Here is a 55,638-nt window from a genome sequence, read left to right as displayed (position 1 = left end):
GATGCCGGACCCGCGCGCCGGCCTCACCGCCCTGGTGGACGCGCTGGCGCTGGCGACGCACCGCGCCCTGACCGGCAACCGCGCGCTGACGCTGGCCCGGTACGAGCTGGCGCTGGAGGCCACCCGCCGACCGGAGCTGCGGGCGCACTTCGACGCGGCGGGCGGCCGCTTCCGCGAACAACTCGGGGCCCTCGTCACCGCGATGGGCTCGACCGACCCGGACCGGCACGTGCTCTCGCTGGTCGCCTGGGCGGACGGCCTGATGTTCAGCTGTGTGGCCGGGACCTTCCACGCCGAGGTGCCGAGCCCGAAGGAGGTGCGGTCGGGGCTGCGGGAGTTGCTGGACGGCATGCTGGGCGGCCGGCCGTCGAGCTGAAAACTCCTGGTGGGGACCGGCCGGTCTGGGCGAGGATGCCGGGATGACGACCGAACGCCGCGAACCCCCGACCGACGCCGACGAACGCGCCATGCTGGAGGGCTGGCTCGAGTACCACCGGCAGACCCTCGACTGGAAGTGCGAGGGGCTCACCGACGAGCAGTTGAGGACGGCCGCCGTGGCACCGTCGACGCTGTCCCTGATGGGACTGGTCCGGCACATGGCGGAGGTGGAGCGCAGCTGGTACCGCCGGGTGCTGGCGGCCGAGGACGCGGGCCCGATCTACTACTCGGACGAGGACCCGGACGGCGAGTTCCGGCTCACCGCGTCGGACACCTTCGCCGAGGCCCGCGCCACCTGGCAGGCCGAGATCGAGGCGGCCCGGCGCAACGCGGCCGGCGTCCCCCTGGGCGAACCGACCCGGGGCAGGCACCTGCGCACCGGTGAGCGCTACACCCTGCGCTGGATCCACACCCACATGATCGAGGAGTACGCCCGCCACAACGGGCACGCGGACCTGATCCGCGAGCGCCTGGACGGAGCCACCGGGGACTGACGTCACCTCCGGCCGCCCCAGGGCCTCCGTACGGGGCCGGAGATCACCCGTGCGGGGCAACCTCCGCTCGTCGGGCACCGGCCGGAGGTCCCGACGCAGCAGAGTGGCGCGGGTGCATCGAACGACGACCACCGCAACGCTTCTGGTGACCGTGGCTGTCTCGGCCCTGACCGGTTGTACGACGGTCCGGGGCCCGGCCGCGGCCGACCCGTCGGCGGCGGGCGCCCGCTCGTCCGCGCCGCGCCCGGACGGCCCGGCCGCGCCCCGGGTCGTTCAGGCCCCGGCCCGGGAGGCGCTGGAGATGATCGGCCCCTCCCCCTCCCCGTCCCCGGAGCGTGCCGACGACGCGCAGCGCCGTACGCGGCCCCCGGTGGCCCCGTCCGCGCCGCACCGTCCCCCGGCCGCCCGCGCCCCCGAGCAGCGGCCCGCCCGTCCGGCGGCACCGGAGCACACCCGTGCGCCCGCGGCGCCGCGGCCCCGGGTGCCGGATCTGCCCGGCCCGTCCGGCGACCGCACCGGCGGCAAGGCGGACGTGTGCTCCCTCGGCAAGCAGTACGGGGGCTGGCGGCCGGGCAGCCCCGAGGCCCGCATCTGCGAGGACGCGTACGGCCGCTGACTCGGCCTAGGGCCGCTGCCGCGGCGGGCGGCCCCACCCCTCGGGGCCGTCGGGCCCGCGCGTGCCCCGGTCGGCGCCGTCGAGGCGCAGCTCCAGGCGGTCGATCGAGGCGCGTACGCCCTCCCCGTAGCGGCCGGGGGCGAGGGACCGGGCCGCGGCGCGGGCGCGCCGCAGGTGCAGCCGGGCGGCCTCGCGGTGACCGAGCCGGTCGTAGTCCGCCGCCACGTTCAGGTGGAGGGAGGGGTAGAGGGCGCGGGCGGCGGGCGTGCCCTCGTGCCGGTCGGCGAGCAGGTCCTCCGTCAGCTCCTCGGCGGCGGACAGGGCCCGCAGGTCCCAGGCCAGCTCCTCCTCGGGGTCGTCCTGGGTGTCGGCCAGGTAGTGGGCCAGCGTGCAGCGGTGCAGGGCGTCGCCGTGCTCGCCGATCTCCGCCCACAGGGAGAGGAAGCGGTTCCGGGCCTCCTCGCGGTCGCCCGCGTGATGCAGCATGGCGACCTGGCCGATCCGCGTCAGCACGGCATCCGGCGCCGCCTGCTCCTGTCCCTTCGCCACCGCGTCCTCCGTGCCCTCGTCGGCTGTCCCGACGACGCTAACCGCACGCGTCCGCTTTGCCCGTCAGGCGGCACCGGGGCGGGCGCGGGCCGGCCGGCGGCGGACCGGCCCGGGACCGGACCCGCTCAGCCCAGGTTCGGGATGGTCCAGTCGATCGGCTCGTGGCCCTGCCCGGCGACCGCCTCGTTGATCTGCGTGAAGGGCCGGGAGCCGAAGAACTTCTTCGCGGACAGCGGGGACGGGTGCGCCCCCTTGACCACGGCGTGCCGCGACTCGTCGATCAGCGGCAGCTTCTTCTGCGCGTAGTTGCCCCACAGCACGAACACCGCCGGGTCGGTCCGGGCGGCCACCGCGCGGATCACGGCGTCGGTGAACAGCTCCCAGCCGCGGGCCTTGTGCGAGTTCGCCTCGCCGGCCCGGACCGTGAGGACCGCGTTGAGCAGCAGGACGCCCTGCTTCGCCCACGGCATCAGATAGCCGTTGTCCGGGATCGGGGTGTCCAGCTCCGCGTGCATCTCCTTGTAGATGTTGCGCAGGGACGGCGGGACCTTCACGCCCGGCCGGACCGAGAAGCACAGCCCGTGTCCCTGGCCCTCGCCGTGGTACGGGTCCTGGCCGAGGACCAGCACCTTCACCCGGTCGAACGGGGTGGCCTCCAGCGCGGCGAAGACCTCCTCGCGCGGCGGGTAGACGGGGCCGTTCGCCCGCTCCTCCTCGACGAACTCCATCAGCTCCTTGAAGTAGGGCTGTTGCAGCTCGCCGCCCAGCACCTCGCGCCAGGACTCGGGCAGCATGGCGATGTCGGTCACGTCAACTTCCTTACGCAGTGCGGTGTCTTCCAGTGCCCAAGAACCTACCGCCGACCACTGACAACGGGGGCGCCTACCAGCTCGTCTTCCGCTGGAGCTGCCACATCATCATGATCGTGGACGGGTCCAGGGCCTGCTCCGCGCCCGAGATGTCCGTGCTGGCGGCCACGTACTGCTTGCCCTGCCACAGCGGCAGCAGCCGCGCGTCGTCCACCATGATCTGCTGCGCCTGCTCGAACTCCCGCTCCACGTTGGCGCGGTCGCTCTCCCGGCGGGAGCGCGGCAGCAGCTTGCCGGTGATCTCCGGGGTGAGGTAGGGCGTGCCGAGCGCGTTCTGCTCGCCGACGAAGGGGGCGATGAAGTTCTCCGCGTCCGGGAAGTCCGGGGACCAGCCGCGTCCGAAGACCGGGTACTCGCCCTTCTGGTATCCGGCGACGTACGTCTTCCAGGGGCGGCTCTTGAGAGTGACCTTGAACAGGCCGGAGGCGTCGAGCTGCCGCTTGATCTCCTCGAACTCCTCGGCCGTCTCGGAGCCGTATCGGTCGGTGGTGTACCAGAGGGTGAGCGGGACCGGCTCGGTGATGTCGACGTCCCGGAGGATCTCGCGGGCCTTGGGGACGCTGGGGTCGCCGTAGTCGTCGAAGAAGCCCGTGGTGTGGCCGGTGAGGCCCTTGGGGACCATCGAGTACAGCGGGTCGACGGTGTCCTGGTAGATCCTGTGGGCGATCACCGTCCGGTCGATCACCTGCGCTACGGCCTGGCGCACTTCCTTGCGCCCCGCCCACGGGTCCTCGGGGTTGAAGACGAGGTAGCTGATCTCCGTACCGGTGCCCTCGACCAGCTGGAGGCCCTCCTCCTTGCCCTCCTTGCCCTGGAGTGTGATCACGTCGTCGGCGGCGAGGCCGCGGTAGGTCACCTGGATGTCACCGTCGCGCAGCGCCTTCACCATGCCGGCGGAGTCCTTGAAGTACCGGACGGTCACGGCCTTGTTCTGCCGTTCGGCGAAGCCCTTGTAGCGGTCGTTGCGCACGAGTTCGGCCCGTTCGCCGTCCTCGTACGACTGGAGGGCGTACGGGCCCGACCCCACGACGCCGCCGCCTTCGCGCAGCGCGTCCGCGGGGTAGTCGTCGGGGGCGACGATCGACATGGCGGGTGTGGCGAGCACGAACGGGAAGGTGGCGTCGGGCTTGTTGAGGTGGAAGACCACCTCGCGCTCGCTCGGCGCCTGGACCCGTTCGAGGCTGCCGAGCAGGCCGGCCGGACCGCCGTTGACGTTGATGTCCTTGATGCGGTCGATCGAGTACTTGACGGCCCCGGCGTCGAGTCGGTCGCCGTTGGAGAAGGTCAGGCCCTCGCGCAGCTCGCAGCGGTACACCCGGTTCGTGCTGTCGGAGAACGAGCACTGCTCGGCGGCGTCGGGCTGGGGCGCGGTGGCGCCGCTGGGGTAGCTGAGCAGCGTCTGGTAGATGTTGCGGAACAGCTCCCAGGAGCCGTCCCAGGAGGCGGCCGGATCGAGTGTGCTGGGGGCACTGGTCGTCCCCACGACGATCGGCTCCTCGTCCTGCGAACTGTCGGACGACAGGATGCCGCATCCGGTGACCAGTGAGGATATGGACACGATGGCCGCGACCCGCCGCAGGCCTCGCTTCCGGTTGAACACGCGCACGCTCCTCGATCCGCCGTACCAAGGGTCGGCAGACCATACCGCAGCGCCACGCCCCCTGAACCCCCTTCTGAACAGGGGTTTTGATCATTTGAGGATGACTACGTTGTCATCGTGCACCGGGCTCCGATACGCGGACACGGGCGCCGTTGCGGTCGACGGCGCCCGTGTCCGGGATCGATCTTGAGGAGTCCTCGTGGGCGAGATCAGGCCACGCCGGCGTTCAGGAAGATGCCGCCGTCGACGACGAGCGTCTGGCCGGTGACCCAGGCGGACTGCTCCGAGGTGAGGAACGCGGCGGCGCCCCCGATGTCGGAGGGCACACCGAGCCGGCCCAGCGGGTAGCCCGAGGCGGCCTCCTCCTCGCGGCCCTCGTACAGCGCCGCGGCGAACTTGGTCTTCACCACCGCCGGGGCGATCGCGTTGACCCGCACCCCGGGTGCGAACTCGTGCGCCAGTTGCGCGGTGAGGTTGATCAGCGCGGCCTTGCTGACGCCGTACGCGGCGATGAAGGGCGAGGGCGAGAGGCCCGCGACGGAGGCGATGTTGACGATCGCGCCGCCGTTGTCCTTCTGCCAGGCGTGCCAGGTGCGCTGGGCGAAGCCGAGCGCCGAGATCACGTTGGTCTCGAAGACCTTGCGCGCCACGTTCAGGTCCATGTCGGCGATCGGTCCGAACACCGGGTTGGTGCCGGCGTTGTTGACGAGGAAGTCGACGCGCCCGAAGGCCTCCATCACGCGCTCGACGGCGACGGCCTGGTGGGCCTCGTCGTGCGCCTTGCCGGCGACGCCGATGACCCGGTCGGCGCCGAGCTTGTCGACGGCCTCCTTCAGGGCGTCCTCGTTGCGCCCGGTGATGCAGACCCGGTCGCCGCGCGCCACCAGCGCCTCGGCGACGCCGTAGCCGATGCCGCGGCTGGCGCCCGTGACAAGCGCTACCTTGCCGGAGAGGGCGGGGAGTTCAGTCATGTCAGTGGTCCCTAATCCCGGTGTTCCTGGTCTCCGCGCGCCCTAGTCGAGCGGTCCGCCGGCCACGTACAGCACCTGGCCGGAGACGAAGCCGGCCGCCTCGCCGGTGAAGAAGGCGATGGCGTTGGCGATGTCGTCGGGCTCGCCGACGCGGGCGACCGGGATCTGGGTGGCGGCGGCGGCCTTGAAGTCGTCGAAGCCCATGCCGACGCGGTCGGCGGTGGCCTTGGTCATCTCGGTGGCGATGAAGCCGGGGGCGACGGCGTTGGCAGTGACGCCGAACTTGCCGAGTTCCTTGGCGAGGGTCTTGGTGAAGCCCTGGAGACCGGCCTTGGCGGCGGAGTAGTTGACCTGGCCGCGGTTGCCGAGGGCGGAGGAGGAGGACAGGTTGACGACACGGCCGAACTTGGCGTCCACCATGTGCTTCTGGCAGGCCTTCGTCATCAGGAAGGCGCCGCGCAGGTGCACGTTCATGACGGTGTCCCAGTCGGAGACGCTCATCTTGAACAGCAGGTTGTCGCGCAGCACGCCCGCGTTGTTGACGAGGATCGTCGGCGCGCCCAGCTCCTCGGCGATCCGCGCGACGGCCGCCTCGACCTGCGCCTCGTCGGAGACGTCGCAGCCGACCGCGATCGCCCTGCCGCCGGCCGCGGTGATCTTCTCCACGGTGTCCTTGCAGGCGGCCTCGTCGAGGTCGATGACGGCGACGGCGCGGCCCTCGGCGGCCAGTCGTACGGCGGTGGCGGCGCCGATGCCGCGCGCGGCTCCGGTGACTACGGCGACCCGCTGCTCAGTGGTGGACATTCGCTGCTTCTCCTCGTCCTGGGAATGCGGCCCGTGCGGAGCGTGCGCCCTCGGGTGAGCGACCGCTTAGTACCTTCCGCAGACGTGACGCTAGAAGCCCTGGCACCCGGTGTCAACGGGACACCGGTGCGGTGTGATCCATTACCCGGCCCTGCTGGTGCGCCGCCCCGCCCCGGTCGCCCGATCGGCCCAGCGCTGCGGGCCGCCCGGCCGCATGGCCCCTAGCGTCGAAGCGCGAGCCACTCGTGGCCGGAAAGGAGGCGTCCATGCGCCGTCGTACCGGTGCAGCAGGCATAGCCGTCGCGATCGCCGCGATCGTGCCGCTGGCCAACCCCGCACCCGCCCAGGATCTCGACTCGAATTCGGGGTCGGACTGCCGGAGCTTCACCTACCAGGAAGCGGTACCGGTCGGGCTGGACGAGGATCCGGGCGAACCGGACCCCTCGTGCCCCGACGGAATATACGAAGACCCGTCCGACGAGGCCCCGCTGGAGGAGGGACGGCTGGACGACGGCCGGCTCGACGGGGGCGGAGCCGACGACGGGCGACTCGACGGCGGCCTGCCCGACGAGAGCGGAGCGGGCCAGGGCCGGCCGGACGAGAACGGCGCCGACGGCGGCGGACTCGGCCAGCACCGGCCCGACGAGACCGGCCAGGGCCGGATCGACCAGGACCGGCCCGGACAGTCCCACGCCAGTGGCCAGGGCTCCTTCGACCAGGGCGGGATCCATGGGGTCCGGGAGGCGGACGACGGCGCGGGCGGCGCGGCACGGCCGGGCCGGGACCAGGCCCCGACGATCTCCGCGACCTCCGCGCCGCGACCGGCCACCACGGCACCGGCCCCGGCCGTGACCGCACCGGCGCCCGTGGCCTCCCCCGCCGTGACGCCGACGCTCGGCACCCAGGGCGGCCTCGGCGGCGCCTCGGGCACCGGGCCAGGCGACTGGGACATCGGCATCGGCCTGAGCTTCGTCACCGGCGCCGCGCTCGCGGCGGGTTACGTGATCAGGCGCCGCCGACGCGCCTGAGGCACGCCCCGGGCAGCACCTGCCCCGTCGTCCGGGCGGGCCCCGCCCCTACCGCACCAGCAGGTCGAGGAGCCGTTGCGTCTCGGCCGCCGGATCGGCCGTGAGGCCGGTGTGGACGGGGCCCGGCTGGACGATGGTCGACCGGGGCGCGATCAGCCAGCGGAACCGGCGGCCGGGTTCGTCCTCGGCCGCCTGGCCCGCCGCGTCCCCTCCGGCGCACACGCCCTCCACGGCGCGCAGCGCCGCGCGCACCCCGGGCAGGTCCACCCGCGGGTCCAGGGCCAGCAGCCGGTCCTCGTCGAGGTGGGTGCGGGCACCGACGTAGGACTTGGCGCGGCAGTAGACGAGGACACCGGCGTTGACGCACTCCCCGCGCTCGACCCGCGGCACCACGCGCAGCAGCGCGTACTCGAAGACGTGGCGGTCGCTCACCGCACCCCCTTGAGGCGTTCGTGGATCGTGGCGGCCCGCGCGAGCAGGGGCCCGGCGTAGGCCCTGCGGAGGTCGTCGGGTGTGGCGAAGCCGGGTTCGTCCCGCAGCCAGACGTCCGGGATCTCGGCGGTGACCTCGGCCAGCAGTTCCTCGGTGACCAGCGGCGCGAGCGCGTCGGCGGCCGCGCGGACGTCCGGCGCGAAGCGCGCGAGAGCGTGGTCGGCGGCGTCGTAGGGGCGGGCGGCGGAGGTCTCGGCACCGGGCCAGTTGTGGTGCCAGATCATGGTGGCGCCGTGGTCGATGAGCCAGGTCTCGCCGCGCAGGCGCAGCAGGTTGGGGTTGCGCCAGGAGCGGTCGACGTTGTTGACCAGCGCGTCGAACCAGACGATGCGTCCGGCCTCCGCCGCGCTCACCTCGAAGGCGAGCGGGTCGAAGCCGAGGGCGCCGGAGAGGAAGTCCATGCCGAGGTTGGTGCCGCCGCTGGACTTGAGCAGTTCCTGCACCTGCTGGTCGGGTTCGCCGAGTCCGAGCACCGGGTCGAGGTCGACGGTCACCAGCCGCGGCACCCGGAAACCCAGCCGGCGGGCGAGTTCGCCGCAGACCACCTCGGCGACGAGCGTCTTGCGGCCCTGGCCCGCGCCGGTGAACTTCAGGACGTAGGTCCCGAGGTCGTCGGCCTCGACGAGTCCCGGCAGCGAACCGCCCTCACGCAGCGGCGTGATGTAGCGGGTCGCGAGGACCTCTCTCAACACTTGTGCGGGCCACCCGTCTCTTCAGCCTTGCCGTCCCCGCGGGGAGACGTCCCCTGGGCCTGGAGTGAGCATAGTGACCGCGGGTGACCGTCGGCGAGACGGGCCCGGAACGACGCGCTCCGGGATGCTTTTCTTACGTATCCGTAGCGCCCGTGCCCGTATGTACGCGCGGTGGCCGCGGTCCCTAGGTTGCCGGCATCGGCCGGCCACGCCTCGGCGCGTGCCCCGCTTCCGCCGTTCCTCGCACCAGGAGCCTGCCTTGGCCAACTCGGTCTTCGATCCGTGTCCCGCGGCGTCGCGTACGGCGTCCTTCCGCCTTCCCGCGCTGCCCTCCGCCGTTCGCGAGGGCCGTCGGCGTGTCGGTACGACGCTGCTCTCCTGGGGCATCGGTCTGGACGAGGACTCCTCCTGGTCACTCACCGTGGTCTGCGGCGAGTTGCTCGCCCGCGCGGTACGGCGGGCGGCCGGGGAAGCGCCCGGACCGGCCGGGCGGCTCGCGGTGGGCGTCGACGTGGACGGCGACCAGCTCATCGTCGACGTGCGCGACGTGCCCGGCACGGCCCCGCCGCCCGCCGGTGTCTGTACCGCACACCCCGACACCCACGACGAGGACGGCTGGGGTCTCGCCCTGGTCGATGCCCACTGCACCGCGCACGGCACCGAACACACGCCTGCCGGACCGCGGTTCTGGGCCGTCGTCACGCTTCCCGCCGGAGTACTCCCCGCCGCGTCGTCGGATCTGGAACGGCTGGGGAACACGCGGTGGGTGCTGGAGCCCGCGGGAACGGCCCTTGCCGCGGCGGGGAGCCGCGTGGTCAGGATGGGGAAGGAGAACGTCCCGTTCGCCTAGGACGCCCACCCGGGGTGGCGTGTCCTCGGCCGCGCGGGCCGACGGAAAGCGATGGTCGACGACATGGCCGCTGTGCGACGGTCCCCCTGGCTGGCTCCTCTGCGTCAGGCGCTCGGCGGGAACGGCTCGGTCCTCGTTCTCGTGGAGGGCTCCGCGGGCCTGGGGAAGACTCGTGCGCTGCACGGCCTGAGCGGCTTGCCGGAGGCCGCCGAGGCCCGTCGGACCCTGTGGCGGTGCGGTGCGGCGCAGGAGCGGCCGGAGACGGTTCCCGGTCCCGCCCTGCTGCTGGTCGACGACGCGCACCGGGCCACGCCGCAGGAGAGGGCGTGGCTGCGCGAGGTCCTGGAGCGGCCGTGGGAGGGGCTGGCGGCCGTGGTGGCCTACCGTCCCGAGGAGGTGGGCACGGCCGGTCTGCCGCTGGGCGCGCCGGCCGTCTCCTATCCCCCGGGTCTCGCGGTCTTCCGGCACCGGCTGCGCGCGTGGGGTGTGGACCGGGTGCGCCGGGCCGCCTCGGAGGTGCTGGGCGAGCAGGCGACGCACGAGGCCGTCGCCCGGCTGCACGCGTGTTCCGGCGGGGTGCCGCAGGTGGTGGCGGACCTGCTCGGCGCGCTGGGTGCGGGGCGGGGCTCCCGGTGCACGGCCGCCGACGTCGACGCGGCCGACGTTCCGGTCCGGCTGGCCGAACTGGTGCTGAGCCGTACCGACGCGCTGGCCGCCGCGGACCGGCCCGTCGTGTGGGCGGCCGCGGTGCTGGGCGAGCCGGCCGGCCGGGACGAACTGCTGTCCGTCGCGGGCATGGACGGCACGCGCGGCCGGGCGGCGCTGCTCGCGGCCCTGGCCGGGGCGGCGCTCTCGGAGGTGGCGCAGGGCCGCTACGGGTTCCCCGTGCCGCTCGCCGCGACGGCCGTGCGCGAGCGGGTGCCCGGGCCGGTCCGCGAGGAGTTGCACGGGCGGGCGGCGCGGGTGCTCGCCCGCCGCCGGCCGGTGCCGTGGGCGGAGGTGGCCCGGCACCGCGGGGCCGCAGGCCGGCGCAAGAGCTGGCTCAAGGCGGTGGAGAAGGCCGCCCTGGCAGCGGTGGAGTCGGGACATCACCAGGAGGCGATCGGCCTCCTGGAGCGGACGCTCGCGGTGCCCGAGGTCCCGGCGCGGTACCGGGCCCGGCTGGCGCCGCTGCTGGCCCGCAGTGCCGTCGTCGGGCTCCGCTCGGACCAGACGGTGGAGGTGCTCACCCAGGCCGTCCGCGACCCCGGCCTGCCGGTGGACGTCCGGGGCCAGCTGCGCCTGGACCTGGGCCTGATGCTGGCCAACCAGGTCGGGGACCTGGCCGCCGGGATGCGCGAGCTGGAGGCGGCGGTCGAGGAGCTGGGCGAGGTGCGTCCGGCGCTCACCTCCCGGGCGATGGTGGCGCTGGCCATGCCGGAGTGGCCGACGGGGACGCTGGCGGGGCACCGGGAGTGGCTGCGGCGGGCCGCCGGGCTCGTGCGCGCCGGCGACAGCGAGGAGGCGCGGGCCGCCGTCGCCGCCAACCACGCCTCCCTGGCCGTCGCCTGCGGCGACCCGCAGGCCCGGGAACTGGTGGCGGCCCTGCCCGTCGACGGTCCCCCGGCCGGCTGCCGGGAGCACGCGGCGCGGGGTCTGTGCAACGCCGCGGACGCCGCGCTGTGGCGGGGCTCGTACCAGTGGGGCGGTGAACTGCTGTCCGCGGGACTGGATCTCTCGGCCCGGATCGGCGCGTCGTACACCGAGCAGACCGCGCAGGGCACCCGGCTGCTGCTGGACTGGTGGGCCGGGCGGTGGACCGGGCTGGGTGAGCGGTGCGAGCGGTTCGTCGCGGACACGGCCGACATGCCCGTGGTGGCGGCGGACGCCCACCTGGTGCGGGGCATGCTGGCCTTCGTGCAGGGCGACTGGACGCAGGCGGTGCACTGGCTCACCGCGCTCGGCGCGCCCGCGCCGGAGTGCACCCGCATGCCGCTGGCCGCGACCACGGCGGGCGCGTTGATCCGGCTCGCCCTAGTCCGCGACGACCCGCCGGCCGCGGCGGAGCAGGCGCGGGCGGCCTGGACGGCCGTGGCGGAGAAGGGCATCTGGGCGTGGGCGGCGGAGCTGGCCCCCTGGGCGGTCGAGGCGGTGGCCCGGGCGGGGGACGCCGCGGCCGCCCGTCGGATGACCGCGGACTTCGTGCGGGGGCTGGCGGGGCAGGACGCGCCGTCCGCCCGGGCCGCCGTCGCCTGGAGCCGGGCCGCGCTGGAGGAGTGCGAGGGCCGCCGCCCGGAGGCGGCCGGGTCGTACCGGCAGGCGGCGGACGCCTACCGGGAGCTGTCCCGCCCCTACGCCTGGGCCCTGACGACGGAGGGCGCGGCACGCTGCTCGCTCCTCGACGGCGCGGACCACTCCGGTGCGCGCGACGAGACGGCCCGAAACGGCGTGGACGGCACCGCCGGTGAGGACGGCGCGGACGGCGGGCGGGCCCACGCCGTCGCGTCGTTGCGGCGCTGCGTCGAGCAGTACACGGAACTCGGCGCGGTCTACGACGCCGCCCGGGCCCGCACCCTGCTGCGCTCGCACCAGCCCCCGGAGGTCCGCCGGCCGGGCCGCCCCGCGTTCGACGACCGGCTCTCCCCCAGGGAGCGCGAGGTGGCGGAACTCGCGGCGCGCGGCCTGATGAACCGTGAGATCGCGGTGGTGCTGCACCTCTCGCCCCGGACGGTGGAACAGCACGTCGCCCGTGCCCTGAGGAAGACGGGTGCCCTGTCCCGCCGCGACCTCCTGCGCGCGTCCCCCTGAGGTCTGCCGCTTGGTCCGCGGTGCGGGCTCAGCCCGCGAAGCGGGCCATCCAGGCCTCGACCTCGTCCGCGCTGCGGGGCAGGCCCGCCGACAGGTTCTCGTGGCCGTCCTCGGTGACGACCAGGTCGTCCTCGATCCGGACGCCGATGCCACGCCACTCCTCGGGCACCGTCAGGTCGTCGGCCTGGAAGTACAGGCCCGGCTCGACGGTCAGGCACATGCCCGGCTCCAGCAGGCCGTCCACGTACTCCTCGGTGCGGGCCCGCGCGCAGTCGTGGACGTCCAGGCCCAGCATGTGACCGGTGCCGGCCATGGTGAAGCGCCGTTGCAGCCCCAGCTCGTACGCCCGCTCGGCGGGGCCCTCGATGAAGCCCCACTCCACCAGCCGCGCCGCCAGGTGGCGTTGGGCGGCCTCGTGGAAGTCGCGGTACGCGGCACCCGGCTTGACCGTCGCGATCCCGGCCTCCTGGGCCTCGTACACCGCGTCGTAGACCTTCCGCTGGAGGGGCGTGAAGGTGCCGCTGACCGGCAGGGTGCGGGTGACGTCGGCGGTGTAGAGGGAGCGCGTCTCCACACCGGCGTCCAGGAGCAGCAGGTCCCCGGGGCGGACCGGGCCGTCGTTGTCCGTCCAGTGCATGATCGTGGCGTGCTCGCCCGCGGCGCAGATCGTGCCGTATCCGACCGCGTTGCCCTCCAGGCGCGCCCGGCGGAAGAAGGTGCCCTCCAGCCACCGCTCCGACGAGGCGACCGCCCGGGACAACTCGCCCACGACGTCGGTGAAGCCGCGCACCGTGGAGTCCACCGCCTTGCGCATCTCCCCGAGTTCCCAGACGTCCTTGACCAGGCGCAGGTCGCTCAGCGCGTCCTCCAGCCCGGCGTCGCGCTCGGCGTCGGTGGTGACGGCCGCCTCCAGAGCGGGGTCGACCCCGCGCACGATCCGGGTCGGCACGCCACGGGTGGCGGCCAGGTCGGCGGCCGCGGTGCGCACGTCACGGCACGGCAGGCCCAGCACGCGCTCCGACTCGGCCAGCGAGCGGCGCCGGCCGGTCCACAGCTCGGCGTGGGCGCCGGTCCAGAACTCGTCGTCGTCCCGGCTGTCCCGGGGCAGCTGGTAGCAGTAGGCGTCGTGTCCGCCGTCCGCGCGGGGTTCGAGCACCAGGGCCCCGTCGCGGGCCTGGTCGCCGGTCATGTGCACGTAGCCCGAGTAGGGGCGGAACGGGTAGGTGTCGTCGTTCGAGCGGACCTTGAGGTTGCCCGAGGGGACGACCAGCCGTTCGCCGGGGAACCGCGCGGAGAGCGCGGCACGGCGGCGGGCCGCGTACGGGGCCTGTTCGGCGGGCTGGAGGCCGTGCCGCTCCGTGTCCGCCCAGCCGGTGCGCATCAGGGCGGACAGCTCCGCCGAGAGCTTGGGGTACAGGCTGTTCTTCCGACGGTTCGCCACGTCGTGGACCTTCTTCCGCTGGGCTGCCGAGGGGCCGGTACGCGGGCCCGGCCGCCGCGGGCCCGTGCCCCGCGGCGGCACGGACGGTACCGCCCCGGGGCGGGCTCCGGGGCCCAGGAGTGCCAGTGGCACCGATCGGCCAGCACGGGACCGGCCGGGCCGATAATCGCCTCATGGCGAACGAGAAACTCGGCGAGTCCCTCCGCGTACTGGGGCTCGACCCCACGGCCTGCCGGGTCTATCTGGCCCTGCTGGAGCTGTCCCCCGCGCCGCTGGACGCCATCGGCGCGGCGACCGGCCTGAGCGGGGCCCGGCTCGGCGCCGCGTACGCGACCCTTGCGGACACCGGTCTGGCCAGTGCCGCGGCCGGGGAGACGGACGTGGTGGCACCGGTACCTCCCGCGGCGGGCCTGGAGGTGCTCGCCCGGCACCGGGCGGCCGAGCTGGAGGAGTCGCGCATCGCGGTCGGGGGCGCGTTCGAGTCGTTCCGGCGCCGCCGGCTGGCCGCCTACAACGACGGCCTCGTCGAGGTCGTCACCGGGGAGGCCATCGGTCCGCGGATGCGTCAGGCGTGGGCCGGCGCCCGCGAGCAGATCCGGCAGTTCGAGTCCCCGCCCTACGTCCACCTGCCGGGCGCGACCGACGACGCCCTGGCGACGCTGGCCCGCGGGGTGACGCAGCGCGTGGTCTACGCGCGCGAGGCGCTGGAGCGGCCCGGACAGCTCGAGCACGTCGTCGAACCCTGCGTCGAGGCGGGCGAGCAGGCCAGGGTGCTGCCGTCGGTACCGGTCAAGCTGCTGATCATCGACGAGGCGTACGCGCTGGTGTCCTTGTCGATCAAGGACGTCGACGTGCACAACACCATGCTGGTGGTGCAGCCCTGCGGTCTGCTCTCCGCGCTGGCGGCCCTGTTCGAGCAGACCTGGCGCGCCGCCGTCCCGCTGCACGGTGCCGCGGCCCGCCCAGCCGGGCTCCCGCCGGCCGACCGGCGCCTGCTGCGGCTGCTCGCCGGTGGCGCGACGGACGAGGTCGCCGCCCGCGCGCTGGGCATCAGCCGGCGCACGCTGTTCCGGCGGCTCCAGGTCCTCATGGCCCGCCTCGGCGCGGCGAACCGCTTCCAGTTGGCCTTGCAGGCCCAGCGCGCGGGCTGGCTGTGAGCCCGGCACGGCCGTGCCCGGCTGTGAGCCCGGCACGGCCGTGACCCCCGCCCGGTCCCGGACGGGGGTCGTCGACGCGGTCGTCAGCACATCTGCGTCTTCATGACGTCGTACGGGCTGTTCCAGCTCGCACAGCCGACGGCGCTGTGGTCGTACCAGTTGTGCCCGAACTCGTGCGCGGAGAGCAGGGCGAAGTCGCGCACCATGGTGGACAGGGCGATACGGCCGCCCCAGTTCCAGTTGCAGCCGACGGCGTTGGATATGCCGCAGCCCGCCACGTAGCCGTTGGTGCAGGAGACCGGGGTGCCGCTGGAGGCGGTGCGCACCCCGCCGCCCCAGTAGTCGGCGCCGGCGACGATGGCGTTCTCGTAGCCCCGGCAGGAGGCGGTGATGTGGTAGTACCAGCTCGCCCGGGCGGCGCCCGCGGACCGCTGGGTCGAGGGCTGCTCCGCCGGTCGCGCCGCCGCCGGGGTCCCGGCCCGGTCGCCGGTGAGCGCGACGCCCTCGGTCGCGGCGGTGGCCCCGGCCAACGCGGCGGGCCGGACGGGGGCGGTGGCCGTCGCCTCGGCCGCCTCGGCGGTGAAGGGCAGGGCCGCCAGCAGGAGGGAGGCCAGGAGCGCTCCGGCTCCCCGCTTGAGCACGGACATGTCGTGTCCTTTCAGGGGTGGGGGGTGAGGACGGCGGGCGGCTCAGAACTGGAGCGACCAGGCGTTGACGTAGCCGGTGTCGTTGACCCAGTTGTCGGTCACCCGGAGCTTCCAGGTGCCGTTCGCGGGGGCGCCGGAGGCGTCGACGGCGACCGTGCCCCGGACGTCGTCCGCGCTGTCGTAGGCGCCGTAGTCCTTCAGCAGGAGGACATCGCCGTCGGGGGCGACCAACTCGACCCGGACGTCGCCGCGGTAGGTGTGGCGGATGTCGACGGTGACGGCGAGGTCGGCGGGCGCGTTGCCGCTGATGCCGGTGACCGCGAGGGGCGCTTCGACGGTGGCCCCGTCCCGGATCGGGTAGTCGTCGGTGTTCTCGAACCGCTCGCCGTCGGAGGGCGGCGGGGTGTCGCCACCGGTGCCGGTGAACAGCAGGCGGTTGGGTGACCCGTTGCGGGGGTCGGTCACCTTGCCGGACGTGGCGTCGGCGACCAGTCGTTCGCGGACCTGGGCGGGGGACCAGTCCGGGTGGGCCGACAGCAGCAGGGCGGCGGCACCGGCGACGTGCGGGGAGGCCATCGAGGTGCCGCTGTCGGCGCGGGAGGCGGAGTCGCCCGCGTTGGAGGCGGAGACGATGTTGTCGCCGGGGGCGAAGATGTCCAGGCAGGAGCCGTAGTTGGAGCCCTGTCCGTTGGACCAGCCGCTGGCGCGGGCGTCACGGCTGTCGGTGGCGCCGACGGTGACGGCCGCCGGGGTGGACGAGGGCGAGTAGGAGCAGGCGTCGGCGTTGTTGTTGCCGGCCGCGACCACCCAGGTGACGCCCGAGGCGATGGAGGCGGCGACGGCGTCGTTGACGGACTGGGTCCGGCCGCCGCCGATGCTCATGTTGGCCACCGAGGGGCCGTCGGCGTTCTTGGTGACCCAGTCGATGCCCGCGAGGACCGGCGCCCAGGTGTTGCCCGAGGTGCCCTGGCAGTTGAGCACCCGCACACTGACCAGCCGGACGTCCTTCGCGACGCCGTGAGCGGCACCGCCGACGGTGCCGGCCACGTGGGTGCCGTGCCCCTGGCAGTCGGAGGCGTTGGAGTCGTCGTCGATGAAGTCGTAGCCGCTGACCGCGCGGCCGCCGAAGTCGTGGTGGCTGAGGCGGACGCCGGTGTCGACGACGTAGGCGGTGACGCCGGAGGCTCCGTCGGGGTAGGTGTAGGAGCGGTCGACCGGCAGATCGCGCTGGTCGATGCGGTCCAGACCCCACGAGGGCGGGTTGGGCTGGGTGCCGACCGCGTAGGCCGCGGCGTCGGCCTCGACGCGGGCGACCGACGGGTCGGCGGCGAGTTCCTCGGCCCGCCGCTCCGTCATGTGCACCGCGAAGCCGCGCAGGGCAGTGGTGTAGGTGTAGCGCAGGCTGCCCCCGTGACGCTTGGTCAGCGCCTTGGCCGAGGCGGGTATGTCGGCTCTGGCGACGCTGTCCTTCAGCGTGACGATGTAGGAGCCCTCGACGGCTCCGGCGCGGTCGGCACCGACGATGCGGGCGCCGTCGTCGGGCGGTACGGGGGCCGCTGCTCCGCTGGTGGCCGCGGCGCCCACGAGCAGGGCGGAGGCGGCGCCGGCGGCGAGCAGCCCCCGTAGGCGGACGTCGAACTTCACGAGCTTCATGGGCGTCTCCGTGGGGATGCGGTGCATGGGGATGCGGTGCGTGAGGATGTAGCGCGCATGACAATTCGTGGTCATGGCTCGCGTCACCTTTCGCGCCGTCCACGCCCCCGGGGCGCGGATCGGTGCGACGGTGTCTCGTGGAAGGGAACTTAGGCACCGGCCCGGCGCGCGCCTATCCGGGTGTCACCGGCACGGACACGCAAGTAATTGCGGCGCCCGGTACGACGCGTCCAGGTGCGCGCGGAACCGCTCGGCGGCCCGTCGGCCGTGGACGGCCGCCGGCGCTGAACAACGCGTGCCGCGGGGCCGTACCTCTCGGCAGATCATCACGCATCCACCCCGGAAGGGAACCCAGCATGACCAGCGCATCGTTTCATCCCGCAACGGGACCGGCCCGTCGTACCGTCGTGGCGGCGGCCGGAGCGGCGTCTCTCGGCGCCGTGCTGGCCGCCTGCGGAGGTTCGGACGACGACGCGTCCGGCGACACCGGCACCGCTCCCTCCGGCAGCCCCTCCCAGGAGGCGGGCGGCGGCGGTTCGGGCGGCGGGGAGAACGCGGGGGCCGCGGGGGCCGCCCTCGCGGCGACGGCCGACATACCCGAGGGCGGCGGGAAGGTCTTCCCCGACCAGAAGGTGGTGGTGACCCAGCCCGCGGCGGGCGACTTCAAGGCGTTCTCCGCCACCTGCACCCATCAGGGCTGCGCCGTGCGGAGCGTGGCCGACGGTCTCATCAACTGCCCGTGCCACAACAGCAGTTTCTCGATCACCGACGGCAGTGTGCAGGGCGGTCCCGCGCCCAAGCCGCTGCCCGCCGTGCAGATCACGGTCAGCGGGGACTCGATCCGGCTGGCCGGATGACCGTGGCGCAGCGCCGGGGGCGCAGGATCATGATGACCCCCGGCGAACTGGAGGCCTTCCTCACCACCCAGCGCACCTGCCGGGTCGCCACCGTCTCGGCCGACGGCGCCCCGCACGTGAGCACGCTCTGGTTCGTCTGGGACGGTGCCTCGATGTGGCTGTACTCGGTCGTGCGCAGCCGTCGCTGGACGGACCTGCGGCGCGATCCGCGGGTGGCGATCGTCGTGGACACCGGTGAGGAGTACGACGAGTTGCGGGGCGCGGAGCTGTCCGGCCGGGTGGAGTTCGTGGGCGAGGCGCCGCGCACCGGTCGGCTGTGCGCGGAACTCGACTTCCCGGAGACGCTGTTCGCCCGCAAGAACTTCGGCCTCCAGGAGATGCCGCACGACGGCCGGCACGCCTGGCTGCGGCTGACGCCGGAGAAGGTCGTCTCCTGGGACTTCCGCAAGCTGGCGTCCGGATAGCCCCGGCGGGCCCGGCGGCGGCCCGGCGGCCCGCCGCCGGGCACCTCCCCCGCCCCCGGTCGCTCACCCCGCCTCGCCCACCTCCCGCGCCGTGGCCCGCAGCGCGTCCACCGCCGCCCGGATCGACGGGCGGCGGTCGGCGTCCGCGCGCCAGACCACGTACACGTGCCGGCGCACCCGCTGCCTCAGCGGCACGGTGACCACGGCGGCGGGCATCGGGTGGCGCCCGAGCAGGGGCGCGATGCACACGCCGAGCCCCGCGGCGACCAGCCCGAGCTGGGTGTGGGTCTCGGCGGCGCGGTGGCCGACGATCGGCTCGATGCCTTTCGAACGCAGCGTGAACATCAGCCACTCGTGGCAGAACTCGCCCTCGCCCCACGTGATCCACTCGTCCTCGGCGAACTCGGCGAGGTCCACCTCGTCCCGGCCGGCGAGCCGGTGGCCGACGGGCATGGCGACGTCGGCGGGATCGTCCAGGAGCGGGGCCTTGACCAGGCCGTCGGGCAGCGGCATCGGCTTGTTGTACCAGTCGAGCACGACGGCCAGGTCCAGGTCGCCGCGGACCACGCCGTTGATGCCGCGCTCCGGCTCCAGCTCCGAGGAGCGGATGCGCAGCGCGGGGTGCTCGGTGCGCAAGGTGGCCAGCGCGGCGGGGAAGAGTCCGCGGGCGGCCGTCGGGAACGCCGACAACCGCAGCTCGCCCGCCACCTGGCCGCGCTGCGCCTCCAGGTCCGCCTGGGCCAGCTCGACCTGGGAGAGGATACGGGCCGCGTGCTCGGCGAGCAGCCGGCCGGCGTCCGTGAGGCGCACGCCCCGCCCGTTCTTGGCGAGCAGCCGCTGACCGGCTTCGCGCTCCAGCTTGGCCATCTGCTGCGAGACGGCCGAGGTGGTGATGTGCAGTCCGGCCGCGGCGCCGCTGACCGATCCGTGCCGGGCGAAGGCGTCGAGGGTCCGCAGGCGCTCCAGGTTCAACATGTAAGCGATGCTACGAGATATTCCGTGCGAAATCTCGATTGTGCTACGAGGTGTGCTGCTTCATCGTTGCCTGCATGAGCAGCAGCGCCGCGTCCCCATCCGTCCCCTCCCCGGCCCGCCGTGTCCTCGACTGGCGGCTGCGGTTCGGGGCCCTCTCCCTCGTCTGGGGTTTCAGCTTCCTCTTCATGAAGGTGGGCACCGAGAGCTTCGCCCCGTTCCAGGTCACGCTCGGACGGCTGGCGTTCGGCACGGCGGTGGTCGCCGCGGCGATGGCGGTGAAGCGGGAGCGGCTTCCGCGCGGCGCGTGGACGTGGGTGCATCTCATGGTCGCCGGATTCCTCCTCAACGCGCTGCCGTTCTCCCTGTTCGCCTTCTCGGAGCTGACCATCCCGTCGTCGCTGGCGGGCATCTGCAACGCGACCTCGCCGCTGTGGGGCATGGCCCTGTCGCTGGTCGCCCTGTCCGAGGACCGTCCGACGCGCCGCCGGGTGGCCGGTCTCGGCATCGGTTTCCTCGGCGTCCTGACGGTGCTGGGCGTCTGGCAGGGCTTCCACGGCCTCGACGTCACGGGCACGGCGCTGGCCCTGCTGGCCTCGTTCAGCTACCCGGTCGGCTGGATCTACGTCCGCCGCACCCTGGCCGGCTCCAGCCACTCCCACCTGTCGCTGACCGGCGCCCAGCTGGGCCTGGCCACCCTGCAACTGGCGGTCGTGACACCGCTGTTCACCTCGGTGCCGACCAGCTTCCCGTTGCTCCCGCTGCTGGCGGTCGCGGCCCTGGGCGTCCTCGGCACCGGGCTGGCCTTCCTGATCCAGTACGACCTGGTCGCCGAGATCGGCCCGACGACCGCCCAGATGGTCACCTACTTCACGCCGGTCATCGCCACGGCAGCGGGCGTCGCGCTGCTCGGCGAGTCGCTGTCCTGGTCGACACCCCTCGGCGCGGCCGTCGTCCTGGCCGGGGCGGCACTGACCCAGTCCCGCCCCAGGGCCGACCGCGACGGGCACACGCCCGCACCGGCGCGCCGGGCGTCGCCGTCGGGGGCACGCCAAGGGTCCCGGGTCTGAGGAGCAGCCCGACGCCAAGGGTCCCGGGCCTGAGGAGCAGCCCGACGCCAAGGGTCCCGGGCCTGAGGAGCAGCCCGGCTCAGACGTAGCTCCGGGGCGGCCCCGCGCCCGGCCCCACCGCCGCCGCGACCGCCGCCGCCAGCGGTCCGGCCTCCTCCCCCAGCGTCGAGACGGTGATCCGGATGCCGGGCGGCGCGGCCAGCCGGAAGCGGGCGCCGGGGGCCACGGCCCACCCGGCGTGCAGGAGCCGGGCCACGGCACCGGTCTCGTCCGGCACCGGGATCCACACGTTCATGCCGCTGCGCCCCTGCCCGGTGACCCCGTGCTCGGCCAGGGCACCGAGGAGCGCGTCCCGGCGCCGCCCGTACACCCCCGCCACGGCGCGGGCGTCCACCGCGCCGTCGGCCCACAGCCGGGCCACCGCCCGCTGGGTGATGCGGCTGACCCAGCCGGGGCCGAGCCGCTGCCGCCCGCGCACCCGGTCGAGCGTGACGACGTCGCCGGTGAGCACGGCGAGCCGCAGGTCGGGACCGCAGGCCTTGGCGGCGGAGCGGACGAAGGCCCAGCTGCGGGTCGTACCGGCGAGCGGGTGCAGCGGGAGGTCGACGATGCCGTGGCCGTGGTCGTCCTCGATGAGCAGCGTCCCGGGGTGGTCGCGCAGGACGGACCGCAGGGCACGCGCGCGTGCCGGGCCCACGGCGGCGCCCGTCGGGTTCTGCGCGCGGTCCGTGACCACCAGGGCGCGGGCGCCGGCCGCGAGGACCCGGCGCACGTCCTCGGGCAGCGGCCCCTGGTCGTCGACGCCGACGGGGACCGTGCGCAGGCCGAGCGCCGGCACCAGGTCGAGGAGGCTGCCCCAGCCGGGATCCTCGACGGCGACGGCGTCGCCGGGCTTGAGGTGGGCCCCGAGGACCCGCTCCATCGCGTCCAGCGAGCCGGACGTCACCACCACCGGCCCGTCCGGCACACCGTCCGCGTCCAGTTCGGCCCGCGCGACGCGGGCCAGCTTTGGGTCCACGGGCGCGTGCCCGTACAGCACCGGTTCGCGGTCGCCCTGCCCGGCCGCCGCGGCGAAGACCGGGCCCAGCGCGGGCAGCAGCGCCGGGTCCGGATTGCCGTCGGACACGTCGCGCACCCCCGCGGGCACCTCGACGCGGATGAACTCCCGCCCGGTGGTGGCCGGCATCGCGCGCACCCGGCTGCCCCGCCGCCCGGCCGTCTCGATGACCCCGCGTTCCCGCAGGGTGCGGTAGGCGGCGGCGACGGTGTTCGGGTTCACCCCGAGGCGCTCGGCCAGCTCCCGCATCGGCGGCAGGGGTTGCCCCGGCCGCAGTTCTCCCGAGCCCACCGCACGCTCGACGCTCGCGGAAATCTCCGCTGCGCCCCGCCCTGTGATCCGATACTCTCCTAGCACAAAGACAATTATGCACTAGTGCAATGGAGAGTGTCATGCAGGGGACCACGGGGACACCGTCGCAGCCGACCGGCACCTACCCGCCCACCGACCGCACCGTCCCCACCCGCTCCCCGGACCGGGCGTCCTACGACAGGGAGCTGGTGCACTCGATACTCGACGAGGGCTACGTCTGCCATCTCGGCTTCGTCCGCGACGGCGCCCCGGTGGTCCTGCCGACGCTGTACGGCCGGGTGGGCGAGCGGCTCTACGTGCACGGCTCGACGGGCTCGCGTCCGCTGCGGATGACGGGCGCGACCGACCCGGGGCTGCCGGTCTGCCTGACGGTGACGCACGTGGACGCGCTGGTGCTGGCCCGCTCGGCCTTCCACCACTCCATCAACTACCGGTCGGTGGTGGTGCACGGCACGGCGTACGAGGTGACGGACCCCGAGGAGCGGCGCACGGCCCTGGACGCCCTGGTCGACCACGTCGTCCCGGGCCGCTCCCGCGACTCGCGGCCGGCCGACAAGAAGGAGCTGGCCGCCACCGCAGTGATCCGCCTCGACCTGGACGAGGTCTCCGCCAAGCTCCGCACCGGCGGGGTGAACGACGAGCCGGAGGACCTCGCCCTCCCGCACTGGGCCGGTCTCGTCCCGCTGCGCAAGGGGTACGGGGCTCCGGTCGCCGACCCGGACCTGGCGCCCGGGACGGCGCTGCCCGACTACCTGTCGGCCGGGTGACACCGGCCCGCGCCGGGGGCGCGGGGCCCAACCGCATCACCATCTACGGCATCGACCTGCCTCGGGAGGGGCTCCCGCCGTCACGCGGGCGCGGGCCGCGTCCGCGCGTCCCGTGCCGCCCGTGTCTCCGCCACCGCGAGCCCCGCGACCGAGCCGAGCATCAGCAGCGTGCCCGCCAGGGTCGCCGCCGTGAGGTGTTCGCCGAGCAGCAGGACGGCGAGCGCCGCGGCGCTGACCGGCTCCAGGAGCATGATCACGGAGACGGTCGCGGACCGGACGACGGCCGCACCGGCGAAGTACAGCCCGTAGGCGAGCGCGGTCGGGACGGCGGCGACGTACGCGAGGAGCCACAGGAGCTGGACCGGTTCGGCGGTGTGCGGCACCAGGCCCTCGACCAGCGCGAGCGGCAGCAGGCACAGGCTCGTGACGGCGAACGCCCCCACCGACGTGCCGGCCGCGTCCGCCCCGCCGTCCCGCCCCCACCAGCGGGTGAGCAGCGTCATCACCGAGTACCCGACGGCGGACAGCAGCGCGAGGAGCACACCCGGCAGGCGGACGGTCGTACCCCCGCCGCCGAGGACGAGCACCACGAGCCCGGCGAGCGCGCCGACGACCGCCGCGGCGCCGCCCGACCCCAGGTGCTCACCGAGGGCGAGGCGCGCGCCGAGGGCGATCAGCACGGGCCCCGCGCCGAGGGTGACGACGGTGGCCACGGCGAGACCGGTGGACTGCACGGCGGCGAAGTAGGCGGTCTGGAACACCGCGAGCCCCAGACCGGTGATGACGGCCCGCAGCGCCTTGCGGGCGAACGGTTCACGGACGGCCGGGCGCACCCGCCGGCTCAGCGGGCGGGCGGCGAGCAGCAGCACGAGCCCCGCCGCGCACCGCCAGAACGACAGCGCGACGGGGCCCATGTCGCTGGCGCGGTAGACCAGCGAGGCGGCGGCACCGGCGGTGCCCCAGGCGACACCGGCGACGATCAGATAGAGGAGGCCACGCCCGACGGGCAGGCCGGAGACGGCATTCGACACGAGTTCTCTCCGCAGACGCGCACGAGGCGCGGAAAGTTCGGAGCGTCCTGGAACGACCGGGACGCGGGGACCTTCGTCTGCGGGCAGCACCGTCCGGCCCGGCGACAGCGCGCCGGGCTGGTCACAGGGGCCCGCCTCAGGCGGCCGGAGGCGGGAGGACGAGTGCGTCGGAATGCATGATCCGCACCCTAGGTCGCCGTCCCCCGGCTCGACAACTCCCTTTCGGGCCCGCCACTGGCCACCGGGTCCGCGGAGCCCTTCGCCGGGGTCGAGGACTGGGCGATGAAGGCGCCGGCCAGCACCACGACGCCGCCGACGATCTGCGGGGCGGAGAGGTGCTCGCCGAGCAGCACCCAGGCCAGCACGGTCGCGATGACCGCTTCGAGGCAGGCCACGACTCCGGCGACCTGCGGCGACAGCCGGCGCACGGCGACGATGCCGGTGACGTAGGCGAGCACGGTGGCGATGAGTACGACCCAGGCCAGCAGCAGGGCGGCGGCGACGGGGGTGCCGTCCATGGGGGCGGTGCCGCCGAGCACGGACCAGTCCATGGACCAGGGCCGGGCGACGAGGGTGAGCACGGCGGCGCCGACGAGCAGGCCGTAGGCGATGACGCCGAGCGGATCGGGCGCCTCGTCGCCGGCGTCGCTGCCCTGGTCGGACAGGACGAAGTAGCCGACCTGGCAGCAGGCGGCGCCGAGGGCGAGCAGCAGTCCGAGCGCGTCGAAGCCCAGCCCCGACCAGACCTCGACCACGCAGGCGAGGCCGCCGACCGCCAGGACCACGCCGACCGCGGCGGCCCGCGTGACCGGCCGCCGCTGCACGAACCGCACCCAGCCGAGGACCAGGGCGGGCGCCAGGTACTCGACGAGCAGCGCGACGCCCACCGGGATGCGGGAGATGGCCGCGAAGTAGCAGGCCTGCACACCGGCCACGGCGAGCAGGCCGTACCCGGCGACGAGGGCGGGGCGGCGGCGCGGCAGCGCGCGGTGGCGCACGGCGAGCGGCAGCATCACCAGGGCCGCGCCGGCCACCCGCAGCCAGACCACGTGGAGCGGATCGAGTCCGGCCTCGATCAGCGGCTTGGCCGCGACTCCGGATCCTCCGAAGGCGACCGCGGAGGCCAGTGCCAGGCCGAGCCCGGTGCCCTTGCCGCGGCTGCCGTGAGCGCTGTCAGACGTATGCACCGGCACATGATGACAGGGGTCGACATGACCGTCACCCCCAATGACACCTGTCTCACCGACTGGACGGCCGAGTGGCACCTTGGGGCGGGAGGAACGGGCGGGACTTCAGGGGGTCGCCTCGAAATGGCTCTCCACCCGGGCGAGCACGGCGTGCGGTTCGACGGCGGCACGGGCCAGCACCTCGACGGCGCGGGTCCGCGGGTCCGCGACCAGGGCGGCGAGCAGGTCCACGCCACCGGCCCGGATGGCTCCGCGACGGGCGGCGCGGGCACAGGCGTCCTCCATGGCCGCCGCGGCCGGCGGGGAGAACCCGGCGGCGCCGGTCACCACGGGGACGGCGCCGGAGTCCTCCACGGAACTCTGCCAGCGCAGGCCGTAGCCGATGCTGCGCTGCACCAGGTAGCCGAGGACGCGGGCGATCCGTGGTCCGTCGCCGAGCAGCTCACGGGCCTCCGCGTCGCACTCCAGCAGCGAGTGCAGCAGATGGGCCGTGTCGATCTGCCGGTCCCCGTCCCGCACCGCCCGGCGGCGGGCGCCGGAGACCGCCGAGGCCAGTTCCGCGCTGAACCGGTCATCGTGGTCGGTGCCGTCCGGCCACCGGCCGCCTTGCTCGCCGGCCGACTGCCGGGGGATACGGGGTTGCACATCTCCCAGCTCATCAGTCCCGCGGGGCCCGGTCATCCCCGAGGGGAAGCATTTCGTCGTCCCACACAGAGTGGACCCGCCGGGCCGGAATCTCCTCCTTGCGGATGAGATCAGGCCGTTTCGGCCGGCCGGGCGCGCGCCGCCTTGCCGCGCGCCCCCCGGGGCAACCGAAACGCTTGCTCGCGGGTCGAACCGGGACATGAGGAGCAGGTGCTGGCTCGTGGCACTGCCCGCCGTGGACGGCAGGCAGTACGTGTACCGGGTGGACGCCCCCGCGGAGGCGCTGCTCGCCGACCTGTTCTGGGACGCCTGGCACTGCCACGACGAGAGCACCTTTCCGCGCGCGTGGGACGTCTTCGACGCGGCGGTGATACGGCGGGTCGACTGAGCGCTCCGCACACGGAGGTGCCCCGCGGATCCACTCCGCGGGGCACCTCCTTGAGCCACCTCTTTCGGAAGCGTCGCTTTCGGCGGCGCCGGCCCTCGTCGGACCCGTCCGCCGTCAGTCCTCGTCGGCGAGGATCAGGTACAGCTTCTTGCGGGCGTCGCCGATGACGGCGAGCGCCTTCTCCCGCTGCTCCTTGCTGCCGGTCTTCCAGACCTGGCCGAAGGCCTCCATCAGCCCGAAACCGGCCTGACGGATGTCGTTGAGAGCCTCCCAGTCGACGCCCCGCGAGGCCTCCTCCCAGGGCGCCTCCGGACCCTCCTCGGCCGCGGTGCGGCCCGCCTCGGTGAGCGCGAAGAGCTTCTTGCCGCCTTCGCTCTCACTGGCGATCAGCCCCTCGTCCTCCAGCAGCTGGAGGGTGGGGTACACCGAACCGGGGCTGGGCTTCCACGCCCCGCCGCTGCGCTCGGCGATCTCCTGGATCATCTCGTAGCCGTGCATCGGCCGGTCCTTCAGGAGGGCCAGGATCGACGCCCGCACGTCGCCCCGCCGTGCCCTCCCCCTGGGCCCGCCGCGCCCTCGGCCGCCCCAGGGGCCCCCTTGGCCGAATCCCGGCCCGAAGGGACCGCCGGGACCGCCGCCGGGACCGCCCGGCCCGAAGGGGCCGAACGCCGCACGCCGGCCCTCGAAGCCGCCGCGGCCGAAGGGCCCGAACGCGCCGCCCTCTCCGGGGCCGGGGCCGTGTCCACCGTGTCCACGCTCGTATCCGTGGTTACGCATCGCCATCACTCCATTCAGTCGTTGATCAGTCGCGATGCCTCAACGATATATCGGAACGTATCGCGGCGCAAGCGTCTGCCGACGGACGGAGGCGGCCGTCGTGGACCTCGGCGATCCGGTCGACGGCGGTGAGGTGGGTCCGGTCGTGGGTGACCAGGACGGTGGCGCTCGCCCAGTGGTGGGTGAGGCGGGCGATCAGGTCGATGACGGCGGCGCCGCGTTCGTGGTCGAGGGCGCTGGTGGGTTCGTCGACCAGGAGGACGGTGGGGTCGTTCATCAGGGCCCGCGCGAGGGCGACGCGCTGACGCTGGCCGCCGGAGAGCTGATGGGGACGGCGGCCCGCCTGGCCGGCCAGCCCGACCGCGTCCAGGAGCTCCATCGCCCGGCTCCGGGCCGAGCGCGGCCTGCGGCCGTCGATCACGGCCATGACCTGCAACTGCTCGACCGCGGTGAGCGACGGCAGCAGGTTGGCCTGCTGGAAGACGATGCCGATCCGGCGGCGCCGCAGCGTGGTCAGCTCACCGCGGCTCAGACCGGTGGTGGGGGTGCCGTCCACGGTGACGGTCCCGGCGTCGGGTGCGATGAGGGTGGCGGCGACGGCCAGCAGGCTGGACTTGCCCGAGCCGGAGGGGCCGACCACGGCGGTCAGGCTGCCCCCGGGGACCTGGAGGCTGACCCGGTCGAGCGCGGTCAGGCGCTCCCCGCCGTCGGGGTAGGTGAGGGTCACGTCGGTCAGGTTCAGGCTCATCGGGCGCTCCCCAGGGCGGTCAGCGGGTCGACGGAGGTGATCCGGCGGATGGACAGGGCGGCTCCGAGGGCGCCGAGGAGGACCGTCACGGCGGCCGGGACGAGGACGGTCGCGGGCGTGAGGAGGAAGGGCACGGCCGAGCCCGCGACGAGCGCCCCAAGGGCGGCGGCGAGGCCGGTGCCGACGAGGGTGCCGCCGACCAGCAGGACGACGGCCTGGCCGAGGGCGTCCTTGAGGAGATGGGCGGTGGAGGCGCCGAGCGCCTTGAGGACGGCGATGTCACCGCCGCGCTGGATGGTCCACACGGTGAAGAAGGCGCCGACGACGAGGGCGGAGATGGCGAACAGGAAGCCGCGCATCAGCTGGAGAGAGCCGTTCTCGGAGGTGTAGGAGCCGATCGCGGACAGCGAGTCGGCGGTGGTGACCGTCCTGGTGCCGGCCTGTTCGTCGACGGCCGCCACGTCGGCCCCGTGGGTGGTGCTCAGCGCGATGACGGTGGCCGTGGGACCGTCTCCGCCGCCGTCGTCGTCGGGAGGAGCGGCCTTCCGCCACACGTCCAGGCTGGTCCAGACGACCGGGGTGTGGCTGAAGGAGGCGTCGCCGCGCACCGCGGCCACGCTCAGCCGCTGCCCGGCGAGGGCGAAGGAGTCGCCGGGCCGCACGCCGAGGTCCTCGGCGGCCGTGGTGGACAGCACCGCCGCGCCGTCGTCGATCCGGCCGCCGTCGGGGGCGAGGCGGGAGCCGGGCCGCACGCCGAAGGCGGAGACGCCGGTACTCCGGTCCCCCGCGGTGGCCTTGGTGGTGGTGATGCCGAGCGGTTCGGCTCGCTCGACGCCGGGGGCCCGGGACCACAGCCGCCACTGCCGCTCGGTGACCGTGGAGTCGGCGTACGACAGGTCGCCGCCGCGGGGCACCTGGAAGGCGATCCGGTCGGCGGGCAGTCCCGTGATCGCGGAGGTGTTCTGCCGGCCGAGCCCCGCCGTCAGTCCGGACAGCAGTCCCACCAGCAGGGTGATCAGCACGATGACGGTCCCCATCAGGGCGAAGCGCCCCTTGGCGAAGGTGAGGTCTCTCCAGGCGACGAACACGGCCCCGGCCTGTCCTTTCCAGAGGTGGATGCGGTACGCCCCCACCGTCGCCGTCGGCACCCCGCCCGCGCGTCCCGCGCAGGACCGCACTTCACGGGCCGGAAGGCGGCACGCGGGTTGTACCTTTCGGCGGAGGCCGCCGGGCGCCGCCTTTCGTAGCCTGGGACGCACTGTGAACCCTTCCGCCCCCGCGAGCCCTTCCGCCCCCGCCCTGACTCCGACCACCCGCGCCCTGGCCTGGTGCCTGCACCTGCTGGTCGTCGGTCTGCTCGTCCTGGTCGCCGTCCGGGCCGTGACCGACGGCCGGCCGCACGCCGGGGCGATCGCCGCCGTGGCGGCGGCGTGCGGCCTGGCGTACGCGGCCGGGCCGGTGCTGCCCCGTGTCCGGCTCGTCCGGCGGGCCGCCGCCTGGTGGCTGGCTGCCGTGGGCGCCGTATGGCTGGTGCTGCTGGCGCTCTCCCCCGAGGCGGTGTGGGTGGCCTTCCCGCTGTACTTCCTCCAGCTCCACCTGCTGTCGCGCCGGGCCGGCCTGGCCGCCGTGAGCCTCACCGCCGTGGCCGCCGTCGCCGGATACGCCGCCCACACCGGCTCCTTCGGTCCCGCCATGGTGATCGGACCCACGCTCGGTGCCGCCGTCGCCGTCGCGGTGGTGTGGGGATACCAGGCCCTGTACCGCGAGAGCGAGCGGCGCAGGCGCCTGATCGAGGAGCTCACCGCCACCCGTGCCGACCTCGCCCGCGCCCAGCACACCGCCGGGGTGCTCGCCGAGCGCGAGCGGCTGGCCCGGGAGATCCACGACACCCTCGCCCAGGGCCTGTCCAGCATCCAGTTGCTGCTGCGCGCCGCCGAGCGCGCCCTGCCGGGGCGGCCGGACGCCGCCGCCGGACACGTCGTGGCGGCCCGGCAGGCCGCCGTGGACAACCTGGCCGAGGCCCGCCGCTTCGTCGCCGCCCTGACCCCGCCCACCCTGGAGGGCACGACCCTGGCCGGCGCCCTGGAACGCCTGTGCGCCACGACGTCGGCCCGGCACCGGATCACCGCCCGCTTCCGGGCCACCGGCACCCCCGCGCCGCTGCCCACCGCCCACGAGGTCGCCCTCCTGCGGGTCGCGCAGTCCGCCCTCGCCAACACCGTCCGCCACGCCGGCGCCACCACGGCCGAGCTCACCCTCAGCCACCTCGGCGACCGGGTCGCCCTCGACGTCGTCGACGACGGCAGCGGCTTCGATCCCGCCGAGCCGCCCCCTGCCGACCCCGAGGCGGGCGGCTTCGGCCTGGCCGCCATGCGGGCCCGGCTGGACGCCCTCGGCGGCACCCTGACCATCGAGTCCGCGCCCGGCCACGGCACCGCCCTGGCCGCCCGGCTGCCCCTCACTCCGCCCACCGAACTCGAGGCCTGCCCGTGACCGACACCCCCATCCGCCTGCTCCTGGCCGACGACCACCCCGTGGTGCGGGCCGGGCTGCGCGCCGTACTGGAGACCGAGCCCGGCATGCTGGTGGTGGCCGAGGCGGCCACCGCCGAGGAGGCCGTCGCCCGCGCCGAGCGGGGGGACGTCGACGTCGTGCTCATGGACCTGCAATTCGGCAGGGGCATGAACGGCGCCGAGGCCACCGCCGCCATCGCCGCCCGCCCCGGGGCCCCGCGGGTCCTGATCGTCACCACGTACGACTCCGACGCCGACACCCTGCCCGCCATCGAGGCCGGGGCGACGGGCTACCTCCTCAAGGACGCGCCGCCCGAGGACCTCGCGGACGCCGTACGCACCGCCGCCGCCGGACGCACCGCCCTCGCCCCCGCCGTCGCCGACCGGCTCATGAACCGGCTGCGCACCCCCGGCACCACGCTGACCCGACGCGAGACCGAGGTGCTTGCGCTGGTGGCCGGCGGCCTGTCCAACCAGGCCGTCGGGGACCGCCTCCACCTCACCGAGGGCACCGTCAAGTCACATCTGGCCCGCGTCTACGCCAAGCTCGGCGTCGACTCGCGCACCGCCGCCGTCGCCACCGCGACGTCCCTCGGGCTGATCCGCCGCTGACCGGGCACGAGACGGACCCGCCGATCCCGCGAAAAGCGGTCCAGCACTCCGGAATTGGCCTTGGTCCGCGGCCCTCGCCGGGGCTCTAGCGTCGGGGCATGCGCATCCGAATCGTCGACGCCTTCACCGACCGCCCCTTCGCCGGCAACCCCGCCGGGGTCCTGCTCCTCGACGCCTTCCCGGACGACGACCGGCTCCAGCGGGTCGCCCTGGAGGTCAATCACTCCGAGACGGCGTTCGCCCACCGCCTGCCGACGGGCGGCGAGGCGGACTGGGCGCTGCGCTGGTTCACGCCGGCCACCGAGGTCGCGATGTGCGGCCACGCCACGCTCGCCACGGCCCACGTCCTGCACACCACCGGCGCCCACGAAGGGCCGGTGCGGTTCGCCACCCGCAGCGGCGTCCTGACCGCGACACCGCGCGAGGACGGTTCGATCACCCTGGACTTCCCGACCGCGCCCCTCACACCGGTCGAGACCCCGGCGGGTGTCGCCGAGGCCCTGGGCGCCGAGCCCCGTACGGTTTTGGACACCGGGCCGAACATCGGGGACCTGCTGGTGGAGGTCGCCGACGAGAAGACGGTCCGCGCCCTGACCCCGGACCTCGAGGCACTGGCCGCCCACTCCGAGCGCGGCGTCATCGCCACCGCCCGCGCCGAGGACCCGGCCCGCGGCTACGACTACGTCTCCCGCTGCTTCTTCCCCAACGTCGGCGTCGACGAGGACCCGGTCACCGGCAGCGCCCACACGGCGCTGGCCCCCTTCTGGTCCGAGCGCCTCGGCCGCCCCGGCCTCACCGGGCTCCAGGCGTCGTCCCGCTCCGGCCGGGTGCGTACGGAACTGCGCGGTGCGCGCACGCTGCTGAGCGGGCACGCGGTGACGGTGATCGACGGCGAGCTGCTGGTCTGATCCGATCGGCGCCCTGCTCCCCGCCAAGGGGGGCGGGCCCCGGCGGTCACGCCGTCGGCAGCCAGTCCACCTTCCCGGCGAGCAGTCCGTAGCCGACGAAGGCCCCGATGTCGAGCAGCGAGTGCGCCACCACCAGCGGCCCCACGCGGCCCCAACGGCGGTAGAGGAGGACGAACACCACGCCCATCACCATGTTGCCGACGAACCCGCCGATCCCCTGGTAGAGGTGGTACGACCCGCGCAGCACCGAACTGGCCGCCAGTGACGCGCCCGCTCCCCAGCCGAGCTGGTCCAGCCGGCGCAGCAGGTAGCCGACGACGATGACCTCCTCCAGGACGGAGTTCTGCACCGCCGAGAGGATCAGGACGGGGTACTTCCACCACACGTCGGGCAGGGCCTCGGGCACCACGGTGAGGTTGAAGCCGAGGCCGCGCGCGGCGAGGTAGAAGGCGATGCCGGTGCTGCCGATGACGGCGGCGACGGCGGCCCCGCGGCCCAGGTCCGGCCAGGGACGGGTGCGGTCGAAGCCGAGGGTGCGCAGACTGCGCCCCTCGCGCAGCAGGAAGTGCGCGACGAGGGCCACCGGGACGAGCGCCGTGGTGATCCCGAAGAGCTGCCAGGCCAGGTCGAGCCAGGGGCGGCCGGGCGCCGCGGAGGCGTTGAGGGTGGCCGCCTGGTCCTTGAGGCCGCCCGGCCGGGTGACCGAGCCGATGAAGCTGATCAGCGCGGACACACCGCTCGCACCGAGCGACAGCGCGAGGACGAGCAGCGTCTCGTCACGCAGGATCCGCCGTGAGAGCCGCTCCTCGGTCAAGGGCTGTTCGCCGAGTCGTTTCTGAGGGAACGCATCGTCCACCGGGCCCGCCTCCGCCATGCACACCTGCCTCCAGCTCGGACGTCACAGCTTGCCCGATGAGTACGGGGCGGCGCGCGGCGGGGGCGGACGGCGCGGCGGTCAGCTCAGCGGCACCGGTTCCGGCAGGCCCACCGGCCACCGGTGCACCGGGTCGCCCTCGCGCATCAGCTCGACGTAGCGGCGGGTCGTGGCGGCCAGCGCGGCCTCCCGGGACAGACCCGCCTCCAGCGCCCGGTGGAAGGTGGCCGCCTGCCAGGACGCGCCGTTGACCCGGCGTCGGCACCGCTCCTCGATCACGCCGAGGTAGAGGTCCCGGTCCGCGGGCTCCACCCCCCACGCGTCGAGACCGGCCGCGGCGAGCGGCAGCAGTTCGTCGCGTACGAGGACGGCGGCGTCGACCTCGTTGGTGCCGCCCAGCCGGCCGCGCCGGGGCCACTCGAAACGGGCGTCGATGCCGTGGCGGCACGCGGCCTCGAAGTTGGCGGCGGCGGCCTCGAACGGGAGCCGGGTCCACACCGGTCGGGGTTCGTCGGCCAGTGCGCGCACGACCCCGTAGTAGAAGGCCGCGTTGGCGATGACGTCGGTGACGGTGGGGCCCGCGGGCAGTACGCGGTTCTCGACGCGCAGGTGCGGGACGCCGTCGGCGATGTCGTAGACGGGGCGGTTCCAGCGGTAGACGGTGCCGTTGTGCAGGACGAGTTCGGACAGCGCGGGCACACCGCCCGCGTCCAGGACGTCCAGCGGGTCCTCGTCGTCGCAGATCGGCAGCAGCGCCGGGAAGTAGCGCCGGTTCTCCTCGAAGAGGTCGTACGCCGAGGTCACCCAGCGCTCGCCGAACCAGGTGCGCGGCCGCACGCCCTGGGCCTGGAGTTCGGGCGGGCGGGTGTCGGTGGACTGCTGGAACAGCGGGGGCCGGGACTCGCGCCACAGTTCGCGCCCGAAGAGGAAGGGCGCGTTGGCGCCGACGGCGATCTGGGCGGCCGTGACGGCCTGGGCCGCGTTCCACACGTCGGCGAAGCGGTCCGGGGTGACCTGGAGGTGGAGCTGCACCGAGGTGCAGGCGGCCTCGGGGGCGATGGACTTGGAGGTGCAGGTCAGGCGCTCGACGCCCTCGATGTCGAGGGTGAAGTCCTCGCCGCGGGCGGCCACGATCTGTTCGTTGAGCAGGGCGTACCGGTCGACGGCGGAGAGATTGGACGAGACCAGGTCGTCCCGGTCCAGCGTCGGCAGAATGCCGATCATCGCGATTCCCGCGTCCACCTCGCCCGCCTTGCGGTCCGCATATGCCAAGGACGTACGGATCTCCTCGGCGAGCCGGTCGAATACCCGGCCGCCCAGACGGTGGGGAGCAATGTTGACCTCCAGGTTGAACATGGCGAGTTCTGTCTGGAAGTCCCGGCTCGCGATGCGCTCGAGGACTTGCGCATTCAACATTTTCGGCATCCCGTCGGCACCGACGAGATTCAATTCGATCTCCAGCCCCATCAGGTTCTTCGGGCGGTCGAACCGCTTCTCCGCCAGAAGTCGCTCCAGGCCCGTCAGGCACCGCTGGAGCTTCTCGCGGTAGCGCTGGCGATCGGACAGGTCGAACTGACCTGCCACGACCTTCTCCCCCATGGAAGAGTCCCTTCTCGGAGCGATGAGTGGAAGATCCGGCCCGCCGCTGTCCGGTGGCCGGTCAGGTGGGATGATGCCCCGCCGAAGCGATCGATAACGTCCCCGCGCCGACCCGGCAGCCGCTACGCTGTGCCGGTGTGACCGGTGGCACATTCACCGGGCATGGCGCGTCGAGCAGTTTCCCGGGCCGGCAACTCGTGAAAAACGCCGACGACAATTGGCCGACCGCTCGGTGAACATTCCCCGAGGTCATCGCCGTACACCTGGCCCGAAATACGGAGGAATACCGCATCCCGACGGCCGAATTCAGCCTTGTACTCGTTGCCGGAATCGGCTAGCCGAAACACAGTCTGAACACATGTCGTATAAACTCCGCGGACAAGGCAGCGGATCGGCGCCCACGGTCGAAGGATCCCGCCGTCGAACTGACGCGCGGCAGGGCTCTCTCCCGCACCTCGGTTCCCGGCCCCGGCCCCTGCCTTCCCCAGCCCTGTGAGCCGACAGCGTCGTCCGCCCAGCTCCGCCCTCGCGCCACCGTGCCTTCGAATGAGAGGCGACCCATCATGCCCCTGCGAGCCCCCCAGGCCCCCGCGCCCGCCCTGCGCTCCGTCCTCACCGCCCTCTCCTCGCCCACCGCGGTCCGCGAGGCCCGGACCCCCGCGCTGCTCGACGCCCAGGGACCCGTCACACCCGAACTGCCGTTGCCCGTGCATGTGCTCGACCGGGTCACGGCGGAGGGCGTGGCGGCGACGCGACTGGCCGGCTGGCGGTTCCACCTCCGGTGCGGCGACCGGACCGTGGCGGCGGCCGAGACGAGGCTGACCCCCGACGGCTGGACGTTCTCGCACTTCTTCGAAGGCCCCTACGTCGCCTCGACCGAGCGGGCGCTGCGGCAGGCCGAGTCGGTGCCCCAGTCCTGCCAGCCGCGGCTGCTGTCGGTTCCCGAGCTGTACATGCTCACCCTGTGGCTGCACGGCGACTGCGCCGCGGACCCCGCGTCCGGGCACCCCGCGGCCACCGACCTGCTGGTGCCGCTGGCGCCGGCCCCGCCCGGCATCGCGGCGCACCGGCCGCACCGGGTCGCCGAACTGCTGCCGGTGCTCACGGACCGGGTGACGCCGACGCGGCTGCTGGGTTCTCCCGCCTGATCCGTCCCCGCCGCCCCGCCGGCCTGGAGCCGTCGCCGCCCCCGCCGGCCCGCAGCCCCGCCCGACCCGCGCGGACTAGCCCCATTCGGCCATGCCGAACCATCCGAAGTGACAGTGCAGTTGCGCTGAACCGTCCGCGCGGGTGACGCGTCATCAACCTGTGAGAAGCGGTGCTGCCAAATACCTGCGGATCGACGTCCGTGGGGCAACACTGGGTTCGGACGAATCAAACAACGGGGGGCGGCCATGAACGAGGCTTCACGCCGCGGCACAGACCAGAGCACGAACTCATCCATCACCACAGACCGAGAGACCCCACTCATGTGTCAGCACCAGCCACCGTGCCCCTCAGCCGTCTCCGCCGACCGGGAGTCCGCCCGTCTCGTGGCGCACCACCCGGAGCAGGGCTGGAGCCTGCTGTGCAACGGTGTCGTCCTCTTCGAGGACACCGGTGAGCTACTGCCGGACGGTCGCGCCATCGCCCCGCACCGCCCGGTCGGCGCGGGCCTGACGACCGCCGCCTGACCACCGGCCGGGCGGTGTCACCCCGCCCGGAGCAGCACGGGGCCGGCCCGTAGCCACGGCTGCGCACCGGCCCCCACGCGCGTCCCGGCCCGGTCACTCCGCGTGTCCTACCCGGCCCGACACGGTGACGGCCCGGTTTCCTGGCCCGGCACTCCTTCCCCCGGGCGTGCCGTTTCCGGAAGACTCCCGGAGGTTTCGCGGTCGGTGTCGGCGGAGGTGGGGGAAGTGGCAGCAGACGAGCTCCGGGCGGGAACGACCGCCGGCCGCCGGGGCAGGGTCACGATCACGGACATCGCCCGCCGCGCGGGTGTCTCGGTGCCGACCGTGTCCCGGGTCGTGAACGGCCGCTCGGACGTGTCGCCCGGGACCAGGGCGCGGGTGGAGGAACTGCTGCGCCGCCACGGGTACCGCAAGCGCGCCGCGGCCCCCGGCCGCCGGGCCGCCCTGATCGACCTGGTCTTCAACGACCTGGACAGCCCCTGGGCCGTGGAGATCATCCGCGGGGTCGAGGAGGTGGCCCGCGCCGCCGGGGTCGGCACCGTGGTCTCCACGGTCCACGGACGCTCGGGCGACGCCCGTCAGTGGATGCTCAACCTGCGGGCCCGTGCCTCCGACGGCGTCGTCCTCGTCACCTCGGCCCTGGATCCGGTGCTCCACCAGCAGTTGCGCATCCTCGGCGTACCGCTGGTCGTCGTCGACCCCGCCGGCGCCCCCGCCCGGGACGTGCCCACCGTCGGCGCCGCGAACCGGTCGGGCGGCCTGCTGGCCACCGAGCACCTGCTGGCGCTGGGGCATCGCCGGATCGGCCTGATCGCCGGGCCGCCGCGGCTGCTGTGCTCACGCGCCCGTCACGACGGCTACCGCGCCGCACTGGACGGCGCGGGCGTCGCCGTCGACGAGGACCTGATCGTCCCCGGCGACTTCCGCCACGCGTCCGGCTTCGCGGCCTGCGAGGCCCTGCTGGAGCTGCCCGAGCCGCCGACGGCCGTCTTCGCGGCCGGCGACCAGATGGCACTGGGCGCGATCGAGGCGCTGCGCCGGCGGGGGCTGAGGGTGCCGCAGGACATGAGCGTCGTCGGCTTCGACGACCTTCCGGAGGTCCGCTGGTCGGCACCGCCCCTGACGACCGTGCGCCAGCCGCTCGCCGACATGGGCAGGACGGCCGCGCGCACGGTGCTCAGCCGGACCCGCGACGAACATCCGGACCCGGCACGGGTCGAACTGCCCACGGACCTGATCGTGCGCTCCAGCACGGCGCCGCCGCCCGCTCCCGCGGCGGCCCCCGGCTGAGCGCCCCCGCTACGACCGGCGTCCCAGCCTGCGGCGCGGCGAGCGCACCACGACCTGCCCCCAGCTGATTTCGCCCGTGATCTCCACCCTCAGCACCACGGGCACTCCCGTGTCGACGGCCCGCGGCGTCTTCACCTCGGCGTAGCTCGTCGCCAGGGAGTCGGTGTCCACCACGATGCCGGGCCGGGTCACGACCTTCAGCGCTCCGGCCCGCATGTCGAGATCGATGTGGAGGGTGTCGTGCGTGATCACGGCTCGCGCGAGATCGAGCGTCACCTCGCCCCAGGCCGACCGGATCTCCATCCGCCGCGGCACCACCCAGCCCTCGCCCCGCCGGGTGGACGCCCCCTGCTGGTCGATGCGGACCACGTCCTTGGCCGCCGGGCCCGGAACGCGGTCCGCCGCGGCCGGCAGGTCGGCGGTGAGGGCGGCCAGCTCCGCCTGGGTGCGCGCGGTGAGCGCCGCCCCCACCCGCTCGTCCAGCTCCTCGGCGGTCAGCCGGCCGTCGCCGGCGGCGGCGCTCAGTACGTCCACGGCCCGGTCCCGGTCCGCGTGCGAGGCCCGGAGCGCGGGCGTCGCGTCTTCCTGCGAGGGCTGCACCGACATAGCTCGAACCCCGATCTCCCCTGGCGTCCCGCGAACGCCCGGCCACTGTGGCAGACTGACGCCGACTAACGCTATATCGCGTTATACCCAACGGCCAACCCCGCGTCCACCGCTCCACCCCCGCGGCCTATCGTGACCGGCATGCAGTCCTACACGATCGGCCGGGCGGCGCGGCTGCTCGGCGTCAGCCCGGACACCGCGCGCCGCTGGGCCGACGCGGGCCGGATCGCCACCCACCGCGACGAGGGCGGACGGCGCGTCGTCGACGGGCGCGACCTGGCCGCGTTCTCGGTCGAACTGGCCCGCTCCGGCGGCGCCGACGAGGAGACCCCGCACACCTCGGTCCGCAACGCGTTCCCCGGGATCGTGACCGCGATCAAGCTCGGCGATGTCGCGGCCCAGGTCGAGATCCAGGCCGGCCCGCACCGGCTCGTCTCCCTGCTGACCAGGGAGGCGGTGGAGGAACTCGGCCTGGAGGTCGGCGTGGAGGCCACCGCCCGGGTGAAGTCGACGAATGTCCATATCGACCGGACGTGAGCGAGTGACCGGCGACGAGCGCAAGCTCGTACAGCGCCGACCGTGCGAACGCACATGCCAGCCTTTCGCCGCGCACACCTCGCTCATGCGATGCGACAGGAGACATACCCCTCGCACATGCGGAAGTATGATCGGCGCAACGGGGGGCTCCGGTCGCTCGGCCGCCGAGCCGTCGGCCCCCGCCCAGGACGCCGAGGGAGTGGCCCGTGATGACCCGTTCCGTGCGCAGGACCCACCGCATCCGCCGTACCGCGCGGGTGGCCGGCGCGGGGGCCGCGGCGCTGCTCGCGCTGAGCGCCTGCTCGTCGTCCTCGGGCTCGGACGCGGACTCCGCCGGCACCTCGTCGTCCTCCGTCCCGAAGCTCTCCGGTCAAGTCACCGTCTTCGCCGCGGCCTCGCTCAAGGAGAGCTTCACGGCGCTCGGCGAGACCTTCGAGAAGCAGCACCCGGGCACCGAGGTCACCTTCAACTTCGCAGGCAGTGACACCCTCGCCGCCAGCATCACCGGCGGCGCCCCGGCGGACGTGTTCGCCTCCGCCAGCCCGAAGACGATGGCCACCGTCACCGACGCCGGGGCCGCGGCCGGCACCCCCGCCACCTTCGTGCGCAACCAACTGGAGATCGCCACGCCGCCCGGCAACCCGGATCACGTCTCCTCCCTGAAGGACCTCACCGCATCCGGCCTCAAGGTCGTGCTGTGCGACAAGACCGTGCCGTGCGGGGCGGCGGCCCAGAAGGCCCTGGACGCCGGCGGCCTCGAACTCACCCCGGTCTCCTACGAGCAGGACGTCAAGGCCGCCCTGACCAAGGTCGAACTGAAGGAGGCGGACGCTGCGGTCGTCTACAGGACCGATGTGAAGGCGGCCGGCGACAAGGTGACGGGCGTCGACTTCCCCGAGTCGGCCAAGGCGGTCAACGACTACCCGATCACCGTCCTCAAGGACGCCCCCAACACCGACGCGGCCCAGGCCTTCGTCGAGCTGGTGAAGTCCGCCGAGGGGCAGCGGGTCCTCACCGGCGCCGGGTTCCGCACGCCGTGACCGGGACCGCCGGAAAGACGCCCGCACCGGCCGGGGCCGGTCCGGTGGCCGGCGGGCCGCGCCGTACCCGCCGCCGGGGACGCATGGTGCCGGTCCCTCTGCTGGTGCCCGCCCTGGTAGGCCTGGCCTTCCTGCTGCTGCCCCTGCTGGCCCTGGTGATCCGCGCCCCGTGGAGCGGCCTGCCGGAGCAGCTGTCCAGCCCCGGGGTGTGGCAGGCGCTGCGGCTGTCGCTGCTGTGCGCGACGTCCGCGACCGCGCTGAGCCTGCTCGTCGGCGTCCCCCTGGCCTGGCTGCTGGCCCGTACGGACTTCCCCGGCCGGGGGTTCGTCCGCGCGCTGGTGACGCTGCCGCTGGTACTGCCGCCGGTGGTGGGCGGTGTCGCGCTCCTGCTGGCGTTCGGGCGCAACGGCGTCGTCGGGCAGTGGCTCGAGGCCTGGTTCGGGATCACCCTGCCGTTCACGACGACGGGCGTCGTCCTCGCCGAGACGTTCGTGGCGATGCCGTTCCTGGTCATCAGTGTGGAGGGCACCCTGCGCGCCGCCGACCCGCGCTACGAGGAGGCCGCCACCACCCTGGGCGCCTCCCGCTTCACCGCGTTCCGCCGGGTGACGCTCCCGCTGATCGCGCCGGGCATCGCGGCGGGCGCCGTGCTGGCCTGGGCGCGGGCACTGGGCGAGTTCGGAGCGACGATCACGTTCGCGGGCAACTTCCCCGGCCGGACCCAGACCATGCCGCTGGCCGTCTACCTCGCCCTCCAGAACGACCCGGCGGCGGCGATCGCCCTCAGCCTGGTGCTGCTGGCCGTCTCCATCGCCGTCCTGGCAGGTCTGCGGGACCGCTGGATCAGGGCCTCGTGACCACCGGACGCGGCACCTCACCGGCCGTCCGGAAGCGGGCCGACACGACCACCCGGCAGGGCCGTCCGGCCCGGACGAGGGCGACATGACCGACACCGAGAACCCGACCGCCACGGACCCCTCCGGCGACGCGGCACCCGCCGGCGGCCTCGACGCCCGGCTCGTCGTGGACCGCGGCTCCTTCCGCCTGGACGTCGCGCTCGCCGCCGCGCCCGGCGACGTCGTGGCCCTCCTCGGGCCCAACGGCGCGGGCAAGACCACCGCCCTGCGCGCGCTCGCCGGGCTGGTCCCGCTCACCGGCGGTCACCTGCGCCTGGACGGCGCCGAGCTGGACCGTACGCCGCCGGAGGCCCGCCCGGTCGGCGTCGTCTTCCAGGACTACCTGCTCTTCCCGCACCTGACCGCCCTCGACAACGTGGCCTTCGGACCGCGCTGCCGAGGTGCGGGCAAGGCGGAGGCACGGACGCAGGCCGCGGCGTGGCTGGAGCGGATGGGTCTCGCCGAGCACGCGGGTGCCAAACCGCGCCGCCTCTCCGGAGGGCAGGCCCAGCGCGTCGCCTTGGCCCGCGCCCTGGCCACCCACCCGCGACTGCTGCTCCTGGACGAGCCCCTGGCGGCCCTGGACGCCCGGACCCGGCTGGAGGTGCGGGCCCGGCTCCGCCGCCATCTCGCCGCGTTCGAGGCCGTCGCCGTGTTGGTCACGCACGACCCGCTGGACGCCATGGTGCTGGCCGACCGGCTGGTCGTGGTGGAGGACGGCGCGGTCGTCCAGGAGGGCGGGCCCGCCGACATCGCCCGCCGGCCCCGTACGGACTACATCGCGCAGCTGGTCGGCCTGAACCTGTACCGGGGCCGGGCGGAGGGCCACACCGTGCGACTCGGCACGGGCCCCGCGATCACCACCAGCGAGGATCTCGCGGGCCCGGTCTTCGTCGCGTTCCCGCCGAGCGCCGTGACCCTGTACGGCGCGCGTCCCACCGGGTCCAGCGCCCGCAACCTGTGGCGCTGCGAGGTCGCGGGGATGGAGAGCCGCGGCGACCAGATCCGCGTGGGCCTCACCGGGGAACTCGCGCTCGCCGCCGACCTCACCACGGTCGCCGCGGCCGAGCTGGGCCTCCACCTGGGCGCACCGGTGTGGGCGACGGTCAAGGCGACGCAGACCCATGCATACCCGGCATAAGATCCTTGGCCGGGCCAGGGGGTGTCGTTTGGATCAGGCCGGCCGCGGCCGGCGGTGCCTTGTGGCCGACCCCGGCAAGATCCAAACGACACCCCCTACGGTGCCCCCATGAGCCTGAGCATCCGCAACCAGCTCCCCGGCACCGTCACCGCCGTCACCCCGGGCGAGGCCATGGCTACGGTCGGGGTCCGTCTCTCCGGCGGCCAGGACCTCACCGCGGCGATCACCCGGGAGTCGGCCGAGGACCTCGCACTCGCCCCCGGCAGCGCCGTACGGGCCCTGGTGAAGTCCACGGAGGTGGCGCTGGCCACCGGGCGCTTCGAGGGCCTGTCCATCCGCAACCGGCTGCCGGGCACGGTCACCGCCGTCACCACCGGCGCGGCGATGGTCTCCGTCGCGGTCGCCGTCGAGGGCGCCGAGCTGACGGCCGCCATCACCCGGCAGGCCGCCGACGACCTGGGGCTGTCCGTCGGCGTGCCCGTGGTCGCGCTGGTCAAGTCGACGGAGGTGTCGCTCGCCACGGCCTGAGACGCGGACAGGCCCCGCCCGGACACCGCGTCTCCGCGGCCCGGACGGGGCCTGTCCCCCTTATGCGGCGGGACTCAGTCCTCGTACGCGTCCAGCGGCGGGCAGGAGCAGACCAGGTTCCGGTCGCCGTAGGCCTGGTCGATGCGGCGCACCGGCGGCCAGTACTTGTCGGCGGCGGACACCCCGGCCGGGAAGACGGCCTCCTCGCGCGTGTACGCGTGGTCCCACTCGCCGCCCAGCGCGCCCGCGGTGTGCGGGGCGCCGCGCAGCGGGTTGTCGTCGGCGGGCCAGGCGCCGGAGCCGACCTTCTCGATCTCCGCGCGGATGGCGATCATCGCCTCGCAGAACCGGTCCAGCTCGGCCAGGTCCTCGGACTCGGTCGGCTCGATCATCAGCGTGCCGGCCACCGGGAAGGACATCGTCGGCGCGTGGAAGCCGTAGTCGATCAGCCGCTTGGCGACGTCGTCGACGCTCACGCCGGTCGCCTTGGTCAGCGGGCGCAGGTCGATGATGCACTCGTGCGCCACCAGCCCGCCGGGACCGTTGTAGAGCACCGGGAAGTGCGGCTCCAGGCGCTTGGCGATGTAGTTGGCGGACAGCACGGCCACCTGCGTGGCCCGCTTGAGGCCCTCGCCGCCCATCAGCCGGACGTACGACCAGGAGATCGGCAGGATGCCGGCCGAGCCCCACGGCGCCGCCGAGATCGGACCGACACCGGTCTGCGGACCGGCCGCGGGCTGCAACGGGTGGTTGGGCAGGTACGGCGCCAGGTGCGACCGTACGGCCACGGGGCCGACGCCGGGACCGCCGCCGCCGTGCGGGATGCAGAAGGTCTTGTGCAGGTTCAGGTGGGAGACGTCGCCGCCGAAGTGGCCGGGCTTGGCGAGGCCGACCAGGGCGTTGAGGTTGGCGCCGTCCACGTAGACCTGGCCGCCGGCGTCGTGCACCTGCGCGCAGATGTCGGCGACGTGCTCCTCGAACACACCGTGCGTGGAGGGGTAGGTGATCATCAGCACGGCCAGCTCGTCGCGGTGCTTCTCGATCTTGGCCCGCAGGTCCTCGACGTCGATCTCGCCGTCCTCGGCGGTCTTGACGACGACGACCTTCATGCCCGCCATGACGGCGCTGGCGGCGTTGGTGCCGTGCGCGGAGGACGGGATGAGGCAGACGGTGCGCTGCTCGTCGCCGTTGGCCCGGTGGTAGCCGCGTACGGCGAGCAGGCCGGCGAACTCGCCCTGCGACCCGGCGTTGGGCTGGAGCGAGACTTTGTCGTACCCGGTGACCTCGGCGAGCCGCTCCTCCAGCTCGCGGATGAGGGTCAGGTAGCCCTGCGCCTGGTCGGCGGGGGCGAAGGGGTGCAGCGCGCCGAACTCGGGCCAGGTGACCGGCTCCATCTCGGTGGTCGCGTTGAGCTTCATCGTGCAGGAGCCCAGCGGGATCATGCCGCGGTCCAGCGCGTAGTCCCGGTCGGCGAGGCGGCGCAGGTAGCGCAGCATCGCGGTCTCGGAGCGGTGCTGGTGGAAGACGGGGTGGGTCAGGAAGTCGTCGGTGCGCAGCAGCGACTCGGGCAGCGCCTCCCCGCTCTCCGCGTCCAGCGACTCGATGTCGCCCTCGACGCCGAAGGCGTGCCACACGCCGCCGACCTGGGCCCGCGTGGTGGTCTCGTCGCAGGCGAACGACACGTGGTCGGCGTCGACGAGCCGCAGGTTGATGCCGTTCTCGCGGGCGGCGTGGACGATCGCGGCGGCCCGGCCGGGCACCCGCGCGGTGACCGTGTCGAAGTAGGCGCCGTGGACGATCTCGACACCGCCCTCGGCGAGTCCGGCGGCGGTGATCGTGGCGTAGCGGTGGGTGCGCCGCGCGATGGCCCGCAGGCCCTCGGGGCCGTGGTAGACGGCGTACATGCCGGCCATGACGGCGAGCAGCACCTGCGCGGTGCAGATGTTGCTGGTGGCCTTCTCGCGGCGGATGTGCTGCTCGCGGGTTTGCAGGGCCAGGCGGTAGGCCTTGTTGCCGTCCGCGTCGACCGAGACGCCGACCAGGCGGCCGGGCAGGCTGCGGGCGAACTTCTCGTGCACCGCCATGAAGCCGGCGTGCGGTCCGCCGAAGCCCATCGGCACGCCGAAGCGCTGGGTGGTGCCCACGGCGATGTCCGCGCCCAGCTCGCCGGGCGAGGTGAGCAGCGTGAGGGCGAGCAGATCGGCGGCGACGGTGACGAGAGCGCCCAGCTCGTGCGCCCGGTCGATCACCGGCTTGATGTCGCGGACGGCTCCGGAGGCGCCCGGGTACTGGATCAGGACGCCGTTGATCTCGCGCTCGGCGACCTCGGCGGGGATGCCCTCGCTCAGGTCGGCGACGACGACCTCGACGCCGGTCGGCTCGGCACGGGTCTGTATCACGGCGACGGTCTGCGGCAGCGTGTCCGCGTCGACCAGGAACAGGCCCTTCTTGTTCTTGCCCATGCGCCGGGACAGGGCCATCGCCTCGGCGGCGGCGGTGCCCTCGTCGAGCAGCGAGGCACCGGAGGTGGGCAGGCCGGTCAGCTCGGCGACCATGGTCTGGAAGTTCAGGAGGGCCTCGAGCCGGCCCTGGGAGATCTCCGGCTGGTACGGCGTGTACGCCGTGTACCAGGACGGGTTCTCCATGACGTTGCGCAGGATGACCGGCGGGGTGAAGGTGCCGTAGTAGCCGAGGCCGATCATGGAGTCGAGGACCTGGTTGCGGTCGGCCAGGGAGCGCAGCTCGGCCAGCACCTCGGCCTCGGAGCGCGCGCCCGGCAGGTCCAGCCGGTCGGCGTTCTTGATCACATCCGGCACCGCGGCGGCCGTCAGTTCGTCGAGCGAACCGTAACCGACCTGCGCGAGCATCTTGGCCCGGGCCTCGTGGTCGGGGCCGATGTGGCGCTGCTCGAAGGGCATGGCCTGTTCGAGCTCGGAGAGCGGAGTGCGGTGGGCGGTCATTGCGGAGGCCTCCTGGTCTGACGACCTTCGAGGGGCACCACGGCGCGGGTACCCGGACGGCCTCCCCCTCTGTCATCTCAACCTGAGAGCTTCACCGGGCGAGCCCTGGGGCTCTCCCGGCTTTCACCGTCGGTGAGAGCGGAAGCCGTCGACACCCGCTCTGCTTTCCAGAGTGACCTCGTCCGTGCGGTACGTGAGCCTGAGAGATTCCGGGGAGGATTTGCTCCTTCGGCGCCTCCGGTGGTGTCCGGAGGACTCTCCCGCGCGGGGTCAGCAGCCGTTTGCCAGCGTACCAGCGAGGCCGCCGCACGGACTTCGAGTGGCCGACCGAGCCCTTGTGCCTTTTTGTAGTACTTACGGATGATTAGGCGGCTGGTGCGACCACATCCGGCCCAGTGGTGCGATCAAGTGGAGGGCCCCGTGCGTACTGACATCGATCCGCGGAACCTGATCGGCCGCAAGGCGTTCGACCGCGACGGCACCAGGATCGGCACCGTGGACGAGGTCTACCTCGACGATGCCACCGGCGTCCCCGAGTGGGCGGCGATACGGACCGGCCTCTTCAGCAGGGACGCCTTCGTCCCCCTGGAGCCCAGCGAGCTGGTCGACGGCGCCCTGCGCGTGCCCTTCGACCGGGCCCTGATCAAGGAGGCGCCCGACTTCGGCGTCGGCCGGCACCTCTCGCCGGAACAGGAACTCCAGCTGTACCACCACTACGGCTTGGACGTGGCCGCCGGTCCCCCGCCCCCCGACCACGACTTCGGCAAGCTGGCCGGCAGGGGCAACGACGACGGCTGACCGCCCTCGCCACCCTCGCCGCCCTCCGCGGCGGCGACCAGCGGCAGCGGATCCGCCGGTGTCAGCTCCGGGTCGTCCACCGGGAAGGTCCGCACCCGCCCGACCTCCGAGTACGGCGTCTCGAATCGCACGGTGACCCGCCCGAGACCGCTGCCCTGCACCCAGCCGTGCCCCAGCTCCGTGTGCCGCACGTCGTGCCCCGCCGGCCACCGCCGCTCGGTGGGCGAGGGTCTGTGCTCCTCGGCGGGCGCGGTCTCGGGCTCCTCGGCCAGTTCCTCGGCCCGCCCCTCCGCGGCCTGCGCGAACAGGTCCTCCTGCGTGTAGTCGGCGAGCCCGCTGACTCCCACGCCGAGCAGCCGCACGCCGCCCGTGGTGTCCACCGAGTCCAGCAGTCGCGCGGCCGCCTCGCGCACCACCGCGGGGTCGTCGGTGGGCCCGCGCAGGGTCTCGGAGCGGGTCAGCGTGGAGAAGTCGTATCTGCGCACCTTGAGCACGATGGTCCGCCCGGACAGGCCGGAGGCGCGCAGCCGCCGCACGCAGCGGTCCGCGAGCCGTCCCACCTCGACGCCGACCCGCACCCGGTCGTGGATGTCCACGTCGTAGGTGTCCTCGACCGACACCGACTTGGTCTCCCGCTCGGCCACCACCGGCCGCTCGTCCCGCGCGAGCGCCATGGCGTACAGCGCGTGGCCGTGCGCCTTGCCCAGCAACCGCACCAGCTCGTCCTCGCCCGCCTCGGCGATCTCGCCGACCGTGGTGATCCCGGCGCGCCGCAGATGGTCTCCCGTGGCCGGGCCCACGCCGGGCAGCGTGCGCACCGTCATCGGCTCCAGCATGGCCCGCTCCGTCCCGGGCGGGATGAGCACCAGTCCGTCGGGCTTGGCCTGTTCCGAGGCGATCTTGGCGAGCATCTTGGAGGCGGCGAGGCCCACGGACCCGGTGAGGCCGGTGACGGTGCGGATGTCCGTGCGCAGCTTCGCCCCGGCCAGCCGCGCCGTCTCGGCGTCCCGGGCCGTGCCGCCGGCCTCCAGGTCCACGAAGGCCTCGTCCAGGCTCAGCGGCTCCACCAGCGGCGACAGCTCCCGCAGCAGCCGCATCACCTGCTCGCTGATCGACCGGTAGAGCTCGAAGCGCGGAACGAGGTAGGCGGCGTGCGGCGCGAGCCGACGGGCCTGGCCCATCGGCATCGCGGAGTGCACGCCGAACACCCGGGCCTCGTACGAACAGGTGGCGACCACGCCGCGCGGTCCGAGGCCGCCCACCACCACGGCCTTTCCGCGCAGGCTCGGCTTGGACGCCTGCTCCACCGAGGCGAAGAAGGCATCCATGTCGAGATGCAGGATCGTGGGCACGGATCTCACATCTCCGATGCTGCCCTACGCCACTGACAATCCCGCCGCGACCGGCAGGACCGAGCCGGTCGCGCCACGGGACTCAGACCGCCCGGTTGTTCCGCCGCCGGGCCAGCTCGTCGGCGGGATTGTGCCCGACCAGGGTCTCCCCCGTGTCGATCCGCTCCCCGTGCAGCTGGGACAGCGCACCCTCCACGTCCCGCCAGACGACGCCGACGGCGATCCCGAAGATGCCCTGGCCGCCCTGGAGCAGTGCGTGCACCTCGTCGGGCGAGGTGCACTCGTAGACGGTGGCGCCGTCGCTCATCAGCGTCATCCGCTCCAGGTCCCGGAAGCCGCGCTCCCTGAGGTGCTGGACGGTGGTGCGGATGTTCTGCAGGGAGACCCCGGTGTCGAGGAAACGCTTGACGATCTTCAGCACGACCACGTCGCGGAAGCTGTACAGACGCTGCGTTCCGGAGCCGTGCGCGGGCCGCACGCTGGGCTCGACGAGCCCCGTGCGGGCCCAGTAGTCGAGCTGCCGGTAGGTGATGCCGGCGGCCGCGCAGGCCGTCGGGCCGCGATAGCCGATCTGCTCGGACGCCATGGACGTCGCCCCTCCGCTGGTCGGCACCGCTGCCGGTCGCTGCGGACCGGGATCGGCCGCGCCACCGTGCTGGGCGTGGCTCGCGCTCGCGCGAAGCCGGGAGCCCGGGGGCGGGTACGGACCGCCTGCCCCCAGGCCGTGCCCGGGGCCACCCCCAACCGTACCGTCGCCGCTGATTCTCACGCCGACCTCCGTCCTTGACCTGCCTCCTCGAAGGTAGGCAGTCACCAAGGGTGCGTCAACGATCGCCACACTCGGCACGCCGAGTGATAATCACCCTACGAGTGGTTTCCCGTGCCCTGTCCCGGGAAAGGCTAGCCGGATGTGCGCGAACGGGGCCGCGTCTCACTGGTTACTGGTCCCGAAGTCCTCGGGCGAGATCTGGTCGAGGAACTCGCGGAACTTCTCCACCTCGTCCTCCTGCTCGTCCGGAATGGCGATGCCGGCGTCGTCGAGGACCGTGTCGCTGCCGTAGATCGGCGTACCGGTGCGCAGGGCCAGCGCTATGGCGTCGGAGGGCCTGGCACTGACCTCGACCCCGCTCGCGAACACCAGCTCGGCGTAGAAGACCCCGTCCCGCAGGTCGGTGATGCGCACTTCCGTGAGCTCCTGGCCGACGGCTTCCAGCACGTCCTTGAACAGGTCGTGGGTCAGCGGGCGCGCGGGCGCCATGCCCTGCTGGGCGAAGGCGATCGCCGTCGCCTCCCCAGGTCCGATCCAGATGGGAAGGTAACGGTCGCCGCCCACCTCGCGCAGCAGCACGATCGGCTGGTTGGAGGGCATCTCGACCCGGACACCTACGACATCGAGCTCGTTCACACAGCAACCCTAGGCCGTGCCCGGGACGTTTGGGTAGTCGGGCCGGGATCGGGTGGGCGATCCGGGTCTGGAACGGGCCGGTGCCGCGGGTCGGGACCGGGCGGGTGGCCCGGATCCTCGTTCCCGCCCCGTTCAGGGCAGCCGCACGCCCAGGGCGGTCTGCACCAACGCGGCGTGCAGCCTCACCGCGAGACCCGCCAGCTCCTTGGTGCGCTCTTCCGCGTGTGCCCTGGTCTGGGGGTTGCGATGCCGCTTCAGCGGGGCCACCACCTGGTCCACGAGCCCGGCCTCCCGGTCGGCGGCGGCCTTCATCACCCGCAGGTGCCGCGGCTCGATACCGAAGCGCCCCAGCTGCACCACCAGCGACGCCACGGTGACCGCCTCGGCGTCGTACGCCCCGTCGGGCAGCGGGGCGAGCAGTCCGTACGACTCCCACTCCTTCAGCTCCTGGTCGCCGATCCCGGCCGTGGCGAGCAGCTCGTCCCGGCCGATCCTGGCCACCGTCGGGGCCTCGGCGGACTCCGGTACGGCCTCGCCGTCCCGCTGCCGGCCGACCCGTGGCAGCGTGACGGCCTCGCCGCGCTCCACTGCGTCCAGATGCTCGCGGATCACCTTGAGCGGCAGGTAGTGGTCCCGCTGCATGCGCAGCACCTGGGCGAGCCGCTCGACGTCGTGCGCACTGAACTTGCGATACCCGGCCGGGGTCCGCCGCGGCTCGACGAGGCCCTCCGACTCCAGGAAACGGATCTTGGAGATGGTGATGTCGGGGAACTCGTCACGCAGTGCGTTCAGCACCGCGCCGATGCTCATCAGCCCACTGTCCGTGGCGGCGGCGCCTTGCCCGGCACCGCCGCTCGGTGTTTGAAACATGGACCTTCCCTGGAGGTTCCCCGGGCGCGCGGCCCGGGGGCGGGTCAGTAACCCCGCTGGCTCGCGTAGAACACCAGCCGGTACTTGCCGATCTGCACCTCGTCACCGTTCGACAGGGCGACCTGGTCGATGCGCTCGCGGTTGACGTAGGTGCCGTTCAGGCTGCCGACGTCGGCGACCGTGAACGAGCCGTCCGGGCTGCGCCGGAACTCCACGTGACGGCGCGAGACCGTCACGTCGTCCAGGAAGATGTCGCTCTGCGGGTGACGGCCGGCGGTGGTCAGCTCACCGTCGAGCAGGAAGCGGCTGCCCGAGTTCGGACCGCGGCGCACGACCAGGAGCGCGGAGCCCAGCGGCAGCGCGTCCACGGCCGCCTGCGCCTCGGGAGAGAGCGCCGGCATCGCCGTCTGACCGGTGACCTCGGCGTCGTAGGCCTCCAGACCGGAGATGGAGATCGTGGAGGTGGTCTCGGACGCGCGCTCCGGGACCGCGCCGGCCCGCAGTGGAGCGCCGCAGTTGGAGCAGAAGCGGCTGTTCTCCGCGTTGCGGTTGCCGCACCTCGTACACACCAGGGCCGACATGGACGGATCCTCCTGCCGCGGCTGCCCCGCCGGGGCGTTCGACGCGTACGGGTCGGGGTTGAACCCTCCACCCGTACCCGAGGCCGAGGGCTGGCCGAAACCTATGCCGCCGGACTGAGCAGGGTCAACAGACGGCGCGCCCGGACCACCCACCTGGTCCCGGTACATCGGGCGTCGGCCCTCCGCGTCGGGCTGTGCGCGATGACGGGCGGTCGCGTTGTCGCCGCTGCCCTCTCGCGCGCTCTTGCCGAACAACTTCGCAAACAACTTCACGGGCGATTCCCCTTGACCGAAACAGACCCGCCCGTGGGGCAGGACGAACCCTTACTGAACGCACTGGCCGACCCGGACACCTTCACAACGTCCGTCTCCACCAGACAGTTTCCACCACGCACCACCCAATCGGTGCGCCGACCCCCCGCAACCTCATGCCCTCGCCGGACGTCCGCCATGCACCGTCGGTTCACTGGGAGGACGACCGAGCGTAGTCAGGCCGCTCCGCCGCTCGCAAGGCGTCCACGACGATCTTGCTCGACCGCTCAACAGTAACGGTGGCCTGTTCCTTCTCCAGAGTCTGCACCACTCCTCCAGGAATGTTGAGAGCCGGTTCGAGGTCCTGCGGCTTGCCGATGACCAGGAAACGATACGGCGCGTTGATCTTGTTCCCGTCGACGGCGACGGAGTTGTCGGCGTCCGCGAGATACGTGCCGGCGACGACCCGTACGCCGTTCACCTGGATCGCCTCGGCACCCGCCGCGCGCAGCTCCTGGATGGCGTCGAGCAGCATGTCCGCCTCAACCGTCCCCTTCGTGTCCTCGATGGTCACCGTGATCCCGGGCCCCTGCGCGGCCACGGTGCCCGCGAGAATGCCCAGTTGCCGCTCCTTCTCGAGCGTCTGCTTGCGGGCCTCCTCCGCCTGGTCGGAGCTGTTCTCCAGCTCGTCGCGCTGCTTCTCGAGGCCCTGCTTCTCGTCTTCAAGACGCTGAGTTCGGTCGTCCAGTTCATCGAGGATGCGGACCAGATCCTCCTGGCGGGCACCACGCAGCGCGCTGTCGCTGTCACTGTTGGACGCCACCTGGACCGCGAGGCCGAACCCGAGCCCGAACAGGAGCAGCGCGACGATGAGTTGCGCCCGGGTCAGGCGCGGCGGCCACAGCCCCTTCAGGAGCCGCTGCCTGCCGGCCGGCCCGTTCCGCTCCGGCCGTGCGCCCTGCGGGTCCCGCCCGGGCGCGGGCGGCGAGGGCGGCACTTCGTCGGGCAGTTCCTCGCGCAGCCTGTTCGCGGGCTGCTCCTCGTGGTCGCTCATCTGCCTCACGCCCGGAAGACGTGGCGGCGGATCGCCGCGGCGTTGGAGAAGATCCGGATGCCGAGGACCACCACGACACCGGTGGACAGCTGGGCGCCCACACCCAACTTGTCGCCCAGGAACACGATCAGCGCGGCCACGACCACGTTCGACAGGAACGACACCACGAAGACCTTGTCGTCGAAGATGCCGTCGAGCATGGCCCGCAGACCACCGAAGACGGCGTCCAGCGCCGCCACGACGGCGATCGGCAGATACGGCTCCACGGCCGCCGGCACCTCGGGCCGGACCAGCAATCCGGCCACGACTCCCACGACGAGGCCCAGTACGGCGATCACGATGTGCCCTTCTCGGATATCGGTTGTGCTGTACGTACGATCACACTCGGCGCGGCCGGCAGCTTGAGGTCGTCCGCGACGGAGATGGCGGTCCGGATGCCGTAGCTCTCCTGAAGAGCATGCAGGTACAGCCCGTCGGCACTGTCCTGGAACCCTCTGCTGAGCTGCTCGCCGTCCCCCACCGCGAGCACCGTGTACGGCGGCACCAGCGGCCTGTTGTCGACCAGTATCGCGTCACCGGCGGCCCTGATCGCCGACAGTGCCGTCAGACGCTGACCGTTGATCGAGATCGCCTCGGCACCGGACTCCCACAGCCCGTTGACCACCCGCTGCATGTCCCGGTCGCGCACCCGGCCGGTGTCGGAGAAGCCGGAGGTGCCGCGCGGCTGCCCGTCGGCGCCCGTGCCGCTGACATCCTTGGCGTCGTTCACCACGAGTTTCACGCCGGGGCCGTGCACTTCCACCGCGCCCGACAACATCCCCATCAGGTCGGACCGGTCGCCGTCGCCGCTCTTCTCCAGTGCCTCACGCCGGCGTGTGTTCACTTCGTCGCGCAGCTCGTCGACGCTCTTCTCCAGCTTGTCGGCCGCGGAGGTCTCCCCCTCTATGCGGTCGACCAGCTCCTCACGCTCCTTCGCGACGACGGGAGCGGCGACCCGCGCCTGGGCCGCGCCGACCGTCACGACCAGGGCCGCGAGGACCAGACCGGCCGCCAGGCCCAGCTTGGCGCGCAGCGTCTTGGGCATGCCACCGCTGCCGTCGGCCTTCTTCCGCGCGGCGGCCTCGGCGTATCCGTCGTCGAGGCTGTGGTCCATGACATTGGTGAGCAGGGACATGGACGCGTCCGGGCGCGCGGGCCGCGTGGATGTGCTCCGAACGGGGGGTGGCTGCGGCATGCCGCACATCGTCGCACGCCACCGCCACTACCTCCGAACGGCCCCACCGGCGTGCCGGACAGGCCCCCTTGGGGACACTTGTCCGGCACGCACGCGTGCGGTGCGTTTTCAGCGGCCCGCGCTGTCCACCACCGCGGCCCACTCGTCCAGCAGCGCCTGCGCGGAGGCGTCGTCGGGGCCCTCGGCCCACAGGTGCGTGACCGCTTCCGCCGGGTCGGGCAGCACCATCACCCAGCGCCCGTCGGTCTCGACCACCCGCACCCCGTCCGTCGTATCCACGAACCGGTCTCCGGCCGCCTCGACGACCCGCCTCATCACCAGGCCCTTGACCGCCCACGGAGTCGCCAGATCACGCTTCAGGACGTGCGCCCGCGGGATCCGCGCGTCGATCTGGCTCAGCGTGAGCTGCGTCCGTGCCACCAGCCCGATCAGCCGCACGAAGGCCGCCGTGCCGTCGTAGACACTGCTGAACTCCGGGACGATGAAGCCGCCCTTGCCGTCCCCGCCGAAGATCGCGCCTTCCTCGCCCCCCACTCGCGTCAAGTCGTCCGGGGAGGTGGTCGTCCACTCGACCTGCGTGCCGTGGTACGCGGCGACCTGCTCGGCGATCCTGGTCGTCGTCACCGGGAGCGCCACCCGGCCGCTGCGCCGCTCGGCCGCGATCAGGTCCAGCATGACCAGCAGTGCTCGGTCGTCCTCGATGATGCGGCCCTTCTCGTCGACGAGCGACAGCCGCTCGCCGACCGGGTCGAACCGCACCCCGAACGCGGCCCGCGAGGACGCCACGATCTCCCCGAGGCGCACCAGACCGGACCGCCGCATGTCCGCGGACTCGGTGGGCCTGGCCTCGTCGAGGCCGGGGTTGATGGTCAGCGAGTCGACGCCCAGCTTCCCGAGCAGGCTCGGCAGCACCAGCCCCGCGCTGCCGTTGGAGGCGTCGACGACGACCTTGAGCCCGGACTCCGCGATGCCGGTGATGTCGACGTTGCGCAGCAGGGACCCGGTGTAGGAGTCGAACACGCTGGACGGGAAGTGCAGGTCCCCGATCTCTCCGGGGAACGCCCGGCGGTACTCCTGCCGCGCGAACACCCGGTCCAGCTTCCGCTGGCTGCCCTGCGACAGGTCGGCGCCCTGTCCGTCGAAGAACATGATGTCGACGGAGTCCGGCACCCCGAGGGTGGTCCGGATCATGATCCCGCCGGCGCTGCCCCGCGCGGTCTGCTGCCGCGCCACGGGCAGCGGTACGTTCTCCAGGTCGCGTACGTCGATGGCGCTGGCCTGAAGCGCGGAGATCACCGCCCGCTTCAGCGCGCGGGCGCCACGGGAGTGGTCGCGGGCCGTGGTGACGGTGGACCCCTTCTTCAGGGTCGTCGCGTACGCACCGGCCAGCCGTACGGCGAGTTCCGGCGTGATCTCCACGTTCAGGATGCCGGAGACACCCCGGGCGCCGAACAGATGCGCCTGACCGCGGGACTCCCAGATGACCGAGGTGTTGACGAAGGCACCGGCCTCGATCGTCTTGAACGGGTAGACCCGCACATTCCCCTGGATGATCGATTCTTCACCGACCAGGCATTCGTCGCCGATGACCGCGCCGTCCTCGATCCGCGCGGCCCGCATGATGTCGGTGTTCTTGCCGACCACACAGCCCCGCAGATTGCTGTGCGGTCCGACGTACACGTTGTCGGCGACCACGGCCTTGTGCAGGAAGGCGCCGCTCTTGACGACGACGTTGGACCCGACGACCGTGTGCTCGCGGATCTCCGCGCCGGCCTCGACCTTGGCGTAGTCGCCCACGTACAGGGGCCCGCGCAGCACGGCGTCGGGATGCACCTCGGCACCCTCGGCCACCCAGACCCCGGGCGAGATCTCGAAGCCGTCGATGTCGACGTCGACCTTGCGCTCCAGGACGTCGGCCTGGGCCTTCACATAGCTTTCGTGGGTGCCGACGTCCTCCCAGTAGCCCTCGGCGACATAGCCGTAGATCGGCTTGCCTTCCTTCATCAGCTGCGGGAAGACGTCACCGGACCAGTCCACGGGCACATCGGGGTCGACGTAGTCGAAGACCTCGGGCTCCATGACGTAGATCCCGGTGTTCACCGTGTCCGAGAACACCTGGCCCCACGTCGGCTTCTCCAGGAAGCGCTCGACCTTGCCCTCTTCGTCGACGATGGTGATGCCGAATTCCAGTGGGTTGGGCACGCGCGTCAGGCACACCGTGACGAGCGAGCCCTTTTCCTTGTGGAAATTGATCAGGTCGGTGAGGTCGAAGTCGGTCAGGGCATCGCCGGAAATGACGAGGAAGGCATCGTCCTTCAACGCCTCCTCCGCGTTCTTGACGCTTCCGGCGGTACCGAGTGGCTTCTCCTCATTGGCATAGGTGAGCTCCATTCCGAGCTCCTCGCCGTCACCGAAGTAGTTCTTGACCAGGGAGGCCAGGAACTGGACGGTCACGACGGTCTCATTGAGCCCATGCCTTTTGAGCAGCCGAAGCACGTGCTCCATGATCGGCCGGTTGACCACCGGCAGGAGCGGTTTGGGCATGCTCGAGGTCATGGGACGAAGGCGTGTGCCTTCGCCTCCAGCCATCACGACGGCCTTCATGTCGGAAGCGTCCTCCTCTGAGAGACGACGGTTTAGCCGACTTCACCCGTCCAGGGTCCCGCACTTTTCCAGCGGGGGCCATCCGGCCACCGGGACCGCACAATCGGCGAGTTCAATCGGCTGCGACGTCCGCACGAACCAGGCGGCGGACCTGCACCACGTAGAGAACACCTGCCCACCAATACAGGGTTGTACCCCATCCGGCGAACGCCCATCCGAACACAGCGGCGAGTGACGCGATCCATCCGCTTCCGTCGCTCAGCAGAAGCAGGGGGAAGGCGTACATGAGGTTGAAGGTGGCGGCCTTGCCCAGGAAGTTCACCTGCGGCGGCGGATAGCCGTGGCGCCGGAGGATGCCCACCATCACCAGCAGCATCGCTTCCCGGGCCAGCAGTACAAGGGTCAACCAGAGCGGGAGAATCTCGCGCCAGGTGAGGCCCACCAGTGTCGAGAGGATATAGAGCCGGTCGGCCGCGGGGTCCAGCAGCCGGCCGAGGCTGCTGATCTGGTTCCAGCGCCGCGCGAGCTTTCCGTCCAGGTAGTCGCTGACCCCACTCAGGGCCAGCACCAACAGCGCCCAGCCGTCGCTCTGCGGCCCGCCGAACTCGGGTCGCAGGATGAGCCACAGGAACAGGGGCACGCCGGCCAGGCGCGCCATGCTGAGGATGTTCGGGATGGTGAGGACCCGGTCGGTCTGCACGCGGGTCTCCTGGACCTCCACGCGGGGGCCTCCTGGGGGAAACGAGCCAATGATGCTCACTGACCTTACCTCAACGCAAAAAAGCTCTGGCTCTCGGGCTGCATGCCCAAGAGCCAGAGCTCTAAAAGGAGTTCGGCGGCGTCCTACTCTCCCACAGGGTCCCCCCTGCAGTACCATCGGCGCTGTAAGGCTTAGCTTCCGGGTTCGAAATGTAACCGGGCGTTTCCCCTACGCTATGACCACCGACA

Annotated in this window: 56 protein-coding genes, 1 rRNA gene and 1 riboswitch (1 of these 58 only partly in view); of the genes, 24 read left to right on the top strand and 33 right to left on the bottom strand. The window is 73.2% G+C overall.

Going from position 1 to position 55,638, the window contains the following annotated elements:
- The 3 genes from B9W62_RS32670 to B9W62_RS32660 all read left to right on the top strand — a co-directional run.
- Positions 1–376: the 3' portion of a TetR/AcrR family transcriptional regulator gene (locus B9W62_RS32670; protein WP_087810518.1), read on the top strand. 245 nt of this gene lie to the left of the window's left edge; the window shows 376 of its 621 coding nt (coding positions 246–621); its start codon lies off the left edge, out of view; the stop codon is at positions 374–376.
- 43 nt (positions 377–419) lie between these two features.
- The gene (locus tag B9W62_RS32665) at positions 420–932 is read left to right on the top strand and encodes a DinB family protein (RefSeq protein ID WP_087810517.1); all 513 of its coding nucleotides are present in this window, start codon (positions 420–422) and stop codon (positions 930–932) included.
- Positions 933–1,035: 103 nt separating this feature from the next.
- Positions 1,036–1,548, top strand: a complete 513-nt coding sequence (locus tag B9W62_RS32660; RefSeq protein WP_087810516.1) for a hypothetical protein — start codon at positions 1,036–1,038, stop codon at positions 1,546–1,548.
- A 6-nt stretch (positions 1,549–1,554) separates the two neighbouring features.
- On the opposite strand, the gene B9W62_RS32655 is transcribed toward B9W62_RS32660, so the two are convergent.
- The 5 genes from B9W62_RS32655 to fabG all read right to left on the bottom strand — a co-directional run bounded on the left by B9W62_RS32655 (position 1,555) and on the right by fabG (position 6,341).
- A complete protein-coding gene (locus B9W62_RS32655) occupies positions 1,555–2,097 on the bottom strand; it encodes a hypothetical protein (RefSeq protein ID WP_087810515.1) in 543 nt (180 codons plus the stop codon).
- Between the two features lie 125 nt (positions 2,098–2,222).
- On the bottom strand, positions 2,223–2,906 hold the full coding sequence (gene ung / locus B9W62_RS32650; RefSeq protein ID WP_087810514.1) for a uracil-DNA glycosylase: 684 nt from the start codon (positions 2,904–2,906) through the stop codon (positions 2,223–2,225).
- Between the two features lie 73 nt (positions 2,907–2,979).
- The gene (locus tag B9W62_RS32645) at positions 2,980–4,566 is read right to left on the bottom strand and encodes an ABC transporter substrate-binding protein (protein WP_179235789.1); all 1,587 of its coding nucleotides are present in this window, start codon (positions 4,564–4,566) and stop codon (positions 2,980–2,982) included.
- Positions 4,567–4,775: 209 nt separating this feature from the next.
- On the bottom strand, positions 4,776–5,537 hold the full coding sequence (locus tag B9W62_RS32640) for an SDR family oxidoreductase (RefSeq protein ID WP_087810512.1): 762 nt from the start codon (positions 5,535–5,537) through the stop codon (positions 4,776–4,778).
- A 42-nt stretch (positions 5,538–5,579) separates the two neighbouring features.
- Entirely contained in the window at positions 5,580–6,341 is a 762-nt protein-coding gene (gene fabG / locus B9W62_RS32635; RefSeq protein WP_087810511.1) for a 3-oxoacyl-ACP reductase FabG, read from the bottom strand.
- Between the two features lie 266 nt (positions 6,342–6,607).
- Here fabG and B9W62_RS32630 point away from each other — a divergent pair, with 266 nt between their 5' ends.
- Positions 6,608–7,369 (top strand): hypothetical protein, encoded by a 762-nt coding sequence (locus tag B9W62_RS32630; protein WP_087810510.1) that lies wholly within the window; start codon positions 6,608–6,610, stop codon positions 7,367–7,369.
- A gap of 48 nt (positions 7,370–7,417) precedes the next feature.
- Here the strand turns inward: B9W62_RS32630 and B9W62_RS32625 are convergent, their stop codons facing one another.
- Together B9W62_RS32625 and B9W62_RS32620 are read right to left on the bottom strand one after the other, a co-directional pair.
- Positions 7,418–7,801, bottom strand: a complete 384-nt coding sequence (locus tag B9W62_RS32625) for a DUF3037 domain-containing protein (RefSeq protein ID WP_087810509.1) — start codon at positions 7,799–7,801, stop codon at positions 7,418–7,420.
- The gene (locus B9W62_RS32620; protein ID WP_087810508.1) at positions 7,798–8,553 is read right to left on the bottom strand and encodes a HipA family kinase; all 756 of its coding nucleotides are present in this window, start codon (positions 8,551–8,553) and stop codon (positions 7,798–7,800) included. The genes B9W62_RS32625 and B9W62_RS32620 overlap by 4 nt, the downstream gene beginning before the upstream one ends.
- Positions 8,554–8,812: 259 nt before the next feature.
- On the opposite strand from B9W62_RS32620, the gene B9W62_RS32615 reads away from it, so the two are divergent.
- Both B9W62_RS32615 and B9W62_RS32610 read left to right on the top strand, forming a co-directional pair.
- Positions 8,813–9,403 carry an ATP-binding protein gene (locus B9W62_RS32615; RefSeq protein ID WP_256976660.1) on the top strand — a complete coding sequence of 197 codons (591 nt, stop codon included), beginning with the start codon at positions 8,813–8,815 and terminating at the stop codon, positions 9,401–9,403.
- A gap of 63 nt (positions 9,404–9,466) precedes the next feature.
- A complete protein-coding gene (locus B9W62_RS32610) occupies positions 9,467–12,190 on the top strand; it encodes a helix-turn-helix transcriptional regulator (RefSeq protein WP_256976659.1) in 2,724 nt (907 codons plus the stop codon).
- 28 nt (positions 12,191–12,218) lie between these two features.
- On the opposite strand, the gene B9W62_RS32605 is transcribed toward B9W62_RS32610, so the two are convergent.
- Positions 12,219–13,631 carry an aminopeptidase P family protein gene (locus tag B9W62_RS32605; protein ID WP_087810505.1) on the bottom strand — a complete coding sequence of 471 codons (1,413 nt, stop codon included), beginning with the start codon at positions 13,629–13,631 and terminating at the stop codon, positions 12,219–12,221.
- Between the two features lie 173 nt (positions 13,632–13,804).
- Between B9W62_RS32605 and B9W62_RS32600 the strand changes: the two genes are divergently transcribed.
- Positions 13,805–14,788, top strand: coding sequence for a LuxR family transcriptional regulator (locus tag B9W62_RS32600; RefSeq protein ID WP_179235788.1), 984 nt, complete (start codon positions 13,805–13,807; stop codon positions 14,786–14,788).
- Positions 14,789–14,871: 83 nt separating this feature from the next.
- On the opposite strand, the gene B9W62_RS32595 is transcribed toward B9W62_RS32600, so the two are convergent.
- Together B9W62_RS32595 and B9W62_RS32590 are read right to left on the bottom strand one after the other, a co-directional pair.
- Positions 14,872–15,435 carry a hypothetical protein gene (locus B9W62_RS32595; protein WP_087810503.1) on the bottom strand — a complete coding sequence of 188 codons (564 nt, stop codon included), beginning with the start codon at positions 15,433–15,435 and terminating at the stop codon, positions 14,872–14,874.
- A 42-nt stretch (positions 15,436–15,477) separates the two neighbouring features.
- A complete protein-coding gene (locus tag B9W62_RS32590) occupies positions 15,478–17,088 on the bottom strand; it encodes a S8 family peptidase (RefSeq protein WP_087810502.1) in 1,611 nt (536 codons plus the stop codon).
- A 356-nt stretch (positions 17,089–17,444) separates the two neighbouring features.
- Between B9W62_RS32590 and B9W62_RS32585 the strand changes: the two genes are divergently transcribed.
- Together B9W62_RS32585 and B9W62_RS32580 are read left to right on the top strand one after the other, a co-directional pair.
- The gene (locus B9W62_RS32585; protein WP_087810501.1) at positions 17,445–17,945 is read left to right on the top strand and encodes a Rieske (2Fe-2S) protein; all 501 of its coding nucleotides are present in this window, start codon (positions 17,445–17,447) and stop codon (positions 17,943–17,945) included.
- Complete coding sequence (locus tag B9W62_RS32580) at positions 17,942–18,409, top strand: pyridoxamine 5'-phosphate oxidase family protein (protein WP_179235787.1); 468 nt, start codon at positions 17,942–17,944, stop codon at positions 18,407–18,409. The genes B9W62_RS32585 and B9W62_RS32580 overlap by 4 nt, the downstream gene beginning before the upstream one ends.
- Positions 18,410–18,472: 63 nt before the next feature.
- Here B9W62_RS32580 and B9W62_RS32575 read toward each other — a convergent pair whose 3' ends face one another.
- A complete protein-coding gene (locus B9W62_RS32575) occupies positions 18,473–19,384 on the bottom strand; it encodes a LysR family transcriptional regulator (RefSeq protein ID WP_087810500.1) in 912 nt (303 codons plus the stop codon).
- 74 nt (positions 19,385–19,458) lie between these two features.
- Between B9W62_RS32575 and B9W62_RS32570 the strand changes: the two genes are divergently transcribed.
- Positions 19,459–20,451 carry a DMT family transporter gene (locus tag B9W62_RS32570; RefSeq protein WP_179235786.1) on the top strand — a complete coding sequence of 331 codons (993 nt, stop codon included), beginning with the start codon at positions 19,459–19,461 and terminating at the stop codon, positions 20,449–20,451.
- A gap of 79 nt (positions 20,452–20,530) precedes the next feature.
- Here the strand turns inward: B9W62_RS32570 and B9W62_RS32565 are convergent, their stop codons facing one another.
- The gene (locus tag B9W62_RS32565; protein WP_087810498.1) at positions 20,531–21,865 is read right to left on the bottom strand and encodes an aminotransferase class I/II-fold pyridoxal phosphate-dependent enzyme; all 1,335 of its coding nucleotides are present in this window, start codon (positions 21,863–21,865) and stop codon (positions 20,531–20,533) included.
- A gap of 35 nt (positions 21,866–21,900) precedes the next feature.
- Here B9W62_RS32565 and B9W62_RS32560 point away from each other — a divergent pair, with 35 nt between their 5' ends.
- Positions 21,901–22,587: a pyridoxamine 5'-phosphate oxidase family protein gene (locus B9W62_RS32560; RefSeq protein ID WP_087810497.1), complete on the top strand. Its 687-nt coding sequence runs from the start codon at positions 21,901–21,903 to the stop codon at positions 22,585–22,587.
- 80 nt (positions 22,588–22,667) lie between these two features.
- Here the strand turns inward: B9W62_RS32560 and B9W62_RS32555 are convergent, their stop codons facing one another.
- The 3 genes from B9W62_RS32555 to B9W62_RS32545 all read right to left on the bottom strand — a co-directional run bounded on the left by B9W62_RS32555 (position 22,668) and on the right by B9W62_RS32545 (position 25,450).
- Positions 22,668–23,618, bottom strand: coding sequence for a DMT family transporter (locus B9W62_RS32555; RefSeq protein ID WP_087810496.1), 951 nt, complete (start codon positions 23,616–23,618; stop codon positions 22,668–22,670).
- Between the two features lie 188 nt (positions 23,619–23,806).
- Complete coding sequence (locus B9W62_RS32550) at positions 23,807–24,811, bottom strand: EamA family transporter (RefSeq protein ID WP_087810495.1); 1,005 nt, start codon at positions 24,809–24,811, stop codon at positions 23,807–23,809.
- Between the two features lie 99 nt (positions 24,812–24,910).
- On the bottom strand, positions 24,911–25,450 hold the full coding sequence (locus B9W62_RS32545; protein ID WP_087810494.1) for a Clp protease N-terminal domain-containing protein: 540 nt from the start codon (positions 25,448–25,450) through the stop codon (positions 24,911–24,913).
- 220 nt (positions 25,451–25,670) lie between these two features.
- Between B9W62_RS32545 and B9W62_RS32540 the strand changes: the two genes are divergently transcribed.
- Positions 25,671–25,838: a hypothetical protein gene (locus B9W62_RS32540; RefSeq protein WP_087810493.1), complete on the top strand. Its 168-nt coding sequence runs from the start codon at positions 25,671–25,673 to the stop codon at positions 25,836–25,838.
- A 114-nt stretch (positions 25,839–25,952) separates the two neighbouring features.
- Here B9W62_RS32540 and B9W62_RS32535 read toward each other — a convergent pair whose 3' ends face one another.
- From B9W62_RS32535 to B9W62_RS32525, 3 genes are read right to left on the bottom strand one after another with little or no spacing between them, the layout of a single operon-like run.
- Positions 25,953–26,615, bottom strand: a complete 663-nt coding sequence (locus B9W62_RS32535; protein ID WP_087812197.1) for a PadR family transcriptional regulator — start codon at positions 26,613–26,615, stop codon at positions 25,953–25,955.
- A 25-nt stretch (positions 26,616–26,640) separates the two neighbouring features.
- The gene (locus B9W62_RS32530; RefSeq protein ID WP_087810492.1) at positions 26,641–27,363 is read right to left on the bottom strand and encodes an ABC transporter ATP-binding protein; all 723 of its coding nucleotides are present in this window, start codon (positions 27,361–27,363) and stop codon (positions 26,641–26,643) included.
- Positions 27,360–28,451 (bottom strand): ABC transporter permease, encoded by a 1,092-nt coding sequence (locus B9W62_RS32525; protein WP_087810491.1) that lies wholly within the window; start codon positions 28,449–28,451, stop codon positions 27,360–27,362. Before B9W62_RS32525 ends, B9W62_RS32530 begins: the two co-directional genes overlap by 4 nt.
- Before the next feature lie 172 nt (positions 28,452–28,623).
- Between B9W62_RS32525 and B9W62_RS32520 the strand changes: the two genes are divergently transcribed.
- From B9W62_RS32520 to B9W62_RS32510, 3 genes are all read left to right on the top strand, one after another.
- Positions 28,624–29,856, top strand: coding sequence for a sensor histidine kinase (locus B9W62_RS32520; protein WP_256976658.1), 1,233 nt, complete (start codon positions 28,624–28,626; stop codon positions 29,854–29,856).
- On the top strand, positions 29,853–30,488 hold the full coding sequence (locus tag B9W62_RS32515) for a response regulator (protein WP_087810489.1): 636 nt from the start codon (positions 29,853–29,855) through the stop codon (positions 30,486–30,488). The genes B9W62_RS32520 and B9W62_RS32515 overlap by 4 nt, the downstream gene beginning before the upstream one ends.
- Before the next feature lie 98 nt (positions 30,489–30,586).
- A complete protein-coding gene (locus B9W62_RS32510; protein WP_087810488.1) occupies positions 30,587–31,396 on the top strand; it encodes a PhzF family phenazine biosynthesis protein in 810 nt (269 codons plus the stop codon).
- A gap of 46 nt (positions 31,397–31,442) precedes the next feature.
- Here the strand turns inward: B9W62_RS32510 and B9W62_RS32505 are convergent, their stop codons facing one another.
- A complete protein-coding gene (locus B9W62_RS32505) occupies positions 31,443–32,270 on the bottom strand; it encodes a CPBP family intramembrane glutamic endopeptidase (RefSeq protein WP_087810487.1) in 828 nt (275 codons plus the stop codon).
- Positions 32,271–32,351: 81 nt separating this feature from the next.
- Positions 32,352–33,869: a glutamate-cysteine ligase family protein gene (locus B9W62_RS32500; RefSeq protein ID WP_087810486.1), complete on the bottom strand. Its 1,518-nt coding sequence runs from the start codon at positions 33,867–33,869 to the stop codon at positions 32,352–32,354.
- Between the two features lie 563 nt (positions 33,870–34,432).
- On the opposite strand from B9W62_RS32500, the gene B9W62_RS32495 reads away from it, so the two are divergent.
- From B9W62_RS32495 to B9W62_RS32485, 3 genes are all read left to right on the top strand, one after another.
- Positions 34,433–35,017 (top strand): hypothetical protein, encoded by a 585-nt coding sequence (locus B9W62_RS32495; protein ID WP_179235785.1) that lies wholly within the window; start codon positions 34,433–34,435, stop codon positions 35,015–35,017.
- A 321-nt stretch (positions 35,018–35,338) separates the two neighbouring features.
- Positions 35,339–35,542: a DUF5999 family protein gene (locus B9W62_RS32490; RefSeq protein WP_007388206.1), complete on the top strand. Its 204-nt coding sequence runs from the start codon at positions 35,339–35,341 to the stop codon at positions 35,540–35,542.
- 225 nt (positions 35,543–35,767) lie between these two features.
- A complete protein-coding gene (locus tag B9W62_RS32485) occupies positions 35,768–36,832 on the top strand; it encodes a LacI family DNA-binding transcriptional regulator (protein ID WP_087810484.1) in 1,065 nt (354 codons plus the stop codon).
- A 9-nt stretch (positions 36,833–36,841) separates the two neighbouring features.
- On the opposite strand, the gene B9W62_RS32480 is transcribed toward B9W62_RS32485, so the two are convergent.
- Entirely contained in the window at positions 36,842–37,438 is a 597-nt protein-coding gene (locus tag B9W62_RS32480; RefSeq protein WP_087810483.1) for a DUF1707 SHOCT-like domain-containing protein, read from the bottom strand.
- Between the two features lie 141 nt (positions 37,439–37,579).
- Here B9W62_RS32480 and B9W62_RS32475 point away from each other — a divergent pair, with 141 nt between their 5' ends.
- The 5 genes from B9W62_RS32475 (at position 37,580) to B9W62_RS32455 (ending at position 41,580) form a co-directional block, all read left to right on the top strand.
- Complete coding sequence (locus B9W62_RS32475; RefSeq protein WP_087810482.1) at positions 37,580–37,975, top strand: TOBE domain-containing protein; 396 nt, start codon at positions 37,580–37,582, stop codon at positions 37,973–37,975.
- 209 nt (positions 37,976–38,184) lie between these two features.
- A complete protein-coding gene (modA, locus tag B9W62_RS32470) occupies positions 38,185–39,015 on the top strand; it encodes a molybdate ABC transporter substrate-binding protein (protein ID WP_087810481.1) in 831 nt (276 codons plus the stop codon).
- A complete protein-coding gene (gene modB / locus B9W62_RS32465) occupies positions 39,012–39,872 on the top strand; it encodes a molybdate ABC transporter permease subunit (RefSeq protein ID WP_087810480.1) in 861 nt (286 codons plus the stop codon). The genes modA and modB overlap by 4 nt, the downstream gene beginning before the upstream one ends.
- 85 nt (positions 39,873–39,957) lie before the next feature.
- Positions 39,958–41,052 carry an ABC transporter ATP-binding protein gene (locus B9W62_RS32460; RefSeq protein WP_087810479.1) on the top strand — a complete coding sequence of 365 codons (1,095 nt, stop codon included), beginning with the start codon at positions 39,958–39,960 and terminating at the stop codon, positions 41,050–41,052.
- 108 nt (positions 41,053–41,160) lie between these two features.
- Complete coding sequence (locus B9W62_RS32455; protein ID WP_087810478.1) at positions 41,161–41,580, top strand: TOBE domain-containing protein; 420 nt, start codon at positions 41,161–41,163, stop codon at positions 41,578–41,580.
- Positions 41,581–41,654: 74 nt separating this feature from the next.
- Here the strand turns inward: B9W62_RS32455 and gcvP are convergent, their stop codons facing one another.
- The gene (gcvP, locus tag B9W62_RS32450; RefSeq protein ID WP_087810477.1) at positions 41,655–44,540 is read right to left on the bottom strand and encodes an aminomethyl-transferring glycine dehydrogenase; all 2,886 of its coding nucleotides are present in this window, start codon (positions 44,538–44,540) and stop codon (positions 41,655–41,657) included.
- Positions 44,541–44,717: 177 nt separating this feature from the next.
- A riboswitch (glycine riboswitch) is annotated at positions 44,718–44,813 on the bottom strand.
- A 147-nt stretch (positions 44,814–44,960) separates the two neighbouring features.
- Between gcvP and B9W62_RS32445 the strand changes: the two genes are divergently transcribed.
- Positions 44,961–45,338 carry a PRC-barrel domain-containing protein gene (locus B9W62_RS32445; RefSeq protein WP_179235784.1) on the top strand — a complete coding sequence of 126 codons (378 nt, stop codon included), beginning with the start codon at positions 44,961–44,963 and terminating at the stop codon, positions 45,336–45,338.
- Here the strand turns inward: B9W62_RS32445 and B9W62_RS32440 are convergent.
- The 11 genes from B9W62_RS32440 to rrf form a co-directional block, all read right to left on the bottom strand.
- Positions 45,254–46,699 carry a DNA polymerase IV gene (locus B9W62_RS32440; RefSeq protein ID WP_087810475.1) on the bottom strand — a complete coding sequence of 482 codons (1,446 nt, stop codon included), beginning with the start codon at positions 46,697–46,699 and terminating at the stop codon, positions 45,254–45,256. The two genes, B9W62_RS32445 and B9W62_RS32440, sit on opposite strands and share 85 nt — an antisense overlap.
- 73 nt (positions 46,700–46,772) lie before the next feature.
- The gene (locus B9W62_RS32435; RefSeq protein ID WP_179235783.1) at positions 46,773–47,459 is read right to left on the bottom strand and encodes a MerR family transcriptional regulator; all 687 of its coding nucleotides are present in this window, start codon (positions 47,457–47,459) and stop codon (positions 46,773–46,775) included.
- Between the two features lie 162 nt (positions 47,460–47,621).
- Positions 47,622–48,095, bottom strand: a complete 474-nt coding sequence (locus B9W62_RS32430) for a bifunctional nuclease family protein (RefSeq protein WP_030189411.1) — start codon at positions 48,093–48,095, stop codon at positions 47,622–47,624.
- Between the two features lie 132 nt (positions 48,096–48,227).
- Entirely contained in the window at positions 48,228–48,965 is a 738-nt protein-coding gene (locus B9W62_RS32425) for a transcriptional regulator FtsR (protein ID WP_087810473.1), read from the bottom strand.
- Between the two features lie 44 nt (positions 48,966–49,009).
- Positions 49,010–49,861 (bottom strand): FHA domain-containing protein, encoded by an 852-nt coding sequence (locus tag B9W62_RS32420; RefSeq protein WP_256976807.1) that lies wholly within the window; start codon positions 49,859–49,861, stop codon positions 49,010–49,012.
- A gap of 148 nt (positions 49,862–50,009) precedes the next feature.
- The gene (locus B9W62_RS32415) at positions 50,010–50,852 is read right to left on the bottom strand and encodes a DUF881 domain-containing protein (RefSeq protein ID WP_087810471.1); all 843 of its coding nucleotides are present in this window, start codon (positions 50,850–50,852) and stop codon (positions 50,010–50,012) included.
- Positions 50,853–50,857: 5 nt separating this feature from the next.
- Complete coding sequence (locus tag B9W62_RS32410; protein ID WP_003977440.1) at positions 50,858–51,190, bottom strand: small basic family protein; 333 nt, start codon at positions 51,188–51,190, stop codon at positions 50,858–50,860.
- Positions 51,187–52,095 (bottom strand): DUF881 domain-containing protein, encoded by a 909-nt coding sequence (locus tag B9W62_RS32405; protein WP_087810470.1) that lies wholly within the window; start codon positions 52,093–52,095, stop codon positions 51,187–51,189. Before B9W62_RS32405 ends, B9W62_RS32410 begins: the two co-directional genes overlap by 4 nt.
- A gap of 99 nt (positions 52,096–52,194) precedes the next feature.
- The gene (locus B9W62_RS32400; RefSeq protein WP_087810469.1) at positions 52,195–54,690 is read right to left on the bottom strand and encodes a mannose-1-phosphate guanyltransferase; all 2,496 of its coding nucleotides are present in this window, start codon (positions 54,688–54,690) and stop codon (positions 52,195–52,197) included.
- A gap of 112 nt (positions 54,691–54,802) precedes the next feature.
- Positions 54,803–55,411, bottom strand: coding sequence for a cardiolipin synthase ClsA (locus B9W62_RS32395; protein ID WP_007388195.1), 609 nt, complete (start codon positions 55,409–55,411; stop codon positions 54,803–54,805).
- Between the two features lie 109 nt (positions 55,412–55,520).
- A 5S ribosomal RNA gene (gene rrf, locus B9W62_RS32390) occupies positions 55,521–55,637 on the bottom strand.
- Position 55,638: the final 1 nt, after the last annotated feature.

This window comes from Streptomyces sp. CS113, from assembly GCF_002188365.1.
GTDB classification, from domain to species: Bacteria; Actinomycetota; Actinomycetes; order Streptomycetales; family Streptomycetaceae; genus Streptomyces; species Streptomyces tendae.
Note: the sequence above shows the minus strand (reverse complement) of the source record. Positions and strands in the feature narration are given on the sequence as shown.

What these genes read in the sequence shown, in the direction of transcription:
- B9W62_RS32665 (WP_087810517.1), top strand. Translation starts at nt 420, where the DNA reads ATGACGACCGAACGCCGCGAACCCCCGACCGACGCCGACGAACGCGCC.
- B9W62_RS32640 (WP_087810512.1), bottom strand. Translation starts at nt 5,537, where the DNA reads ATGACTGAACTCCCCGCCCTCTCCGGCAAGGTAGCGCTTGTCACGGGC.
- fabG (WP_087810511.1), bottom strand. Translation starts at nt 6,341, where the DNA reads ATGTCCACCACTGAGCAGCGGGTCGCCGTAGTCACCGGAGCCGCGCGC.
- B9W62_RS32630 (WP_087810510.1), top strand. Translation starts at nt 6,608, where the DNA reads ATGCGCCGTCGTACCGGTGCAGCAGGCATAGCCGTCGCGATCGCCGCG.
- B9W62_RS32610 (WP_256976659.1), top strand. Translation starts at nt 9,467, where the DNA reads ATGGCCGCTGTGCGACGGTCCCCCTGGCTGGCTCCTCTGCGTCAGGCG.
- B9W62_RS32600 (WP_179235788.1), top strand. Translation starts at nt 13,805, where the DNA reads ATGGCGAACGAGAAACTCGGCGAGTCCCTCCGCGTACTGGGGCTCGAC.
- B9W62_RS32595 (WP_087810503.1), bottom strand. Translation starts at nt 15,435, where the DNA reads ATGTCCGTGCTCAAGCGGGGAGCCGGAGCGCTCCTGGCCTCCCTCCTG.
- B9W62_RS32590 (WP_087810502.1), bottom strand. Translation starts at nt 17,088, where the DNA reads ATGAAGCTCGTGAAGTTCGACGTCCGCCTACGGGGGCTGCTCGCCGCC.
- B9W62_RS32585 (WP_087810501.1), top strand. Translation starts at nt 17,445, where the DNA reads ATGACCAGCGCATCGTTTCATCCCGCAACGGGACCGGCCCGTCGTACC.
- B9W62_RS32580 (WP_179235787.1), top strand. Translation starts at nt 17,942, where the DNA reads ATGACCGTGGCGCAGCGCCGGGGGCGCAGGATCATGATGACCCCCGGC.
- B9W62_RS32575 (WP_087810500.1), bottom strand. Translation starts at nt 19,384, where the DNA reads ATGTTGAACCTGGAGCGCCTGCGGACCCTCGACGCCTTCGCCCGGCAC.
- B9W62_RS32570 (WP_179235786.1), top strand. Translation starts at nt 19,459, where the DNA reads ATGAGCAGCAGCGCCGCGTCCCCATCCGTCCCCTCCCCGGCCCGCCGT.
- B9W62_RS32560 (WP_087810497.1), top strand. Translation starts at nt 21,901, where the DNA reads ATGCAGGGGACCACGGGGACACCGTCGCAGCCGACCGGCACCTACCCG.
- B9W62_RS32535 (WP_087812197.1), bottom strand. Translation starts at nt 26,615, where the DNA reads ATGCGTAACCACGGATACGAGCGTGGACACGGTGGACACGGCCCCGGC.
- B9W62_RS32530 (WP_087810492.1), bottom strand. Translation starts at nt 27,363, where the DNA reads ATGAGCCTGAACCTGACCGACGTGACCCTCACCTACCCCGACGGCGGG.
- B9W62_RS32510 (WP_087810488.1), top strand. Translation starts at nt 30,587, where the DNA reads ATGCGCATCCGAATCGTCGACGCCTTCACCGACCGCCCCTTCGCCGGC.
- B9W62_RS32505 (WP_087810487.1), bottom strand. Translation starts at nt 32,270, where the DNA reads ATGGCGGAGGCGGGCCCGGTGGACGATGCGTTCCCTCAGAAACGACTC.
- B9W62_RS32500 (WP_087810486.1), bottom strand. Translation starts at nt 33,869, where the DNA reads ATGGGGGAGAAGGTCGTGGCAGGTCAGTTCGACCTGTCCGATCGCCAG.
- B9W62_RS32495 (WP_179235785.1), top strand. Translation starts at nt 34,433, where the DNA reads ATGCCCCTGCGAGCCCCCCAGGCCCCCGCGCCCGCCCTGCGCTCCGTC.
- B9W62_RS32490 (WP_007388206.1), top strand. Translation starts at nt 35,339, where the DNA reads ATGTGTCAGCACCAGCCACCGTGCCCCTCAGCCGTCTCCGCCGACCGG.
- B9W62_RS32480 (WP_087810483.1), bottom strand. Translation starts at nt 37,438, where the DNA reads ATGTCGGTGCAGCCCTCGCAGGAAGACGCGACGCCCGCGCTCCGGGCC.
- B9W62_RS32475 (WP_087810482.1), top strand. Translation starts at nt 37,580, where the DNA reads ATGCAGTCCTACACGATCGGCCGGGCGGCGCGGCTGCTCGGCGTCAGC.
- modA (WP_087810481.1), top strand. Translation starts at nt 38,185, where the DNA reads ATGACCCGTTCCGTGCGCAGGACCCACCGCATCCGCCGTACCGCGCGG.
- B9W62_RS32460 (WP_087810479.1), top strand. Translation starts at nt 39,958, where the DNA reads ATGACCGACACCGAGAACCCGACCGCCACGGACCCCTCCGGCGACGCG.
- B9W62_RS32455 (WP_087810478.1), top strand. Translation starts at nt 41,161, where the DNA reads ATGAGCCTGAGCATCCGCAACCAGCTCCCCGGCACCGTCACCGCCGTC.
- gcvP (WP_087810477.1), bottom strand. Translation starts at nt 44,540, where the DNA reads ATGACCGCCCACCGCACTCCGCTCTCCGAGCTCGAACAGGCCATGCCC.
- B9W62_RS32425 (WP_087810473.1), bottom strand. Translation starts at nt 48,965, where the DNA reads ATGTTTCAAACACCGAGCGGCGGTGCCGGGCAAGGCGCCGCCGCCACG.
- B9W62_RS32415 (WP_087810471.1), bottom strand. Translation starts at nt 50,852, where the DNA reads ATGAGCGACCACGAGGAGCAGCCCGCGAACAGGCTGCGCGAGGAACTG.
- B9W62_RS32405 (WP_087810470.1), bottom strand. Translation starts at nt 52,095, where the DNA reads ATGTGCGGCATGCCGCAGCCACCCCCCGTTCGGAGCACATCCACGCGG.
- B9W62_RS32400 (WP_087810469.1), bottom strand. Translation starts at nt 54,690, where the DNA reads ATGAAGGCCGTCGTGATGGCTGGAGGCGAAGGCACACGCCTTCGTCCC.